54 protein-coding genes and 1 riboswitch (2 of these 55 only partly in view) are annotated in these 56366 nt (G+C 65.2%); of the genes, 26 read left to right on the top strand and 28 right to left on the bottom strand.

Going from position 1 to position 56366, the window contains the following annotated elements; all coding sequences use genetic code 11:
* The 6 genes from PKKP23_RS20350 to PKKP23_RS20325 form a co-directional block, all read left to right on the top strand.
* On the top strand, positions 1-61 hold the 3' portion of the coding sequence (locus PKKP23_RS20350; RefSeq protein WP_126878187.1) for a YbhB/YbcL family Raf kinase inhibitor-like protein. It extends 536 nt beyond the left edge of the window; the window shows 61 of its 597 coding nt (coding positions 537-597); its start codon lies beyond the left edge, outside the window; it ends in the stop codon at positions 59-61.
* A gap of 231 nt (positions 62-292) precedes the next feature.
* The gene (locus PKKP23_RS20345; RefSeq protein WP_017772047.1) at positions 293-874 is read left to right on the top strand and encodes a flavodoxin family protein; all 582 of its coding nucleotides are present in this window, start codon (positions 293-295) and stop codon (positions 872-874) included.
* A gap of 341 nt (positions 875-1215) precedes the next feature.
* Positions 1216-2163, top strand: coding sequence for an N-acetyl-gamma-glutamyl-phosphate reductase (argC, locus tag PKKP23_RS20340; protein ID WP_126878186.1), 948 nt, complete (start codon positions 1216-1218; stop codon positions 2161-2163).
* 526 nt (positions 2164-2689) lie between these two features.
* Positions 2690-4033: a DUF2957 domain-containing protein gene (locus PKKP23_RS20335; RefSeq protein ID WP_126878185.1), complete on the top strand. Its 1344-nt coding sequence runs from the start codon at positions 2690-2692 to the stop codon at positions 4031-4033.
* A gap of 192 nt (positions 4034-4225) precedes the next feature.
* Positions 4226-5473, top strand: coding sequence for a DUF2957 domain-containing protein (locus PKKP23_RS20330; protein ID WP_126878184.1), 1248 nt, complete (start codon positions 4226-4228; stop codon positions 5471-5473).
* Positions 5474-5664: 191 nt separating this feature from the next.
* On the top strand, positions 5665-6498 hold the full coding sequence (locus PKKP23_RS20325) for an OmpW/AlkL family protein (protein WP_026120898.1): 834 nt from the start codon (positions 5665-5667) through the stop codon (positions 6496-6498).
* Between the two features lie 300 nt (positions 6499-6798).
* On the opposite strand, the gene PKKP23_RS20320 is transcribed toward PKKP23_RS20325, so the two are convergent.
* A complete protein-coding gene (locus PKKP23_RS20320) occupies positions 6799-7713 on the bottom strand; it encodes a LysR family transcriptional regulator (protein WP_126878183.1) in 915 nt (304 codons plus the stop codon).
* A gap of 93 nt (positions 7714-7806) precedes the next feature.
* On the opposite strand from PKKP23_RS20320, the gene PKKP23_RS20315 reads away from it, so the two are divergent.
* Positions 7807-9096: an MFS transporter gene (locus PKKP23_RS20315; protein ID WP_126878182.1), complete on the top strand. Its 1290-nt coding sequence runs from the start codon at positions 7807-7809 to the stop codon at positions 9094-9096.
* A 74-nt stretch (positions 9097-9170) separates the two neighbouring features.
* Here the strand turns inward: PKKP23_RS20315 and PKKP23_RS20310 are convergent, their stop codons facing one another.
* Entirely contained in the window at positions 9171-9815 is a 645-nt protein-coding gene (locus PKKP23_RS20310) for a LysE family translocator (RefSeq protein ID WP_017772054.1), read from the bottom strand.
* Positions 9816-9938: 123 nt separating this feature from the next.
* Positions 9939-10901: an NAD(P)-dependent oxidoreductase gene (locus tag PKKP23_RS20305; protein WP_267908978.1), complete on the bottom strand. Its 963-nt coding sequence runs from the start codon at positions 10899-10901 to the stop codon at positions 9939-9941.
* Between PKKP23_RS20305 and PKKP23_RS20300 the strand changes: the two genes are divergently transcribed.
* Positions 10900-11667, top strand: coding sequence for a Mut7-C RNAse domain-containing protein (locus PKKP23_RS20300; RefSeq protein WP_017772056.1), 768 nt, complete (start codon positions 10900-10902; stop codon positions 11665-11667). The genes PKKP23_RS20305 and PKKP23_RS20300 overlap by 2 nt on opposite strands.
* Positions 11668-11805: 138 nt before the next feature.
* Here PKKP23_RS20300 and PKKP23_RS20295 read toward each other — a convergent pair whose 3' ends face one another.
* Positions 11806-12018: a hypothetical protein gene (locus PKKP23_RS20295; RefSeq protein ID WP_017772057.1), complete on the bottom strand. Its 213-nt coding sequence runs from the start codon at positions 12016-12018 to the stop codon at positions 11806-11808.
* Positions 12019-12260: 242 nt separating this feature from the next.
* On the opposite strand from PKKP23_RS20295, the gene PKKP23_RS20290 reads away from it, so the two are divergent.
* The 3 genes from PKKP23_RS20290 (at position 12261) to PKKP23_RS20280 (ending at position 14709) form a co-directional block, all read left to right on the top strand.
* Positions 12261-13214 (top strand): DMT family transporter, encoded by a 954-nt coding sequence (locus PKKP23_RS20290; protein WP_240659074.1) that lies wholly within the window; start codon positions 12261-12263, stop codon positions 13212-13214.
* A 205-nt stretch (positions 13215-13419) separates the two neighbouring features.
* The gene (locus PKKP23_RS20285; protein WP_126878181.1) at positions 13420-13908 is read left to right on the top strand and encodes a hypothetical protein; all 489 of its coding nucleotides are present in this window, start codon (positions 13420-13422) and stop codon (positions 13906-13908) included.
* Between the two features lie 135 nt (positions 13909-14043).
* On the top strand, positions 14044-14709 hold the full coding sequence (locus PKKP23_RS20280; RefSeq protein ID WP_126878180.1) for a DnaJ domain-containing protein: 666 nt from the start codon (positions 14044-14046) through the stop codon (positions 14707-14709).
* 38 nt (positions 14710-14747) lie between these two features.
* Here PKKP23_RS20280 and PKKP23_RS20275 read toward each other — a convergent pair whose 3' ends face one another.
* On the bottom strand, positions 14748-15053 hold the full coding sequence (locus PKKP23_RS20275; protein WP_017772061.1) for a hypothetical protein: 306 nt from the start codon (positions 15051-15053) through the stop codon (positions 14748-14750).
* A gap of 312 nt (positions 15054-15365) precedes the next feature.
* Between PKKP23_RS20275 and PKKP23_RS34840 the strand changes: the two genes are divergently transcribed.
* Both PKKP23_RS34840 and PKKP23_RS33780 read left to right on the top strand, forming a co-directional pair.
* Positions 15366-15494 (top strand): hypothetical protein, encoded by a 129-nt coding sequence (locus PKKP23_RS34840; RefSeq protein ID WP_017772062.1) that lies wholly within the window; start codon positions 15366-15368, stop codon positions 15492-15494.
* Positions 15495-15575: 81 nt separating this feature from the next.
* Entirely contained in the window at positions 15576-15923 is a 348-nt protein-coding gene (locus tag PKKP23_RS33780) for a hypothetical protein (protein WP_161978123.1), read from the top strand.
* Between the two features lie 129 nt (positions 15924-16052).
* On the opposite strand, the gene copM is transcribed toward PKKP23_RS33780, so the two are convergent.
* The 3 genes from copM to PKKP23_RS20255 form a co-directional block, all read right to left on the bottom strand.
* Positions 16053-16472, bottom strand: coding sequence for a CopM family metallochaperone (gene copM, locus PKKP23_RS20265; protein WP_020480651.1), 420 nt, complete (start codon positions 16470-16472; stop codon positions 16053-16055).
* A gap of 141 nt (positions 16473-16613) precedes the next feature.
* Entirely contained in the window at positions 16614-18641 is a 2028-nt protein-coding gene (locus tag PKKP23_RS20260; protein WP_126878178.1) for a VTT domain-containing protein, read from the bottom strand.
* A 90-nt stretch (positions 18642-18731) separates the two neighbouring features.
* Complete coding sequence (locus PKKP23_RS20255) at positions 18732-19148, bottom strand: hypothetical protein (protein ID WP_126878177.1); 417 nt, start codon at positions 19146-19148, stop codon at positions 18732-18734.
* Between the two features lie 344 nt (positions 19149-19492).
* On the opposite strand from PKKP23_RS20255, the gene PKKP23_RS20250 reads away from it, so the two are divergent.
* From PKKP23_RS20250 to PKKP23_RS20230, 5 genes are all read left to right on the top strand, one after another.
* Entirely contained in the window at positions 19493-22024 is a 2532-nt protein-coding gene (locus PKKP23_RS20250) for a type VI secretion system Vgr family protein (RefSeq protein ID WP_126878207.1), read from the top strand.
* Between the two features lie 8 nt (positions 22025-22032).
* Positions 22033-22851, top strand: coding sequence for a DUF4123 domain-containing protein (locus PKKP23_RS20245; protein WP_126878176.1), 819 nt, complete (start codon positions 22033-22035; stop codon positions 22849-22851).
* A 95-nt stretch (positions 22852-22946) separates the two neighbouring features.
* Complete coding sequence (locus tag PKKP23_RS20240; RefSeq protein WP_240659073.1) at positions 22947-25433, top strand: T6SS effector BTH_I2691 family protein; 2487 nt, start codon at positions 22947-22949, stop codon at positions 25431-25433.
* Between the two features lie 10 nt (positions 25434-25443).
* Positions 25444-26412 carry a DUF6708 domain-containing protein gene (locus tag PKKP23_RS20235; RefSeq protein WP_126878174.1) on the top strand — a complete coding sequence of 323 codons (969 nt, stop codon included), beginning with the start codon at positions 25444-25446 and terminating at the stop codon, positions 26410-26412.
* A gap of 35 nt (positions 26413-26447) precedes the next feature.
* The gene (locus tag PKKP23_RS20230; protein ID WP_042302005.1) at positions 26448-26732 is read left to right on the top strand and encodes a PAAR domain-containing protein; all 285 of its coding nucleotides are present in this window, start codon (positions 26448-26450) and stop codon (positions 26730-26732) included.
* Between the two features lie 50 nt (positions 26733-26782).
* Here the strand turns inward: PKKP23_RS20230 and glmS are convergent, their stop codons facing one another.
* The 5 genes from glmS to PKKP23_RS20205 all read right to left on the bottom strand — a co-directional run bounded on the left by glmS (position 26783) and on the right by PKKP23_RS20205 (position 32658).
* Positions 26783-28600 (bottom strand): glutamine--fructose-6-phosphate transaminase (isomerizing), encoded by a 1818-nt coding sequence (glmS, locus tag PKKP23_RS20225; protein ID WP_126878173.1) that lies wholly within the window; start codon positions 28598-28600, stop codon positions 26783-26785.
* A 96-nt stretch (positions 28601-28696) separates the two neighbouring features.
* Positions 28697-30058, bottom strand: a complete 1362-nt coding sequence (gene glmU / locus PKKP23_RS20220; RefSeq protein ID WP_126878172.1) for a bifunctional UDP-N-acetylglucosamine diphosphorylase/glucosamine-1-phosphate N-acetyltransferase GlmU — start codon at positions 30056-30058, stop codon at positions 28697-28699.
* A gap of 168 nt (positions 30059-30226) precedes the next feature.
* Positions 30227-31285 (bottom strand): tRNA 2-thiocytidine(32) synthetase TtcA, encoded by a 1059-nt coding sequence (gene ttcA / locus PKKP23_RS20215; protein WP_126878171.1) that lies wholly within the window; start codon positions 31283-31285, stop codon positions 30227-30229.
* A 3-nt stretch (positions 31286-31288) separates the two neighbouring features.
* Positions 31289-31690, bottom strand: a complete 402-nt coding sequence (locus PKKP23_RS20210; RefSeq protein WP_126878170.1) for a dihydroneopterin aldolase — start codon at positions 31688-31690, stop codon at positions 31289-31291.
* A gap of 110 nt (positions 31691-31800) precedes the next feature.
* On the bottom strand, positions 31801-32658 hold the full coding sequence (locus PKKP23_RS20205; RefSeq protein WP_126878169.1) for an SDR family oxidoreductase: 858 nt from the start codon (positions 32656-32658) through the stop codon (positions 31801-31803).
* Between the two features lie 13 nt (positions 32659-32671).
* Between PKKP23_RS20205 and PKKP23_RS20200 the strand changes: the two genes are divergently transcribed.
* Entirely contained in the window at positions 32672-33979 is a 1308-nt protein-coding gene (locus PKKP23_RS20200) for a class I SAM-dependent methyltransferase (protein ID WP_126878168.1), read from the top strand.
* A 24-nt stretch (positions 33980-34003) separates the two neighbouring features.
* Positions 34004-34198, top strand: coding sequence for a DUF2905 domain-containing protein (locus PKKP23_RS20195; protein ID WP_126878167.1), 195 nt, complete (start codon positions 34004-34006; stop codon positions 34196-34198).
* A 105-nt stretch (positions 34199-34303) separates the two neighbouring features.
* Here the strand turns inward: PKKP23_RS20195 and PKKP23_RS20190 are convergent, their stop codons facing one another.
* From PKKP23_RS20190 to PKKP23_RS20175, 4 genes are all read right to left on the bottom strand, one after another.
* Positions 34304-35557 carry a multifunctional CCA addition/repair protein gene (locus PKKP23_RS20190; protein WP_126878166.1) on the bottom strand — a complete coding sequence of 418 codons (1254 nt, stop codon included), beginning with the start codon at positions 35555-35557 and terminating at the stop codon, positions 34304-34306.
* Positions 35554-36195, bottom strand: a complete 642-nt coding sequence (locus tag PKKP23_RS20185) for a glutathione S-transferase family protein (RefSeq protein WP_042302012.1) — start codon at positions 36193-36195, stop codon at positions 35554-35556. The genes PKKP23_RS20190 and PKKP23_RS20185 overlap by 4 nt, the downstream gene beginning before the upstream one ends.
* A 63-nt stretch (positions 36196-36258) precedes the next feature.
* Positions 36259-37215: a complex I NDUFA9 subunit family protein gene (locus tag PKKP23_RS20180; RefSeq protein ID WP_126878165.1), complete on the bottom strand. Its 957-nt coding sequence runs from the start codon at positions 37213-37215 to the stop codon at positions 36259-36261.
* Positions 37216-37362: 147 nt separating this feature from the next.
* Positions 37363-39330 carry a lytic transglycosylase domain-containing protein gene (locus tag PKKP23_RS20175; RefSeq protein WP_126878164.1) on the bottom strand — a complete coding sequence of 656 codons (1968 nt, stop codon included), beginning with the start codon at positions 39328-39330 and terminating at the stop codon, positions 37363-37365.
* 20 nt (positions 39331-39350) lie between these two features.
* Here PKKP23_RS20175 and PKKP23_RS20170 point away from each other — a divergent pair, with 20 nt between their 5' ends.
* Positions 39351-39989, top strand: coding sequence for a 5-formyltetrahydrofolate cyclo-ligase (locus tag PKKP23_RS20170; RefSeq protein WP_176049043.1), 639 nt, complete (start codon positions 39351-39353; stop codon positions 39987-39989).
* 46 nt (positions 39990-40035) lie between these two features.
* On the opposite strand, the gene PKKP23_RS20165 is transcribed toward PKKP23_RS20170, so the two are convergent.
* Positions 40036-40548, bottom strand: a complete 513-nt coding sequence (locus PKKP23_RS20165) for a winged helix DNA-binding protein (RefSeq protein WP_017772085.1) — start codon at positions 40546-40548, stop codon at positions 40036-40038.
* Positions 40549-40815: 267 nt separating this feature from the next.
* Here PKKP23_RS20165 and pxpB point away from each other — a divergent pair, with 267 nt between their 5' ends.
* From pxpB to PKKP23_RS20140, 5 genes are all read left to right on the top strand, one after another.
* Positions 40816-41469 carry a 5-oxoprolinase subunit PxpB gene (gene pxpB, locus PKKP23_RS20160; protein ID WP_126878163.1) on the top strand — a complete coding sequence of 218 codons (654 nt, stop codon included), beginning with the start codon at positions 40816-40818 and terminating at the stop codon, positions 41467-41469.
* The gene (locus PKKP23_RS20155) at positions 41466-42515 is read left to right on the top strand and encodes a 5-oxoprolinase subunit C family protein (protein WP_126878162.1); all 1050 of its coding nucleotides are present in this window, start codon (positions 41466-41468) and stop codon (positions 42513-42515) included. Before pxpB ends, PKKP23_RS20155 begins: the two co-directional genes overlap by 4 nt.
* 46 nt (positions 42516-42561) lie before the next feature.
* Positions 42562-43314, top strand: a complete 753-nt coding sequence (pxpA, locus tag PKKP23_RS20150; RefSeq protein WP_017772088.1) for a 5-oxoprolinase subunit PxpA — start codon at positions 42562-42564, stop codon at positions 43312-43314.
* A gap of 410 nt (positions 43315-43724) precedes the next feature.
* The gene (locus tag PKKP23_RS20145) at positions 43725-44495 is read left to right on the top strand and encodes a DUF969 domain-containing protein (protein WP_126878161.1); all 771 of its coding nucleotides are present in this window, start codon (positions 43725-43727) and stop codon (positions 44493-44495) included.
* On the top strand, positions 44492-45445 hold the full coding sequence (locus PKKP23_RS20140; protein WP_126878160.1) for a DUF979 domain-containing protein: 954 nt from the start codon (positions 44492-44494) through the stop codon (positions 45443-45445). Before PKKP23_RS20145 ends, PKKP23_RS20140 begins: the two co-directional genes overlap by 4 nt.
* Positions 45446-45562: 117 nt before the next feature.
* Here the strand turns inward: PKKP23_RS20140 and PKKP23_RS20135 are convergent, their stop codons facing one another.
* The 10 genes from PKKP23_RS20135 to PKKP23_RS20090 all read right to left on the bottom strand — a co-directional run.
* Positions 45563-46738 carry a TraB/GumN family protein gene (locus tag PKKP23_RS20135; RefSeq protein WP_126878159.1) on the bottom strand — a complete coding sequence of 392 codons (1176 nt, stop codon included), beginning with the start codon at positions 46736-46738 and terminating at the stop codon, positions 45563-45565.
* On the bottom strand, positions 46731-47756 hold the full coding sequence (locus PKKP23_RS20130) for a peptide ABC transporter ATP-binding protein (protein WP_126878158.1): 1026 nt from the start codon (positions 47754-47756) through the stop codon (positions 46731-46733). The genes PKKP23_RS20135 and PKKP23_RS20130 overlap by 8 nt, the downstream gene beginning before the upstream one ends.
* Positions 47753-48790 carry an ABC transporter ATP-binding protein gene (locus PKKP23_RS20125; RefSeq protein ID WP_126878157.1) on the bottom strand — a complete coding sequence of 346 codons (1038 nt, stop codon included), beginning with the start codon at positions 48788-48790 and terminating at the stop codon, positions 47753-47755. Before PKKP23_RS20125 ends, PKKP23_RS20130 begins: the two co-directional genes overlap by 4 nt.
* A 1-nt stretch (position 48791) precedes the next feature.
* Positions 48792-49709 carry an ABC transporter permease subunit gene (locus PKKP23_RS20120; protein ID WP_126878156.1) on the bottom strand — a complete coding sequence of 306 codons (918 nt, stop codon included), beginning with the start codon at positions 49707-49709 and terminating at the stop codon, positions 48792-48794.
* Between the two features lie 76 nt (positions 49710-49785).
* Positions 49786-50796, bottom strand: coding sequence for an ABC transporter permease subunit (locus tag PKKP23_RS20115; protein ID WP_017772095.1), 1011 nt, complete (start codon positions 50794-50796; stop codon positions 49786-49788).
* Positions 50797-50927: 131 nt separating this feature from the next.
* The gene (locus PKKP23_RS20110) at positions 50928-52559 is read right to left on the bottom strand and encodes an ABC transporter substrate-binding protein (RefSeq protein WP_017772096.1); all 1632 of its coding nucleotides are present in this window, start codon (positions 52557-52559) and stop codon (positions 50928-50930) included.
* A 283-nt stretch (positions 52560-52842) separates the two neighbouring features.
* The gene (gene metF, locus PKKP23_RS20105; protein WP_017772097.1) at positions 52843-53673 is read right to left on the bottom strand and encodes a methylenetetrahydrofolate reductase [NAD(P)H]; all 831 of its coding nucleotides are present in this window, start codon (positions 53671-53673) and stop codon (positions 52843-52845) included.
* A 15-nt stretch (positions 53674-53688) separates the two neighbouring features.
* A complete protein-coding gene (locus tag PKKP23_RS20100; protein WP_017772098.1) occupies positions 53689-54042 on the bottom strand; it encodes a phage holin family protein in 354 nt (117 codons plus the stop codon).
* A gap of 151 nt (positions 54043-54193) precedes the next feature.
* A complete protein-coding gene (gene ahcY / locus PKKP23_RS20095) occupies positions 54194-55615 on the bottom strand; it encodes an adenosylhomocysteinase (protein WP_126878155.1) in 1422 nt (473 codons plus the stop codon).
* Positions 55616-55647: 32 nt separating this feature from the next.
* Positions 55648-55795: riboswitch (S-adenosyl-L-homocysteine riboswitch) on the bottom strand.
* A gap of 119 nt (positions 55796-55914) precedes the next feature.
* On the bottom strand, positions 55915-56366 hold the 3' portion of the coding sequence (locus tag PKKP23_RS20090) for an LrgB family protein (protein ID WP_126878154.1). 283 nt of this gene lie beyond the right edge of the window; 452 of the gene's 735 nt are visible here — the last part of the coding sequence; the start codon falls outside the window, past its right edge; it ends in the stop codon at positions 55915-55917.

Genomic DNA, 56366 nt, shown 5'->3' with positions numbered 1-56366 from the left:
TCACGAGATCGGCACGGCAACGCTGGGAGTGGCGAAGATGACGGTCACCTACGGGCGATAGGGCGTCCACGCCGGCGCGGACAGCAAGCAGGCGCGGCACGTGCGGCACGCCTGCGCCCATTACCCCCTGAACGGAAATTCAGTCCTTCCCACGCGCACCGTGCATCGTGCGCAGCCGCTACACGAGAAAGTGCTTAAATGTCGGCGGCGCCGCAACGCACGATCCACGCGGCAAGCCTTCATCCCCGGACAGCCGGATTCCCCCGTTTCCCTTTGAAAAATGGAGCGCTCCATGTCGAAGATTGTCATCGTTTATCACAGCGGCTACGGCCACACGAAGAAGCTCGCCGAAGCGGTTCTGGCCGGCATGACGGACGCGGGCGCGGACGCGAAGCTGTTCGCGGTCGGCGAGCTGGACGACGCGGCGTGGGGCGAACTGGATGCCGCCGACGCCATCGTCTTCGGCGCGCCCACCTACATGGGCGGCCCCTCGGCGGACTTCAAGAAGTTCGCGGACGCCACGTCGAAGCCGTGGTTCACGCAGAAGTGGAAGGACAAGATCGCCGCCGGCTTCACCAACTCCGCCACGATGAACGGCGACAAGTTCTCGACCATCCAGTACTTCGTCACGCTCGCCATGCAGCACAGCATGATCTGGACGGGCACGGGCATCATGCCGTCGAACACGAAGGCCGCCACGCGCAACGACCTCAACTACGTGGGCGGCTTCACCGGGCTGCTCGGGCAGTCGCCGGCCGACGCGTCGCCCGAAGAGGCGCCGCCCCAGGGCGATCTCGAAACGGCGAAGGTGTTCGGCGCCCGCGTGGCCGCCGTGACGGCGCGCTGGAACGCGGGACGCGAAGGGTCGGCGTAAGGTTTTTTCGCTTCGTCTCGCTGCGTCTCGCTTCAAAAGCGTGAGCAAGGCGTCGGGGTGCCCACGGCGGGGCGCCCCGCTTTGCCCTCTGAGCCCAGCGCACTCTTCGCGCCCCTGCGCGCCCTCTCCGCCCACCCTCCGCGCCTACCCACGTCATCCGCACGTCACCATCGTCGCGCAAGGTGCGGAAAATGCGGGCTTTTCTCCTGCAACGCCGCACGCTCGCAGCCATGAGGTCTTAAAATGGCGTTCCGGCGCGAAACCGGCGCCGCACCGAACCGGCGCCTTCGGTTCGCGGGCCGGCTCCACAGCACCGAATCACCCGTTTCAGCGAGACAGCGATGAGCACCAAAGTTTTTGTCGACGGACAGGAAGGCACCACCGGCCTGAAGATCTTCGAATACCTGTCGCAACGTAGCGACGTGGAAGTCCTGCGCATCGAAGAAGCGAAGCGCAAAGACGTCGAAGAGCGCCGTCGTCTCATCAATGCCTCGGATGTCACGTTCCTGTGCCTGCCCGACGCGGCCTCGCGCGAGTCGGTCACGCTCGTCGACAACAGCCGCACCGTCGTGATCGACGCGAGCACCGCGTTCCGCACGAGCCCCGACTGGGTCTATGGCGTGCCCGAACTCACGCGCGGCCAGCGCGAGCGTGTGCGCGGCGCGAAGCGCATCGCGGTGCCGGGCTGCCACGCGTCGGCATTCGTGCTGGCCATGCGGCCCCTCGTCGAGGCGGGCGTGGTCGCGCCCGAGTTCGCGGCGCACAGCTACTCCATCACGGGCTACAGCGGCGGCGGCAAGAAGATGATTGCCGACTACGAAGCGGGCAACAACGCGAAGCTGAACAGCCCGCGGCCCTACGCGCTCGGCCTCGGCCACAAGCATCTGCCGGAGATGGCGGCGCACACCGGCCTGAAGTCGGCACCCGTGTTCACGCCAATAGTGGGCAACTTCTTCAAGGGCCTCGCCGTCACGACGTACTTCTCGCCGCAGCATCTGGCCAAGCGCGCCACCCCGCAGGACGTGCAGGCGCTGCTCGCCGAGTTCTACGCGGGCGAAGCGTTCGTGCGCGTGGCGCCGTTCAACGCGGACGAGAACCTCGACGCCGGCTTCTTCGACGTGCAGGCCACCAACGACACCAATCGCGTGGACCTCTTCGTGTTCGGTACCGAAGAGCGCTTCGTGACCGTCGCGCGTCTCGACAACCTGGGCAAGGGCGCGTCAGGCGCCGCCATCCAGTGCATGAACCTCGCCATCGGCGCGCCGGAAGACACCGGATTGAAACGCTGATAGCACAGGCGGTCCATCCCACGAAGCCGGCTTTCATCCAGCCGGCTTCTTTTTTTCAAACGCCTGTACGTGCGATGACACGGCAGCACCTCACCAGAAATGCGAGCCCCCCGCACCGCCCGTTGCACCCTTTAAAAGCCGCCCGAATAACGAGAAAAGCGCGCAGCTATTGGGAATTTCCATATAGACGGGAAATTTTTCTTGCTTCTATTGCTAAAACGGCATTGATTTCCGCATAGGGAATTCACGTATTTTTGTGCGAACGACCGTTCCGGCAGGATGACGCGATTTGGCCGCCGGCGCCGCACAGCAAGGCCTTGGCGATGTTGCGCCGCACGCGCAACACAATCTGTGTCCTGCCGTAAACCCGTGTTCCGTTTAAAAGGGCGGCGAGCCTCGCCACAAGGCGGCATCGGCGAATAAAACGCTGTTTGAATCGACTTTTTTAGACGGTTCTTTCAATTGACAGCCATAAAGAGCCCGGCGAAATTACACCGCACAATTAAACGAGATCAGGGAGACAACAATGTCGCACACCGTTTCGGTGGGACTGGCGCTGGCCATCGCCACTGCACCCTTGCTGATTGCTTGCGGCGGCGGAAAGGCTGATGCACCAGGCGCCATCAACGTTCCTCAATGCTCGGGCGCCAGTTGCGGCGTTCAGGGCCCGCCCGCGCAAGGCGCCGGCGCCGCGGCGCTGTGCCCGGCCACCGGCGACATCGGCAGCTCGACGTATCTGGGCGGCGCCGGCAGCGGTGAGATCGTGAGTCTCAACATCAACGCCACCGCGATGACCTACACGCTCAAGTGGTGGGAGTCGCCCATTCCGCTCACCACCGGTACCGTGTCGCCAACGCGCGCAGGCGTGACGATCACCGGCAACGTTGCGCATCCGCCCACCGGCACGCTGCCTACCGCCGAACAAACGCGTTGCGCCTTCATTCTCGAACCCGGCAGCGGCACGGCGCCTGGCGGCGGTACCTACAGCACCGCCGCGAGCTTCAACACGAGCAATCCGCCGATGGTGCTGGTGGGCCTCGGCGTGGCGGGCGGCGGCATTCCGGGCGCGACGGTGCAGTTCAGCGGCGTGAGCATCCTTGGGCTCGGTACCGGCGTCGGCCAGGTGCCGAATCGCCAATTCGACTTCTATCCGTTCCTCGGTTTCGCGAGCACGACGACGGACATCTCGAAACTGCCCGGCACGTATAACGGGCTGCTCTATCACATCACGCCGTCGGGCAATTACCTCACGGCGGGCGCGAACTCGACCGAAACGTTCGACGCCAACGGCGCCTGCACGTCGGCCACCCGCTGCCTCACCACAGGCAACCCGTGGACCGCGGGCAGCAACGGCTACTTCACCAGCACGCAGGCTCCGCAGATCAGCGCGCAGACGCTGCCGCTCGGCATTTCGGCGAGCGCGCACATGGTGCTCGGCCAGGTCAACGGCGCCACCGTGCCGCTCGTCGTGCGCACCGGCAACGTGAACCTCAGCGCGCTGCAGGCCGACGACGAATCGGGCATCGCGCTGCTCGCGAAGAACACGGCGATTGCATCGGGCGGCTTCGACGGCGGCTACGTAGGCGCCGACTCGAACTTCAAGTACACGGCCACCCTCATCCAGGGCGGCGTGGGCACGTTCATCAACCCGACCACGGCGGCCAACGAAGATGGTTTCGCGCTCAACTACGGCCTCTCGACGCCCGGCCTCATCGGCGTGACGGACACGCGCGGCCAGAGCGGTTTCGCGATCGCCTCGGGCGGTTTGTACGCCATCCTGATCAACGACACCATGAACGGCGGCCTCGCCTCAGGCGGCACGTGGTCGAGCAATCCGTACTTCGGTGTGGGCGCACAGATCAGCAAGTGAGTTGAGGAGGAACGGCAGCATCGAAAGGAAGCACACACCTCGCGCCCCCGCGAGACGCACGACGCACCCCAGCAGCAGAACCATAAAAGCAGCACAAAAAACGCAGCACCGGCAACACCGTTAGAGAACGAGACGAAGCGCGGCTGGACAGGGAGCTGGCCGCTCACAACGAAAAGATCATGGAGGGGCGGTATGAACTGGAAGACCTTTGCGGCGGCCGTTATCGCGGCGCCGATACTCGCGGCATGCGGCGGCGGTGGCGGCACGTCGGCGCCGCCGCCGGAAGTGCGGCTGTGTCCCGCATCGCTCGACTACAACACGGTCTACACGGGCGGTGGCGGCGACGGCGAACTCGTCAAGCTGCAACTCGACACGACGAAGATGACCTGGCAGGTGACCTACGTCGAGTCGCCGATCCCGCAGACTACGGGCACCGTTTCGCCCACGCGCGCCGGCACGTCGCAAAGCGGCACGATCACGCAGGAGACGGCGCTGCCCACGCAGAAGCTCAACCAGTGCGCGTTCCGTCTGAACGGCGCGAGTCTCGATCCGAACCGTCCGGCGCGCATCTTCGTCGGCTTCGGCGTGGCGGGCGGCACGATTCCGGGCAAGGAGATCCAGTTCGGCGGCATCCTCGGCGAAGGGGCCGTGCCCGACACGACGTTCCCGTACTACCCGTTCATCGGTTTCTCGTCGCTCGAGACGAACATCGCGAACGTGGCCGGCACCTATAACCAGCTCGGCTATCACCAGGTGCCGTCGCAGAACTTCCTGCCGGTGGTGGTGGATTCGAAGATCACCATCAACGCGGACGGCACGTGGACCGAGTGCGACAACACCGGCGTCAACGCCGGCACGTGTCAGCAGCCGGGAACGAACTTCGTGCAGTCGGCAGACGGCAGCGGCGCGTTCGAAACGGACAAGTTCCAGGGCCAGGCCAAGCCGACGCTCGCCACGACGCCGTACGCCAAGGGCTTCATGATCGTCGGCAAGCTGCGCAATCAGTTGGTGCCGATTCTCGTGCGCACGGGCGTGGCCAACTCCACGCTCACGCCGAATCCGCAGAACGGCATCTCCGGCCCCGTCGCCGACGACGAATCGGGCATCTCGATTCTCGCGCCGCAAACGGCCATCGCGCAGGGCTCGCAGGACGGCGAATACATCGGCGTGGATAGCGCGTTCAACTACCGCACCACGGCGATCGCCGGCACGCAGGCCACGCTGCTCGATCCGTTCCAGCCGTCGCAGGCGTCGCTCGCCACTGCGCTCAACCTGAGCTACGCGGAAGCGGTGCCGGGCGTCGTGACCTCGGTGCATGCAGATGCCGCGGCGGGCACTGCGCCCACCGGCAAGTTCATCTTCTCGGGCGGCGTGTTCGGCTTCCTCGACATGACGAACGCGTCGTCGCCGTACTTCACCATCGGCGCCTTCGTCCAGTAATGGACGAGGCGCACACCGAGACAACGGAACGAGGCGGCCGCTTCCGCCCGCGCCCCTCAGCCGCGCAGCCGGTACCTCCGGTACACGCGACGAGGGGTGTGGGCGCGACGCACGACGCAGCGGGCGGCCACGCCCGTTGCGCCGTAGCGCGAAGCAGGCTTGCCCGCTGAAGGGAAGCAGGGAGAGAAAACATGCACAGCACCTTGAGACCCGCGTTGGCGGCGCTCGCGCTTTGCGCGTGTGCCAGCGCGTACGCACAGAAGGCCGGCGACGACGTCGTGTCGCTCGGCTGGTTCCACATCATGCCGCAGCAGTCGAGCCAGCCGCTCACCACGCACGTGGCGCCCACGCCGATCAACACGCCGTTGCGGCTGCCGTCGTCGTTCACGTCGTCGGGCACAGGGCTCGCCTCGAACAAGGCGGATACCCTCGGGCTCGTCTTCAGCCACTTCCTCACGGACAACATCGCGATCACGAGCGTGGCGGGCGTGCCGCCGACGTTCAAGATCTACGGCCACGGCACCATCAAGCCGCCGGGGCCGGCGGGCGCACTCGGCAGCCAGGACATCGGGCAGGCGGGCGTCAATCCGATCGTGAAGAGCGTGCGGCAGTGGAGCCCGGCGCTGTTGTTCCAGTACTACTTCGCGTCGTCGACGTCGAAGTTCCGGCCGTTCATCGGCGTGGGCGTGTCGTACAACTTCTTCACCAACCTCGAACTGAATCCGAACTTCGTGCAGTCGACGCAGCAGAATCTGGGCGCCATTCTCGCCGCGGGCGCGGGCAAGCCGGGGCAGACGCGAGTGGAGGCGAAGGCGTCGTCGTCCTGGGCGCCGGTGTTCAACGCGGGCGCCGTGTACAACATCAACGAACATTGGGGCGTGACGGCCTCGGTGACTTACATCCCGTTGAAGACGACGTCGTCGGTGATCATCAAGGCGGCGGACGGCACGCAACTGGCCGTGACGCAATCGGAGCTGAAGGCCGATCCGATCATCACGTATCTGGCGCTGTCGTATCGGTTCTGAGATTGGATGCGAGACGCTGGAGCGTTGGGAACGGCATGCGTCTGTGATGCTGGCCGGGATTGCCAGGGCAAAAAAAAGCCCGCCTTGTTTGGCGGGCTGAATCCATATCAGAGGAGACATGGAGGAGACAGTTCCAACTATAGCAAAACGCTTGGTGCGACGCAACATGAAAATGCGGGCAATCCCCAATTGTTGTCGTCGAGCAACAGCGAATCGAACGGTTTGAGCGACAGCCACCCTCTCCCGCCTTTATGCCGCCCGGAGGATTCGCCGGACGGCCGCCCACCTTGATCGCGCCGCCTACTTCGCGGCCGCAATGCCGTTGGCCACGAGCGTCTCGACCAGCGCCTCGCGCAGCAGACCGACGGCACGCGCGAGGCGCCCCGGCAGCGCGCCATGCACCAGCCACACGTTGACGTCGGACCGGAAGTCCGTGGTCTCCACCACCCTGAGCCGATCTCGGTGCGGCGACCGCTCCAGCCGGTCCGGCGGCACGATGCCGATGCCCAGCCCGCGCGCCACCAACGAAAGCTGCAGGTCCGAGCCGAATGCCTCGACGGCCACATTGAACGGCAGTCCGCCCGCCGCCAGCGCCCGCGAGAGCGCGGATCGCATGCCACAGCCGTCCTGATTCAGCACCCACGCGTAGCGCGACAGTTCGGCGAGCGCCACCGGCGTATCCGGCAAGTCCAGCGAGCGCGGCGCCACCACGACGGTGGACAGGCACGCAAGCCGTGTCGACACCACGGTGTCCGGCAGCGCCACGTTGGACGGCATCAGCACGACAGCGGCGTCTGCCGACGCCCGCTCCACGCTCTGCAACAGCCCGGGCGACCATGCCGCCGTGACCCGCAAGGTGAGTTTCGGGAACGCGCTGCGCAACCGGTCCACGGGCTCTTCCAGCGCGAATTCCGAGAGAAACGGGGGCACGCCGAGCCTCAGCTCGCCAGCCGGCTCGCTGTCGGGTGAAGTGAGCGCTAACAGGTCGTCGACGGCGCCCAGCACGTTGCGCGCGAGCGCATACACCTCACGCCCAGCGGCCGTCGGCTTGAGCGGCTTCGCCTGACGATCGAGCAGCGGCATGCCCAGCGTGGTTTCCAGGTTCTGCACGCGACGCGTGAGACCCGGCTGCGTCAGATGCAACGTCTGCGCGGCACGCACCATCGAGCCGCTATCCACCACCGCCACGAAAGCCTGAAGGTCACGGGTATTCAAAACAATCTCGCATAAAGATTATCGACATATTTCAATTGTCGCATAGCACAGCGGTTCGTACGATGAGCGGACATTGCTTCTGGAGCCATCTGGATGAATTCTTCCGCCAACGCCGGCACAAACGCCAACGCCTCCTGCGCCGCCGCCGTCCCATGCGAGGCCGACGTCGCACAAAGCGCCGCCGCGCCCACGGGCCTTTCCACGCCGCTCATGCTGTTCTTCTCGGCGGCGGTAGGCATCATCGTGGTCGATCTGTTTGCGGCGCAGCCGCTCACCGGCACGATCGCCGATTCGCTGCGTCTGCCGGCCTCGCTCGCGGGGCTCGTCGCCATGCTGCCGCAGCTCGGGTACGCCGCCGGGCTCGTGCTGCTCGTTCCGTTGTGCGACCTCGTGGAAAACCGGCGCCTGATCGTGCGCACGCTCGCTGCCTGCGCCGCGTTCCTCGCCGTGCCCATGTTCACGCGCTCCGGCCCGCTCTTTCTCGTCGCCATTTTCCTGGCCGGCGCGGCATCGAGCGTGATCCAGATGCTCGTACCGATGGCCGCGTCGATGGCGCCCGAGCATCAACGCGGCCGGGCGGTGGGCAACGTGATGAGCGGACTGATGGTGGGGATTCTGCTGTCGCGGCCGCTGGCCAGCGTCATAGCCGGTTCGGTGAGCTGGCGCGGCTTCTACGGCGTCGCAGCAGCAGCCGACGCGCTGCTCGCCCTGCTGCTGAGCCTGCGGCTGCCGGTGCGCCGTCCGCAGCCCGCCACCCGTTATGTCGCTCTGCTGGGCTCGCTCTGGACGCTGCTGCGCACGGAGCCGGTCCTGCAACGGCGGTCGCTCTCCGCCGCGCTGGTGATGGGCGCGTTCAGCGCGTTCTGGACCGCCATCGGCCTGCGGCTCGCGCAACCGCCTTTCAGCCTCGGCCTGCACGGCATCGCGCTTTTCGCGCTGGCGGGCGCGACTGGCGCGATCGTCACGCCGCTCGCCGGTCGGGCGGGCGACCGTGGCATCGGCAATGCCGTGCTTTTGCGCGGCCACCTCGCCATGCTCGTGGCGATCCTTGCAATGGGCGTGGCGGGCGCGGGCTGGCTCGGCTTCGCGCCGACCGCGCATCCCGGGCTTGCCCTGACCTTGCTGGTAGCGAGCGCCGCCACGCTGGACGCCGGCGTGGTCATCGATCAAACGTTGGGCCGGCGCTCGATCAATCTCATGAATCCGGCCGCGCGCGGACGTCTGAACGGAATCTTCGTGGGGATGTTCTTCGTGGGTGGCGCGCTGGGCGCGGTGCTCTCAGGGGCGGCCTGGAGCCTGGCCGGGTGGGACGGCGTCTGCGCGGTGTGCTTCGTCTTCACGGACGCCGCATTTCTGCTCGGCGTGGTGAGGGGCGCGGACTAAGCCGACGCGGGAGTTAGGCGCAACGCGGGATGGCGCGCGGCGGCTGGCACCAGCCGCGCGATGCCCGTGGTCGTTCAATGCCGCACGAGCGCCATCATCGCGCCGAATCCGACGAATACGCCGCCCGTCAGCCGGTTGAACGCCTTCGCCACGCTCTTGCTGCGCAGCCGCTCGCCGATGCGCGTGCCGAAGCCCGCGTAGATCAGATACCAGCCCACCTCGATCACGGCGATCGTCGCGACGAGAACGACGAACTGCGGCAGTGCGGGCCGGCTCGCGTCGATGAATTGCGGCAGCAGCGCCGCCGCAAACAGAATCGCCTTCGGATTGCTGCTCGCCACCAGAAAGCCGTTGCGAAAGAGCGAAAACGCCGAGCGGCGCAGCAGCGCCGACGAAGCCTCGGCGTCCGCTGCGGCCATTTCACGCACCTCGGCCGCCGGCGCACGCCACGCCTTGATGCCGAGCCAGACCAGGTAGGCCGCGCCCGCGAGCCGCAGCGCGTTGAACATGGTGGGCCACGCCTGCAGGAACACGCCAAGACCCGCCGCCGATATCGACGCCATCAGCATGATGCCCGTGAGGCACCCCGCCATCGTCGCGCTCGAACGGCGCAGTCCATAACGTGCGCCGTGCGTCATCACGAGCAGCATATTCGGACCGGGAATGGCGGAAACGACGAAGACTGTGGCAACCAGCAGCCACCAGGTGTGCAGGCTCATTCGAACTTCCTCAGGGGCGGGGCGCCAGCCGTGAACGCGAAAACCGACACAGAACCGGCGCAGAACAGGGAAGCCATTATGCCCGTCCGCGCACTCCTTTTGCGAGTAGCGGCGCCCGTCGAGTCAGCGTCCCGCTCGGCGGGCCGCCACCTTGCCCAGCACGGCGAAGTCACGCTCGCCGTCGCCGTGCGCAACGGCTTCGATCAGGCTGTCGCGCAGCACGCTCGCCATCGGCAAGGGGGTGGACGTGGCATCCGCCGCAGCCAGCGCGAGCCGCACGTCCTTGAGGCCCAGTCGTGCCTTGAAGAGCGCCGGCTCGTAGCGCTGCTCCGCGATCATCCGGCCATAGCCCTGATACACGGGACCGGGAAACGGCCCGCTCGTCACGACGTCGAGAAAGTCCTGCATCGACACGCCATGCCCGCCCAGCAGCGCCGACGCCTCACCCAGCGCCTCCACTGCCGAAGCCAGCATGAAGTTGGCCGCGAGTTTCATCACGTTCGCCTGCTGCGGCAGCGAGCCGATGCGCCACGTCTTCTGACCCACCGCATCGAGCACCGGCTGCACGCGATCGACTGCCTCTGCCGCACCGGCCGCCATGATCGTGAGCTTGCCGGCCGCTGCCACATCAGGGCGACCGAGCACCGGCGCGGCCACGTAGTGCAGGCCACGCTCTTCGTGCATGCGCGCCACCGTCTGCGCGAGGGCAACGGAAATCGTCGCCATGTTGACGTGCACGAGGCCGCGCGGTGCGCGCTCGATCAATGCGGCATCGAAGACTTCGGCCACTGCCGCATCGTCGGCGAGCATGGAAAACACGGCGTCGCCGGCCATGGCGTCGGCGGGCGTTTCGACAATGCGCGCGCCGGCATCCGCAAGCGGCAACGCGCGCTCGCGGGTACGGTTCCACACGCGCACGCTGTGGCCCGCTTTCAGAATGTTTGCAACCATCGCGGCGCCCATTTCGCCGAGACCGATAAAGCCGATATCCATCCTTGCTCTCCTCGTGCAGCCAAACCGGCAGTAAAGCACAGCCTCGTGACAGGCGCAGGCATGCCGGCAGCGCCGGTGCCATACTTGCCGCATGGTCACGGCGACATTCCGCTTCTATGAAGAGCTGAACGACTTTCTCGCGCCGTCGCTGCGGCGGCACGAGTTCAGCTGTGCGTGCGCACGGGCCGCCACGGCCAAGCACATGATCGAGGCACTGGGCGTGCCGCATACGGAAGTCGAGCTGATTCTGGTGAACGGCGAGTCCGTGGGCTTCGATTACCCGCTCGCCGAGGGCGACCGCGTGGCGGTCTATCCGAAGTTCGAGTCCGTCGACATCCAGCCGCTGCTGCGCGTGCGCGCGGCACCGCTACGCGTGACGCGTTTCATCGCCGATGCACACCTGGGCGGCCTCGCCCAACTGCTGCGGCTCGCGGGCTTCGACACGCTTTACGACAACGGCTTTCCAGACGACGAAATCGAAGCGCTCGCCGCAAGCGAAAACCGCATCGTGCTCACGCGCGACCGCGAGTTGCTGAAGCGGCGCACCATCACGCACGGCTGCTACGTACGCGCGCTCAAGCCGAAGGACCAGTTGCGCGAAGTGTTCGACCGGCTCGACCTCGCCGCGAGTGCGCATCCGTTCCGGCTCTGTCTCACGTGCAACGCGCCGCTGCGGCGCATCGCGAAACACGAAGTGGGCGAACGCGCGCCGCCGGGCGTGCTTGCGCGCCACACGCAGTTCGTGACCTGCGATGTCTGTCGGCGCGTGTTCTGGGAAGGCACGCACTGGCAGCGCATGCGCGCGCTCATGGACAGCGTGACGAGGCCATCGGCGGATAGTGGCCTTACGGCGGACTGAATGCCGGCTGGAATGCCAGCGTGGCGGCCCAAACCCCGAACCGATGGAGCGGACAAAAGAAAAAGGCCAAAGCGTTGCCGCTCTGGCCTTCCTGCTGCTGCGGGCGCTGCATGCGTCCGCACAGGCGCGCCGGGCAGCTTACTGCTGCGTGCCCTTGTCGGCGGTGCCGGCAGCCGATGCGGCTTCCTGAACCTTGGCACGCTTGCCGTGGTGCTTCAGCACCTTGTGGTGCTTCTTCGCCGGTGCGCTGGCAGCCGTGGCGGGCGCGGCACCCGATGCGTCCTGAGCAAAAGCCTGAACGGAGATGAGCGCGACGGAGGCGGTAACGAGCGAGGCAATGATCTTCTTCATATTGGTGTTCCCCAAACCGGAAATGATTTGATAAATCGACGTAAAAAGAATAACTGCTTCAATTGGACATCTGCACAACCGGCAAAGCGACACGCGGTATTGCGGCGCTCGCTTCCCGCGGGGCAGTATCACGCAGCGTAGGGCGTTTGTCATCCGGCAACAGGGATGATGTATTTTTCCGTCCACACCGTGCCTTTCTGTCGCCTTACAGAATAACTCGTACTTAAAAGAGAAACTTTCGCGTGAATTCTCCTGCCCGTAAACATCTGCGCGCGAACCTCCTGATGCTCGGCGCCGCGATGATCTGGGGCTCGGCGTTCGTCGCCCAGCGCATCAGCCTCGACGCCGTCGGTCCCTTCCTCTTTACAGGATTGCGTTTCCTGCTGGGCGCAGGCGTAGTGCTCGCGCTCGTCGGCATGCTGCACCTTTCGCCAGCCGGCCCGCGCGCCACATGGGGCGCCGATCGCCCGGCGCTCGTGCGCGACGGCGCATTGCTCGGCCTCACGCTCGCGGTGGCGATCTCGCTGCAACAGATCGGCCTGCGCTACACGAAGGTGGCCAACGCCGGCTTCATCAGTTCGCTCTACGTGGTGATCGTGCCGATGATGGGTGTGCTGTTTCGTCATCGCACGGGCATGGGCACGTGGCTGGGCGCGACGCTCGCGGCCGTTGGCCTTTACTTGCTCAGCATCAACGAACACTTCGAGGTGATGACGGGCGACTGGTATCAGTTGGGCGGAGCGCTCGCTATCTCCGCGCAGGTCATGCTGGTGGGCCGCTTCGCGCGACGGCACGATCCGCTCATGCTCGCGCTCGTGCAGTTCGTCACGTGCGGCGTGCTATGCCTTGCTGTCGCGTTCGCATACGAGCCCGTGCGTTTAGCCGATATCGCGCGCGCCGCGCCGACCATTCTGTATGGCGGCGCGCTTTCAGTGGGCATCGCGTACACGATCCAGGTGATCGCACAAAAAGATGCCGCGCCCGCGCACGCCGCCGTGATCTTCAGCATGGAAGGCGTGTTCGCCGCGCTCGCGGGCTGGATCGTGCTGGGCGAGACGCTCGGCGCCCGCGCGCTCACGGGCTGCGCGCTGATGCTCGCGGGGCTGATCGTGTGCCAGGTGATGCCCGCGCGATGGCCGCGGTCATCCGGCCGGCGCGGCTCCGGACTCGGACGCGAATCCAGATCCGAAGCCTGACTCGAACGCAGTTGAGCGGGTGCAACGACGTGCCGCGCTTACCCATGCTTACCCACGCGTGTCCACGCGTACCCACGCTCGCGCCAGCACCACACCGTGTAAGAAACGGGGAGATGAGGTAATCCATCGTGCGCGGGCGTTCGTCTATCGTGTTTCCCAAGCCGGCGGGCCACGTGCCGGCGTCGAACGACGGGAGAACACGAAAGTGAAGAAACGCCTGATTTCCGCGGCTGCAATTGCGACGCTAGTGCTCGCATTGCCGGCCGCCTTCGCGCAAGACAGCTCACCGGATACAGCTCAACACGCGGACGCGGATACGCAGGGCGTACCGGGTTGGTCGGCGCGCCTCCCCGCGCATTTGCCCCCTCCTCCGGCCGGCGCCGACTTCGCGGTCGTCAACGATCTCGAGCAACTGCATCGCCTTTACGCGATGTCGGGACGCGAGAGCCAGATCGTGGCCGTCTACCACGAGGTGTTGAACCGGACTCAGGACCCGATACTGCGCCACTACGTCTACGACTCGCTCGCGCGCATCCAGCTGAAGCCGGCCAACGTCGATCAGGCAATCGCAACGCTTCATACGAGCCTGAACGAAGATCTCGTCGCCTTGAACCGGGTGCCCCACGTCGCCACGCCGCCGGGCATGCCCGGCGCTCCCGGCGTGCGGGAACAGGCGCCCGCCTCGCCCGAATAAGTTCGCCTCGCATCGGCTGCCTGCCGCGCGTTACAGCGTGCACCACCGCCGCTGCGCGACCATAAGTGCGCCGCCGAACTGCTGTCGTCTTCCTGTGCCAGGATAGTGCTCAAACCGGCACGGAATGGAAGCAGGATGGCGACCTTATACGAACTGCTGGGCGTTGCCGACAACGCCTCCGAAGACGAGATCAAGCGCGCGTACCGCAAGGCCGCAATGAAGTGGCACCCCGACCGCAACGCCGGTCGAGAGGACGCTGCGCGCGCCGCATTCCAGGAGATCAAGGACGCGTACGCGATTCTCTCGGACGCGCATCAACGCGCCGTCTACGATGCCGTGTTTGCCGAAGAAATGCGCCGCTGGCAGAGCGAGCAAGAGAAACGCGAGCAGGAGCGCGCGGAACGTGAAGCCGCCGAACAGGCCGCGGCCGAAGCCCGATACAGGGAGAACGTCGCGCTCGCGATGCGCTTCGCCGACGCGGGATACAACTGTGACGTCCTGCTCGGCGTACTACTGGGTCGAGACTGCGACGAAGAAGTCGCCGGCCGTATCGCCGATAGTGTCTACGCGTTGCAGCAGGCGCGTCGCGCCGAAACGGCAACCGAAGAAGACGTGAGGGCCTCAGACGAGGCCATGCCGCACGACAAGGCAAGTCCCGGCCGCAACGACAAAGACCACGATAAAGACCACGACAACGCCGCTACACCCGCCCACGACGCGCCTTCAGCCGAGCCACACGAAGAACGTCACACCCGCCTCTTCGATACGCTGTGGCGCGGCTTCTTTGGTCTGCGATCCTGACGAATCACGAAGGATCACGACCGCTGTCCATCCGGCGCTCAGTCGCCGCCCCACCCGCGGCGTTCGCGCCATTCACGCTCGCGCCACTGATGCTCCCGCCATTCGTGGCGGCGCCATTCGCGTTCGCGCCAGTCGTCGCCGTACATGACCGCCACAGGCGGCGCGCCATAGACGACGGGCGGCGGCGCATACGCCACCGGCGGCGGTGCCACATACACCGGTTCTGCGGGCACGTAGGCCGGCACGCCAAGCCCGATCGCCACGTCGACGTGAGCCGACGCCACCGACGATGCCACCAGCGCCGCTACACCCAACGCCGCACCGACAACGAATTTGCTGTTCATGATCTTCTCCGTGGCTGCCTGTGGTGACTGGCGCCGCCGCTGCCGCCAGCTATTTGCCTGTTGTTGATTGATACGTCCGCGTTCGAACGGACCATGACCGTGGGGAATACGGCTCGAAGTGTAGAAGCGCCGCGCGACGCGAGGTGAAACAGCTCTATGAGATAGGTAACACCGCGTAACCGCACACGCGGCTCCGTACTCGCACGACAGCATTTATGCGACACGTTTGGTTACACACAAACACACGAGTAATGTCGCCGCTCAATAAAGTGCGCTCACGACCAACCACTCAGACCCACGAAGAGGTGTGTCATGAAGAAGATCATCGCACTCGCACTACTCGCTCTCACGCTCGGCAGCCTGCTTGGCGGCTGCATCGTCGTGCCCGCGGGCGACGGCTACTACTACCACCATCACCACGACTACTACGACCGCTACTGACGCGAAGCGCCCGCTCGCGTGCACATGCACTGAAGTGAGCGGAACGATCAATGGCTCTGCGCGAAAGAAGGGAGAAAGAACATGAACGCGACATACAAACGACTGATTGCTGCCACGCTCGTTGCAGGTACCAGCGTCGGTCTATCGACCGCGGCGGTGGCAGGCGTCGACATCGGCGTGAACATCGGCACGCCCGCGCCCATCTACGCGCCACCGCCTCCGCCGCCCGTGTATGAGCCACCTCCGCCCGCCGTCGTCATCGCACCGGGCTGGTACGGCGACCGCTATTACGACGGGCATCGCTACTGGGAACGCCGCGAGTGGGAAGAGCGGCATCACGAATGGCGCGACGCCGGCGACCGCCACCGGCCCGACGAATGGCATCGCGGCGACGACGGGCATGGCCGCGACTGGCATCACGATCATTGATTCGCCCGCACCGAATGAACCGCCTCACGCGGGCCGACACGCGTGAGGCGTGCGCCATCACAGCGCCGTCCGACGCTTACTGTGCGGAGTCACTGTGCGGAGTCACTGCGCGGGAATCGCTGTGCAGAATCACTGCGCAGGATGCTTCGCCTGCCAGCGCCTCATGAATGCGATCTCTTCGCGCTGCGCCTTCACGATGTTGCTCGCCAGCCGCTTCAACTCCGGATCTTTGCCGTACTTGAGTTCGACCTTCGCCATGTCGATGGCGCCCTGGTGGTGCGGGATCATGTGGGCCACGAAGTCCCTGTCGGCGTCGCCTGTGTAGGGGGCGTCCATGTCCTTCATCATTTTCTGGTCGGCACCTTTGAAGGCCTGCGTCGAAGCGCCCCCATCCGCCTGCATGCCCGACATACCCGCCGTACCCGACGAGGGCGACATGCTCATGCCCGGCATCGAAGCACTGTTCTGCGCCAGCGCAGGCGCAGCCGCGAGACCGAGCGCCAGGCCAAGACACACGACCGAGGAACAGACACCGAAGAACTTGCGCATAGCGAATCTCCTTTCCTTTGAATGAGTACTTCGAGAACCCGATTGCGATAGGCAAACTACCTGCGCGAACCGCGTGCCCGCTATCGTGGGGCTTCCCACGACGGGAAGGTCAAACGCGCTGATGAGCCAACGGCGAACGCACTAGCGGGAAGCGGCAGCGAGAAGCGTGACCGTAACGCCATCGCACGAACGGCGGCCGATCACCGCAACGGCCGGCGCCCCAACCAGCGTACTGCTCACGTCGGCCATCGCGCCGTGCCGGTCCACGCGCAGCACGTTGACCGGCCACGCTGGGCGAAGCAGCTGCTCGCGCACCACCATGCCGGTCCAAAGCGGCGCGGGTGGACCGCTCTTCGGATCGGCAATGGCGTACCCCGCGGGCCACAGCCGCAGCACGAAGCGCTCCGCCGGCACGGCGCCCGCTCGCGCGAATACGAGTGGCGAAGGCGTGCCGTTGTCGAGCTTGGGCAAGACCGGAAGCGCCATGGCCGACACGTTGGGCGCCACGAGCGAGAAAATCGTGCGCGCCGACAACTGCACACCCGGCAACCAGCCCTGAGCGCGCAGCGCAGTGTCGATCTGGGCGGCGCTCGCGGACCACTGCACCGACAGCGGCTCCTTCCGGTCGCCTTCCAGGTCGGTGCGCCAGCAAGGCAACTGGCGCCATGCGGTATCCATCCACGTCCGCTGCGAAATGACGGTGGACGGCTGAGCGAGGCCCTCCCTTGTGGGCAGCGCGGGCTCGCCCCCACCTCCACCGCCGGCTGCGAGCTGCAGCGCCACCGCCGCGCCGGTCACACCGAGCACCGCCGCGGGATAGAGCGGCGGCAGCTTCGGCGGCATGGGGTTTCGCCAGGTCAATTCAAGCGCCAGCGCCACGAGCCAGGCAGAAGCGAGCGCCGCGCCCGCAATCGCGTCCGAGAACCAGAACCGCCCCAGGTACAGGCCCGCCAGTGCGATCAGCACGACGATCACCATGCTCGACGTCACGGCAATGGCCCGCGTCGCACCCCGCGCACGGCGCGCAAACAGAAACGCAAGAAAGCCATAGACGATCACGGACGCCGCGACGTGATCGCTCGGAAACGCGTACGCCTGCGCCCCGGCCGCAGCAGGCGCCGCGCGGTGAATGGCGAGCCGAACCACGAGAATCACCGCCTGCGAAAACACCGCCGCGGCGAGCCAGTAGCCGAGCGCGCGCCAGCGTCTCTCCCAGGCAAGCAGCACGGCGACAACGGCAACCAGTGCGCCGAGCGTCACGACGCTGCCGAGCGTCGCGATCCCCGCGAACGCCGCATCGCTCCACGGCGTACGCACCGACGCCAGAAAACGGTAGACCGCGCCGTCGACATGAACGAGCGGGTCGCCTTGCAGCACGTCCTGCATCACGGCGAGAAACACCCAGCCCGCGCCAAGCACCACCGCCGACATCGCCACGGTGATGCGCGCCGCAGGCTCCTCCGGATCGAGTATCCGGCGCGCGACGCGGCCCGCGCGGCCCGGATGCCGGCTCGCCCAGCGCGTGAGCGACTCCCGCCCTTCGTCCACGAGGCTCCCTGCGTGCAGGAACAGCAAACGCGCGAAGCGATACCCCAGCCAGCCGATGCCCACCAGCAACACGATGACGACCACGAGCCGGAACGACACTGCGCCCGCGAGCTGCACCGACGCACCGAACACGGCGCCCGGCAGGATGTGCGCCGGCGCCCAGAGCAGCGCGGAGAGCACGTTCATTAGATAGAAACGGCCCGCGGACATGCCGAGCATGCCCGCCACCACCGGCACCACCGCGCGGATCGGCCCGACGAAGCGCGCAAGCAGAATGCTCTTCGCCCCGTGTCGCGAGAGAAAGTCCCGCCCCTTCTCCAGCAGTTGCGGATGACGGCGGAACGGCCACACGCGAGGCATCTGTTCGCGGAAGCGGGCGCCGAGCCAATAGCAGATGCCGTCGCCTGCAACCGCGCCCACCACCGCGCAGGCCAGCACCGCGGCCAGGTTCAGCGAACCCGCGCCGGCGAGCGCGCCCGCGAGGAAGATCACGGTGCTGCCGGGCACGAAGGTGCCCACCACGGCGACCGCCTCGAGAAACGCCGCCAGAAAAACGATAGTGAGCGTCCAGCCCGGATGGCTGGCAAGGTGAGCCCAAAGGTGGAGAAAGAGGTGCTCCATGGGCCGTCATGATGCCCGAGATCGAGGGCACGCATGGCTAGCCGGGGGCGCATCAGGACACGGTGCGCCGTGTGGCGCAAAGGATTCCAGTCACCCCGACGCCGCGGCCCGCTCGTCCTTCTGCCAGGGCGTACGCCTGTCGCTGCGGGCGAAATGGGCAAGCCGTTTCTGGACTTCCAGCATCGCCTTGATGGGGGCCTGCTGAAGTTGCTCGTCGTGCAGGGCGAGCAGTTTCTCCACGGCGGCACACTCTCGCGGCTCCAGATGCCAGGCATCGTCGCGCGTGGCTCGCGACGCGCTGCGGTCGAGCGCCGCTTCGGCGTCGGCGAAAAGCCCGGCGGCAGGTTGGCCATACCCTACCTCGTGCAGATACCAGGCAACGTAGAGCACGCGAATCAATTCGCTGAGCAGATAACCGTTTCCCTCGCCCGAGCGTAGCGCGGCCAGCGCCAGGTGATAGCGCAGCGACAGCTCGCGCACCGAACCTGCCGTGGGTGGCAGCAGCATGGCGCGCGTCGGCGTTTTGCCGGATTTACCCCGCTTATTCATCTTGCATTTAGCCCCGCATTTCTTTCGAGAGGAGTGGCCGCTCTTTATCGCTACGGCGAGATGTTACGCACTAAACGAATGAAATTCGCAGGGATTGCAATGTTTAACAATCGCGGCGTCTTTGCCGCAATATCATGCGTTTGCGCGAGAGAAATCCAGTCTCCGTGCAACGTAATTATTTCCTGTCACATTGCGGTAAAGCGAAATAAATACCGAATGCATTTCCGCATTGTGTGACGCTTTCTTTCCCTTTACTATTCGCATCGCAAACCAGAAGTAAAAATCCAGGCGGGGCAGCGACTATGGGTGCACAAGACCTCATCTCAATAATCAATGCGGGCATTAGCCAGCAAGACCGGTTACTCAAACTCGATTCACCCCTCGGCTCCGACGTGCTATTGCCTCAGCGCGCCGTCGGGCAGTCACGAATCGGTCGCCATTTCGAATTTGTGGTCGACGTTGTGTCGTTGAAAGATTCGGTCGAGCTGAAAAGCCTGATTGCGCAACCGGTCACGCTGTGGATTCAGCAATCCGACCGGTCGTATCTACCGCATCACGGTTATGTGCATACCGTGCGGCGGCTCGGCTCGGACGGCAGGCTGACCAGCTATCAGCTCGCGTTCTCGTCCTGGCTGCATTTCCTGAAGTTCCGTAAGGACGCGCGCATTTTTCAGGAAATGACGGTCGAGTCCATTCTGGAAGCCGTATTCGACAACCATCCGCAGGCGCGTGGCGCCTACCGCTTTGCGTTGCGAAATCCCACACCGAACCGCTCGTTCTGCGTGCAATACGAGGACGACTGGAATTTTGCGCATCGGCTGATGGAATCCGAAGGGCTGTTCGGCTTCTTCGAACAGGCGGCGGACGGCAAGTCGCACACGCTAGTGGTCACCGACGACCTTTATATGTGCAAGCCAGTGGAGCCGGAGCAGGTGCAGTTCTACCGCTCCGGCGTGAACAGCGAAACGGATACGTTCGTGCAATGGTCGGGTACGCGGACGCTGCAGAGCGCGGCGTATGCGACGGCGACGTTTGATTACAAGTCGCCTCTCGCGCGCAAGGCGAAATCGTTTCCAACGGTTGGCGACCAGGGTGCGCTCCCCGATCAGAACGAGGTCTACGAGTACACCGGTGCGTACACGTACCTCGAGAGCGAACGCGGCGATCACCTCACCAAGCTGAAGCTCGAAGAATGGGAGTCGCGCGCGAAGCGCTTTCATGGCGTGGGCAGCGTGCGGCGCATCGACGCGGGCAGACTGTTCCAGCTCGAGAGCCATCCCGAGCACGAACGCGACGCGAGCCAAGACCGGGAATTCGCTGCCATCGCCGTCACCTGGTACATCGAGAACAACCTGCCCATCGGCAACAGCCGACCATTTCCGCACAGCCTGCATCGCCAGGTGACTGCGGTGAGAGACGCCCACGACGGCGCCGACCCCGCGTTCGTCATCAAGAATCTGGACGGCAGCGAAGGCTTCTATCTGGCGGAAGTGGAGGCGCAGCGCCGCTCCGTGCCCTTTCGCAGTCCGTTCGAGCACAGCAAGCCGCAGATGCACATGCAGACGGCCACCGTCGTGGGACCGTCGAACGAGGAGGTTTATACCGACAGCCTGAACCGCATCAAGGTCCGCATGCATTGGGACCGGCTCAATGGGGGAGACCAGAACGCCTCGTGCTGGATGCGTGTGATGAGCTCGCACGCGGGCAGCAACTTCGGCGGCGTGTACGTGCCGCGCGTCGGCCAGGAGGTCGTCGTCACGTTTCTGGACGGGGATTGCGACCGGCCGCTCGTGACCGGCGCGGTGTTCAACGGCGCGCAGACCCCGCAGTGGCACACGCAGGGCGTGATGTCGGGCTACAAGTCGAAGGAGTACAAGGGCCAGGGATTCAACCAGCTCGTCTTCGACGACACGACGGGGCAGAACCGCGCACAGCTGTTCAGCTCGACGGCGTCGTCGTTTCTGCACCTCGGTTATCTCATCGACCAGCAGGACAACAACCGGGGGGCGTACCTGGGGACGGGGTTTGATTTGAAGACGGACAGCGTGGGCGCCATCCGCGCGGGTCAGGGGTTGTACGTGACCACGTTCGCGCGGGCGGGCACGACTGGTCAACAGATGGACGTCAAGGAGGCGTATCAGCATCTACTCGATTCCGCCGGAGTCATCGAGCGACGCTCCGAGGTAGCGACCGCGAGCCAGGCGGAGGGCCTTGCTGACGCGCACACGTCCATGACCGACTTCGCCTCTGCGACGCAGAGCCCGGGCTCGGGCGCGGCCGCGACGGGTGGCGGGGCCGGCGAGGCGAATAATTTCAGCCAGCCTGTGATGCTGCTCGGCAGTCCATCGGGTATCGGTCTTTCCACGCAGAAATCTGTGCAGCTCGCCGCGACGGAACACGTCAATCTGGTCAGCGGCGAAAGCACCTCTGTTGCCGCTACCAAGTCGTTTCTCGCCAGCATCGGCGAGAAATTTAGTGTCTTCGTGCAGAACGCAGGCATGAAGCTCTTCGCGGGCAAGGGCAAGATCGAGATGCAGGCGCAGTCGGACAACATTGAGCTGACAGCCGACCGCACCTTCAAGGTCATATCGGCTTCGGACGCCGTTCAGGTTCAAGCCCAGAAGGAGATCTGCCTGAAGGTTGGCGGCGCCACGCTACGCATGGCGGACGGAAACATCTATATCCACGCGCCTGGCCTTGTCGAGGTCAAGGGCGCGCAGCACTCGTTCCAAGGCCCGGCAAGCGAAAACGCAACAGCGCAGCTTCCGACCACCGAGTCCTGCTCGCAAAAATTTGCGTCCGCCGCGCAGGCCGGCGCGGCCATCGTCGATTAGGTGCACGGATGGACAAGTACCTGATCGTCGAACCCAGCAACGGCAGCGTCGATCTCGGCACGGCGCCCCGCATGTATGAAGTCGGTGAAATTGTGCCTGCCGCGATGCCGGAGCTAAAGGGTGTGATGCCGGTGCTCTACACCGTAGAGCACCCCGACCAGCAGTTGCCCGCTATCGCAGCAATTGCATCGAGAGACCTGCGTGCAGGTCTGCCGCCGCGTATCTGCGCAATGCTCGAAACCGAAGCGAACGCCGACTCGCTGATGCGGCATCTTGGCGACACGATTGCATTGCAGAGGGAACCGCACGGCTACTCCGCATTCCGCTTCTACGATCCGAGAGTCTTCCGCAACCTCGCGTGGGTCTTCCTGCCGAACGAGTTATCGCGTGCGTTCGGGCCCGTGAACCGTTGGAGCTATTTCGGGGACAACGGTTGGATGGCCATCGAGCGTCCCACGGATGCCATAGACGGACGCCTGTCGCCGTCGGCAGAGCAATGGGCCGCCCTGCGCCGCCTGCATCTCGTCGAGCAGGCGCTGAAGTCGATACGAGACGCGGGAGAGCCGGTCAATGAGCGCACTCCTCGCCAACTGGACGCATTGCTGGTGAAGGGAGCCCAATATCGTCTCGCCGCCGAGGACCTCGTCGTCTTCGCCGTGCAGGGCGTACTAGTTTCACCGAATCTGGATCGGCATCCCAGAGTCGCGGCTGCGCTTCAGCCCGGGCAGACATCGACGTACGCCGAGATCACCGCTCAGTGGACCGACGAGCACTGGGCGCAGATTGCCGAAGAAATTGCGCTGCATGCCTGGCAGAACAACGGATAAGCAAGACAGAGAGAATAGCGATGGGAACCATTCCGAAGGTACAAGCCGCATCGACGAACGCCAGGGCCAATACGGCGTGCCAGAAGTCATGCAACATGTGCGAGAAGGACGGTCTGCTCATTCTGCCGGTTCGGTATGCGGCGGGAGCGGCGACCAATGCTCACGGCCTCGGCGCAGCTGCGGCCCTCGCTCTGCCCAAGGGACCGTTTGGTGACGGGGTGACAAACGTCAGCGCGAAGAAAGCAACTTACTTTTTGCGCACAGTGCGCAAGGGCTTCATTCACGTCTATTACGCGTCGCAGAACAAGTGGCAGATATACGGCGTCACGTCGGAAGGCTATGTGTTCAATCACCCGCTCGACGTAGCTTTGCCTGAAACGCAGGAAAAGGCGTTCAGCTGCAAGCAGACGGGACACAAAGAGCTGGCACAGTGCATCAGCATCGACCACCCGCACAAAGCCGGCAAAATTTATCTGGCGTTCAGCGACGTGCGCTGGACGGCTGCCGTACGTAAGCGCTACGAGACCAACGAAAGCGGCTGCAGGGACCACCGGATGCAGTCCTTCGACGCAGCGGCATGGGCAAACGGCACCCATTCGCAGAAGCATGCACAGACCATTGCGCATGTTGCGGACTATGTTCTTGAGTATAAGAGCGGCACCGATGCCGCTGCCTCAGCTTCGCCCTTCATCTTCAAGAACCGCGCAGGGGAAGCCGACGGGTTGAAGCAGGTGATGGACGTTCACGAAAAGGGAAACGGTGTCTTCTTTGCACTGTGGGACCCCGCAGGCATCACGCAAGAGTTGAACGCCGAGCAGATCATCGCGATGGGCGCAGCCATGAAACCTTATCAAAGGAAGATGTGGGTTGCGAGCGCGATTGAAGGATTAAAAACCACTGTCGAAGAGGGTGCGGAGGAAAACGAAAAGTCCGCGGCCGAACAGCTCAAGGGCCAAGCCGCTGAAGCCTATGCCATCTATTCGCTCTTCGACGGCGGGAAGGCCTATGAAAAGGAGGTCAAATCCATAGACGAGCAAAAGGATCGGGAGATGGAATCGGTGAAGACTTCGGCCTGGAAACCGTACACCGAAGCCTACAGTCCGAACGCGATGGCGCAGTTCCGCAAAGAAATGAAAACGCAAATGCAGCAGTTGGAAGAAACTCTGCTGAACCCTCTCGCCGATGACTACGTAGCCTGGCTCAACGGCACGCAGATGCGTACGGCTTTTGCATGGGACTATTACGAATTCGACGTCGCAAAGGGCGTCAACTATGCCGAACTTTTCTACTCCTGCATCTTCGGGTCCACAGATCGCAAAGTGGTCTATGACCTCGTCCTTGATTGGGCGCAAGGTGACCTAATGGACCGTCACAATCCACTCTTGCGCTCGATGATTCTGAACCACAACCCGTCCGCCGAAAAAGTCAAAGAGGCAGCGGGGTTCCCTCTGACGGAACTTCGCGAACCGTTTGCCAAGCTCGTTGAATTAAACAACGCCACAAATCAGGTTCTTGAAAAGGAGGGAGAGGGTCTTCTCGCCCGCGCAGACAAGACTGTAGCAGCACTCATCCATGAAGTGGGTGGCCCTATTGCCAATTTCCTCGCCAAAGCTGGTGATGTCGCCAGCGTACGGATTCTCGTGCGATGCATGAGTGTCCGTACGCGAACAACCGTCATCTACAAACCAGTGGAAGGGACGACCAATCAGTGGATTTCATATATGGCGCGTCAGATGTACGAACAAATGCCTGCAAACCGACGCCCCAGCCTTGGATCGTTGAACGCCAATCTGCGCAAAACGTTTCAAGGATCCTCGCCCCAAAACGGCTCAATCAAGGTTCCGCAGTTCATCGTGTTCGATGCCAACGAAGCTGTCGAAGCCTCGTCAGGAGCTACGTCGCTCCGTGGGAGAGGAGCGGCAATCTTTGCCCCAGGAGTTCGGGCCGTTCTCACAGAGGAAAACATTAATTCGAGCTTTTTGCCAAAATTCCGTGCAATCACCCAAGGTGAGGTGGGATACGGTGTGATTGGTGTAATTTTCAATGCAATCAACTGGATGATAGCAAGCAAAGAACTTGCAAAATCCAGCACATTGAACCGCAAGGAAAACCACGACAAGTTCGTAGCGGCCATCGTATCGACGTGCGCCTCGACCTTCCAGACGGTTGGGAATGGGATGAAGGCCGTCGGAAATATTGGGTTACGTTCCTCGAAAATGCTGCTGACGTGGGGCTCCGTTCTCGAAGTCGCGTTCCGCTTCGTCGGAGCCGTCGCGGGTCTTGTCGGCGCATGGTATGACTTCCAGCAGGCCAAGACAGAGCGGCAATCTGGACATGCCGTTCTGTCTTGGCTCTATATCGAATCAGCGACCGCTAACGTGCTACTTTGCATTGCGACCATCGCGGGTGCAACTTTCTTGATTTTTGTACTAATCATCGCTCTGATCGTCATCGGCATACTGATCGCATGGCTAAAACATAACGAAATTGAGGATTGGCTTAGCAAGTGTTTCTTCGGTACCGGGCCCGAAAGATTCTCCGAGCAGGACGAACGCAGACAATTTGAAGCATTAACATCATAAGCGAGACGTTATGGCATACGACTACCTGACAAGGGTGTCCCTTAACCGGCCGGTCACCAATAAGGAAGCATCACGGCGAGTTGACGTTCATAAACCAGTCGCTGATGAAGCAACCGATGCCTACACCGTATTCGCGATGAACGACATCTATCTGGAGATCTGTGACGGCTCGTATCGCCAGCAGGGTTGGGGACTCCTGGCGTTTCTCGTCGGGTTTCCTGCATTTGCCTTCCTTGCAGGGTTCTGCATTCAGAGTGCTGTTGTCGACACGCCCGCCATGGTCAGGAGCGGAGAGCAAGGAATGTTCAGCGCCGGCATGTGGGTTCTTGCCGCGATAAATTTGCTCTGCTGTGCACTTACCGTCGCGATGTTGTTACGCGACTGCTTCAACTACCGCCACAAGGCCGTACGTTTCAACCGCCAGACGCGCATGGTGTACGCCTTCCGGCACAACGGCCGAGGCGGCGTAATTTCAGTGCCGTGGGACAAGGCGTTCTTTTATCCGCACCGACTGCCGTCCAATTCGATGGCAGGCGGAGCGCCAACGCTGATGCGCTGTTTTGTGCTCGACGACACTGGAAAGAAGATTGTCGATACCTTCAGCTTTGGTGCCCGCACGGTCAATGGCGCCGACGAATCGACGCCAATTGGCAAGCAGGTTCTTTATCAGATCCAGGCCAACTTCGAGTTCATCCGGCGCTACATGGAGCAGGGCCCAGACGCAGTGCCGAAGGTTGAACGGTATCTTGCGCGCGGGCCGTCGCTGCGTGCGTCGATAAGTGTCTGGTTCTATGGCCTGGGTGCCGTTGCAAGTGCTGGGGGCGCCATGCGCATTCTTACCTTGCTAGTCTCCGCGCCAATGTTTCTGCTTTCAATACTGCACTACATCGCCCAGTTGACGAGCCGCGAACCAGTGTGGCCCGCCGAGATCGAAGCCGCCTGCGGCAACGCGCAGCCAACAGTCGCCACAGTGGCCTGATTGTCCGATTTCAAACGCCGAAGCAGACGCCCCTCATGCCCCGAAAATTCATCCTGAAAGACGACGCAACGGACCACAACGGAATCGTGCTCGACGGCATCGCGGAATCATCGTTCGATGGTCGGCCGCTCGCGTATCTCGGCGCGCCGGTGCATTGCCGCACGTGCAACGCCGATGGAACCATCGTCAGCGATGGCTCGCCTCACACGATGTCGGTCAGCGGCAAAGTGGTCGCGCTGGAGGGCGACCTGTGCCAATGCAACTGCGAACCGCTGCCGCGTCTCGTTGCATCGCAGACCAGCGGAACGCTGTCGAGCTAACGATCGGCGACCGGCGCGAACATCTACGCAGTTCGCACCGCCCCCGTTACTCACTCAACAGTGACCGATTTCGCCAGATTCCGCGGCTTGTCCACATCCGTGCCCCGCGCACACGCCGTGTGATACGCCAGCAATTGCAGTGGCACAACGTGCAGAATCGGCGACAGCAGCCCGTAGTGTTCAGGCATGCGAATCACGTGGATGCCTTCGTCGTTCACGATGCGTGTGTCCGCATCCGCGAACACGTAGAGCTGGCCACCGCGCGCGCGCACTTCCTGGATGTTCGACTTCAGCTTCTCCAGCAGCGCGTCGTTCGGTGCCACCGTCACCACGGGCATCGCCTCTGTCACGAGCGCAAGCGGTCCGTGCTTCAGTTCGCCTGCGGGGTACGCTTCCGCGTGGATGTACGAAATTTCCTTGAGCTTCAGCGCGCCTTCCAGCGCGATGGGGTAATGCAGCCCGCGACCCAGGAACAGCGCGTTCTCCTTGCGCGAGAACTCCTCCGACCACGCGATGATCTGCGGCTCCAGCGCCAGCACGCTGTTGAGCGCGGCGGGCAGGTGGCGCAGCAGCTTCACGTAGTTCTGCTCGTCGGCTGCCGATACGTGACCGCGCAGCTTGCCGAGCGTCACCGCCAGAATGAAGAGCGCGACCAGTTGCGTGGTGAACGCCTTCGTCGATGCCACGCCAATCTCGCGGCCCGCGTGCGTCAGGAACGCGAGTTCGGTGAGCCGCGCCATCGCGCTCGTCGCCACGTTGCAGATGGCGAGCGTGTGCTCGTGGCCCAGCGACTGCGCGTGCTTGAGTGCGGCCAGCGTGTCCGCGGTTTCGCCAGACTGCGAAATCACCACGACGAGCGAGCGCGGATTCGGCACGGATTCGCGGTAGCGGTACTCGCTCGCAATCTCTACCTGCGTCGGGATCTTCGCCACGGATTCGAGCCAGTACTTCGCCGTGAGCCCCGAGTAGTAGCTCGTGCCGCAAGCCAGGATCAACACGCTGTCGATACCCGCGAACGCCTTGCCGGCGGCGTCGCCGAACAACGCGGCGTCGAACGTTTCGCCGGCCGGAATGGTGTCGGCAATCGCGCGCGGCTGCTCGAAGATTTCCTTCTGCATGAAGTGCCGATACGGGCCCAGTTCGACCGCACCGCCGTACGCCTGCACCTGGCGCACGTCGCGCTTCGCCTCGTTGCCGTCGCGGTCGGCAATGCGCACGCCTTCCAGCGTGATTTCGCACACGTCGCCTTCTTCGAGGAACATGAAACGGTCGGTGCTGCCGGCCAGCGCGAGCGCGTCGGAGGCAAGGAAGTTTTCGTGCTCGCCCACGCCCACCACGAGCGGCGAGCCTGCGCGCGCGCCCACCACCGTATGCGGCTGGGCCTTGTGCAGAACGGCAATCGCGTAGGCGCCGTGCAGTTGCTGCACGGCTTCGCGCACGGCGAGGAACAGGTCGCCGCGATAGAGGCTGTGAATCAGATGCGCGATGACTTCGGTGTCGGTCTGCGAGACGAACTCGTAACCCTTGCCACGCAGCGTCTCGCGCAGCGACTCGTAGTTTTCGATGATGCCGTTGTGCACGAGCGCGAGTTCGTCGCGCGAAAAGATGGGATGCGCGTTGTCGGTAACGGGCGCGCCGTGCGTGGCCCAGCGCGTGTGCGCGATGCCCGTTACGCCATCGAGATGCGTCTCGCGCACCTGCTCGTCGAGGTCGGCCACACGCGCGACGCTGCGCGCGCGGCGCGGTCCTTCGCTCGACACCACGGCCACGCCGCACGAATCGTAGCCGCGATATTCGAGGCGACGCAGTCCTTCAATCAGTACGGGGACGATGTTACGTTGCGCAACCGCGCCGACAATGCCGCACATGGATTTCGGTCCTTATTCCGGTCCTTGCAGGTTGAATTCGAAGACAGCCGCGCGGTGGTCATGCCCTCGCGTTGCGCCACCGCCTTCGCCGTAGCTTCAGTTTTTCTTCTTGACGGGACGCACGTAGCCGGACTTCGCCGTCTGCGTTTTGTCGTTCAGCACGAGGGCGCCGGCTTCGGCGTCCTTCCAGACGGTCGTGCCCGCCGCGATCGTCACGCCGCGGCCGATGCGCACCGGCGCCACGAGCTGCGTGTCCGAACCCACGAACACATCGTCTTCGATAATCGTTCGGTGCTTGTTCGCACCGTCGTAATTGCACGTGATGGTGCCCGCGCCAATATTCACGCGCGCGCCGATGTCGGCGTCGCCGATGTAGGTCAGGTGGTTCGCCTTCGAGCCATGGCCAATCGCGGCGTTCTTCACCTCGACGAAGTTGCCCACGTGGGCCTCGTCGGCGAGCGCCGCGCCCGGACGCAGCCGCGCGTACGGACCCAGCACGACCTGCGCGCCCACCTGCGCGCCTTCGATATGCGTGAAGGCGTCCACACGCGTGCCGGCGCCAATCGTCGCGTTGCGGATCACGCAGTTCGGGCCGATGGCGACGTTGTCCGCGAGCGTCACGCGTCCTTCGAACACGCAGTTCACGTCGATCGAGACGTCGCGCCCGCATTCCAGCGTGCCGCGCACGTCTATTCGCGCGGGGTCCGCCAGCGTCACGCCTTCGGCAAGCAGCGTGTCGGCCACGTTGCCCTGGTGGATGCGCTCCAGTTCCGCAAGCTGCTGCTTGCTGTTCACACCGAGCGTTTCCCACTCCTCGTCGGGCTGCGTGGTGACGACTTCGAGCCCCGCTTCGATCGCAAGCTCGACCACGTCGGTGAGGTAGAACTCGCCCTGCACGTTATCGTTCTTGAGCGACGCGAGCCAGTCGGCGAGCGGCGCCGTCGGCGTCACGATGATGCCGGTATTGATTTCGCGAATGCGGCGTTGCTCTTCCGACGCGTCTTTCTGCTCCACGATGCGCAGCACCCCGCCATCGGCATCGCGCACGATGCGCCCGTACCCGGTGGGGTCGTCGAGCGTCACGGTCAGCACGCCGTAGCCGTTGTGGCCCGCGGCGTCGGTGAGGCGCCGCAGCGTGCTGGCCCGCGTGAGCGGCACGTCGCCGTAAAGCACCAGCGTGGGATGCGCGGGATCGAGCAGCGGCAGCGCCTGTTGCACGGCATGCCCGGTGCCCAGCTGCTGCTCCTGCACGGCGAACTGCACGTCCGGCGCCGCAACGGCGTTGCGAACGGTCTCGGCGCCATGGCCGATCACCACCACGAGCCGCACGGGGTTGAGCGTGCGGGCAGTATCGATGACGTGTGAGAGAAGCGGCCGGCCGGCCAGAGGATGAAGCACCTTGGGCAGCGCGGACCGCATGCGCTTGCCGGTGCCTGCCGCCAAAATGACGATATTCATGGCGTCGGCGAGAAGACGGGATTGGAAGCCGGGCATTCTAGCATGGGCATATGTACCGATCGGCTGGGGCGGAAACGCTGAAACCATGGCTGGCGCGGGCGCCTCGGAACGTGCCTCATCGCGCGCAGCGGCGACGGCGGCCGTTCGTCGCGGCTGCGCCCTGCCCGCTCAAAGATCGTCGAACTGCACGATGGAAATGGGCTTCGTGGCTCCGTTCGCGAGCGTCTCATCACCGCTCGTCGTGGAGCATGGGTCGTCGTCGAACGCGATGTCGCCTTGCGGGTCGGCCTCGCCCGTGGCGCGCAATCCGGCGAACGGGAACAGCTTCGGGTCCATCAGGTGCGACGGCACGACGTTCGCGAGCGCGTTGAACATGTTGTCCACACGGCCCGGAAAGCGCTTGTCCCACTCGCGGATCAACGCCTTCATCTCGGCGCGCTTCAGGTTCGGCTGGCTGCCGCAAAGGTTGCACGGAATGATCGGGAACTCGCGTAGCTCGGCGTACTTTTCGAGGTCCGTTTCCTTCACGTAGGCAAGCGGCCGGATCACGACGTTTTTGCCGTCGTCGGACTGCAGCTTGGGCGGCATGCCCTTGAGCTTGCCGCCGTAGAACAGGTTGAGCAGCAGCGTCTGCAGGATGTCGTCGCGATGATGGCCGAGCGCGATTTTCGTCGCACCCAGTTCGCCCGCCACGCGGTACAGAATGCCGCGGCGCAGCCGCGAGCACAGCGAGCACGTGGTCTTGCCCTCGGGCACGAGCCGCTTGACGATGCTGTACGTGTCCTGGTTCTCGATATGGAACGGCACGCCGCGCTGCGTGAGGTACTCGGGCAGCACGTGCTCGGGAAAGCCCGGCTGCTTCTGGTCGAGGTTCACGGCGACGATGTCGAAGTCGATGGGCGCGCGCTCGCGCAGGCGCAGCAGCACGTCGAGCAGCGCGTAGCTGTCTTTGCCGCCCGACAGGCAGACCATCACCTTGTCGCCGTCCTCGATCATGTTGTAGTCGCCAATGGCCTGGCCCACGAGGCGCGCCAGCCGCTTGAAGAGCTTGTTGTTCTCGTACGCCTCTTTCTGCTCGCGGCGCGTAAGGGCGCGGCGGCTGACTTGCTGGCCAGTGGCCTCGTCGGCTTCCTGGCTGCGTTCCTGGCCAGCTTCCCGGCTCTGCAGCGCGACGGCATCGGCCGGCGTGGCGGCAGCTACACCGCCGGCAATCTCGGGAGCGTTCATGAATCAGTCCTCTTTGATGCGAAAGACTTCGACGCCCACGGCATCGCAGTCCGGATAAACGTCGGGCTTTTCGGTCGACACGCGGGCCGCCAACACGTGCGGATGCTCGAGCATGGCGCGCGCAAGGTCGTCGCACAGCGTCTCCTGCAAATGGATGTGCCCCTGCGAGACGCGCTTCGCGACCGTCGCGCGCATGAAGTCGTAATCCACCACTTCGCGCAGCTTGTCTTCCTTCGGCGTGGAAAGCGCGAACGGCACGAACAGGTCGATATTGATCACGACGCGCTGTTCGCCGCGTTTTTCGAATTCGTGCACGCCGATGTTGATGTACACCTCGTAATTGCGCAGGAAAAGCCTGCGGCACGCGGCGAGTTTCGGATGCGCAAAGGCGGAGGCGGCTAGCATGGTCGTTCCAGTTCAGGCGGGCGTGGCGGAGGGCACATTGGCGTGCCGTTCCGTTTCGGCGTTTCGGCGGTTCAGTCTTCAGTTCAACTCGGTCCGGGCGCGGCGGTTCGTCAGGCACCCGGCGTCAGAAACATCACATCGCGCGGCAGCGGCACCAGGTGCTGGCCGCCGTCCACGAGAAGCGTCGTGCCCGTTACGGCGCGCGCGTCGGCCAGATACAGCGCCGCCGCCACCAGATCTTCGGGGCGCGAGGCGCGGCCAAGCGGCGTCACGCGATGCGCGGCGGCAAACGCTTCCTGCGTCTGCCACGCCGAGGGCAAGGTCAGCCCCGGCGCGAGGCCCACCACACGGACTTTCGGCGCGAGAGCCTGCGCGAGCGCCACAGTGGCGTTTTCGAGCGCGGCCTTCGTCAGCGTGTAAGAGAGGTAGTCCGGATTCATGTTGTACAGCTTCTGGTCCAGCACGTTGATCACCACGGTGCGCAAGGCCTCGTCGGCGGCCGCAGCATCGGGCGTGGCCTCGTACAGCGTGCGCGCCAGCACGAGCGGCGCACCCAGGTTGATCGCCGTGTGCTTGAGCAACCCTTCGTAGCCGACGTTGCGCGCGGTGTCCTCGTCGAAGCGCGACGCGTTGTTCACCACGCAGACCGGCCGCCCCAGCGCCGCGGTGCACGCGGGCACCAGTCCGGCGACCTGCGCTTCCACGGCGAGGTCCGCGTGCAGCGGCACGGCGCGGCGGCCCAGTTTGCGAATCTGCTCGACCACGTCGGCCGCCTCGTCGCGCGACGTGCCGTAGTGCACGCCCACGTCCCAGCCGCTTTCGGCAAAACCGAGCGCCAGTGCACGGCCCACGCGCTGCGCCGCGCCCGTCACGAGCACGACGCGCGCCGGCGCGCGGCCCGCCGTGGATGCACGGGACGACGCGTTTTCAAGGCTGGCTGGGCCGAAAGTGCCGGAAGAAGCGCTCATTTACAATGCGGGAATGAATCCGAAAGCTCTCGAACCCGATAGTTTACCTGCTCCGGGCCCTGCCGCGCTGGCGCAGTCCGAAGCGCTGGCCGATCTCGTGCGCGGCGAAATCGCCGCGGCCGGCGGCTGGTTGCCATTCAACCGCTACATGGAGCGTGCGCTGTACGCGCCAGGCCTCGGCTATTACAGCGGCGGCGCGGTCAAATTCGGATGGCGAGCCGAAGACGGCAGCGACTTCGTCACGGCGCCCGAGTTGTCCCCGCTTTTCGCGGCCACGCTCGCGCGGCCCATTGCCGAAGCGCTCGCGGCCAGCGGCACGCGGCACGTCATGGAGTTCGGCGCGGGCACGGGCAAGCTCGCGGCCGGGCTGCTGAACGCGCTGGCCACGCTGGACGCAGCGTTCGAGACCTATTCCATCGTCGAACTCTCCGGCGAGTTGCGCGAGCGTCAGCGCGAAACGATCGAAGCGCAAGCGCCCGCGCTGGCGAACCGCGTGCGCTGGCTCGATGCGTTGCCCGAGCACTTCGAAGGCGTCGTAGTGGGCAACGAGGTGCTGGACGCGATGCCGGTGCGGCTCTTCGTGCGCGCTGACCATGGCGCTGACGCTGTCGCTCACGATTCGCGGGAGTCAGCGCCGGCGCTCATCGGCCACACGATCAACGGCCACACGCTCAACGGCCACACGCTCAATGGCCACCGCACGCACGGCGCCGTCTGGTACGAACGCGGCGTCACGGTGGCCGCGGACGGCCGCTTCACCTTCGCCGACCGCCCGCTCGCCTCGCCGGCCGATGCGGCGCTGCTGGCCGGCATCGACGCCGACGGCGGCTACGTCGCCGAAACGCACGAAGCGGCTCTCGCCTTCACGCGCACGGTCTGCTCCATGCTCACGCGCGGCGCGGCGTTCTTCATCGACTACGGTTTTCCGCGCCACGAGTACTACCACGCGCAGCGCGCCCAAGGCACGCTGATGTGCCACTACCGGCACCGCGCGCACGGCGATCCGTTCCTCTACCCGGGTCTCACCGACATCACGGCGCACGTCGAATTCACGGGCATCGCCGAGGCCGGCGTGGAAGCCGGCGCGGACCTGCTCGGCTACACGTCCCAGGCGCGCTTCCTGATGAACGCGGGCATCACGGATGCGCTCGCCGAAATCGATCCGCAGGACATCGAGCACTTCCTGCCCGCGGCCAACGCGGTCCAGAAGCTGCTCTCCGAAGCGGAGATGGGCGAGTTCTTCAAGGTGATCGCGTTTTCACGCGGCATCAGCGAGACCCTCACCGCTTTCTCGCGCGGCGACCGCTCGCACACGCTTTAACCACCTTCAGGCCCGGGACACGACATGCTGCGCTGGCTGCTCACCACGTTCATCGCTGTGGCGATTCTCTCGGGGTCGCTGCCGTGGCTGCGCAAGATCGGCATTGGCCGGCTGCCTGGCGACTTCACGCTGCGGCTTTTCGGGCGCGAGTATTCGTTCCCGTTCATGTCGACGCTCGTAATCTCGATGGTGTTGTCGCTCATCGTGCGGATGCTTTGAGCGCGATGGCTCGCTGCCGCGTGAGCGCGGCACGGCGGCGCGGCAACGGCGTTCGGCTCGGGATGCTCGACGCCCGGCGCAGCGACTCCGCCGCACCTGCATCGCCTACTCCGCCGCTTCTTCCCCACCGCCAATCGCCCGCGCCACCGCCTTTACCCGCGCGCGGTGCACGGCGTCCTTGATCTGCTCCGGGCGCTCCGCGTGCTCCTTCGCAATCGCGCCGGCATCCACGGATCGCGCTGCCACCAGTGCCTCGCGTAGGCGCTCCGCCTGCGGATACTCGCGCGCCTCGAAGCCAAGACGGCCGCGTGCGTCGGCCTCGCAGGCCTGCAAAGCTTCAGCGAAGCGCGCCGGCTTGCGCAGCGCGTCGCAGCGCTCGAAGAGGCGCACCAGCGCCGCCGCGCCCATCTCCATCACGCGATGGATGTTGCCGTGTTCGCGCGCCACCAGAATGGCGAGGTCGCGGCAGTCGTTCGGCACACGCAGGCGCTCGCAGAGCGGCTTCAACAGATCGACGCTGCGGCCCTCGTGGCCGATGTGACGCGGCAGCACGTCGTCGGGCGTGGTCGCCTTGCCGAGGTCGTGCGTGAGCGCCGCAAAGCGCGCGGGCAGCGCGTAACGCTGCTGCGCGGCGTGGTCGACCACCATCATCACGTGCACGCCGGTGTCGACCTCGGGATGGTAGTCGGCGCGCTGCGGCACGCCGAACAGCGCATCCACCTCGGGCAGCACGCGGGCGAGCGCCCCGCACTCGCGCAGCACCTCGAACATGCGCGAAGGCTTCTGCTCCATGAGCCCGCGCGACACCTCCTGCCACACGCGTTCGGGCACGAGCGCGTCCACTTCGCCCGCCTCCACCATCTTTTTCATGAGCGCCACCGTTTCGGGCGCCACGGTGAAGTCCGCGAAGCGCGCGGCAAAGCGCGCCACGCGCAGAATGCGCACCGGGTCTTCCAGGAACGCGTCGCTCACGTGCCGGAACACGCGCGCGCGCAGGTCGGCCTCGCCGTGAAACGGGTCGATCACCGGACCAGTCAGCTCGCCGTCGGGCCGCACCTCGCGGGCCATCGCATTGATGGTGAGGTCGCGACGCGCGAGGTCTTCTTCGAGTGTGACGTCGGCCGCGTAGTAGAACTGGAAGCCGTGATAACCGGCCGCGGTCTTGCGCTCGGTGCGCGCGAGCGCGTATTCCTCCTTCGTGTCGGGATGGAGGAACACCGGGAAGTCTTTGCCGACGGGACGAAACCCTTGCGCGATCATCTGCTCGGGCGTCGCCCCAACCACCACGTAATCGCGGTCCTGCACCGGCACGCCGAGCAGTTCGTCGCGAATGGCACCGCCTACTGCGTAGATATTCATACGTCGTAGCTGGCGATGCGATGGGTCTCGCGACGCGCGTCTTCCACCCACTGCGCCACCGCGGGATGCGCGTTGACGCGCGCCACGTAGCCTTGCGCCACGGCCGAAATCTCGGGCTGGTAGGTGTTGAAGCGCATGACCACGGGCGCGTACATCGCGTCGGCAATGCCGAACTCGCCAAACAGGAACGGACCGCCGCTCGCTGCAAGACAGTCGCGCCAGAGGGTATCGACGCGCGCGACGTCTGCGAGCGCGCCCGGCGTCGCGCCGCGGCCGGGCCACGACGCACGAATGTTCATCGACATCTGCGAGCGCAGGTCGCCGAAGCTCGAATGCATTTCCGCGCTCACACAGCGAGCCCGCGCGCGAGCCGTGGCATCGCGCGGCCACATCGCGTGCTGCGGGAAGCGCTCGGCGAGCGTCTCGGCAATGGCGAGCGAGTCCCACACGGGCACGCCGTCGTCGCCGATCAGGCACGGCACCTTCCCCGACGCCGAGTACTGCAGGATCGAGGCTTTCGTGTCGGGCTGAAGCAGTTCGATCACGACCTCTTCGAACGGAATGCCGAAGTGCTTGAGCAGCACCCAGGGCCGCATGGACCACGACGAATAGTTCTTGTCACCGATAACGAGTTTCATGTTGTGTGATGGGGGCAAGGAACGAATGAACCGGATGGACTGGACGAAGCGACCGCCCCCCGCTCAGCGCCCGGCGCTGGCGCGAAACGTGTCGAAGCGCGAGCGCGCCGAGGCGCCGGTCAGATACAGCGGCGCGATGTTTTCGATGCTCGCCGGCTCGATGCCGAGTTCGGGCGCAAGCGGGCCGCTCATCACGCTGTCCACCTTCATGGAGTCCAGATTGTCGCGTGAAATAAGCGGCTCGCCGGGGCCGAACTCGAATGAGAGCGCCTGCAGGCGCGCGAGCGCATCCGGCAGACGCACGATGCGTGCGTGCCGGCCAATCACCTCGCCGCAATAGCGCACCAGTTGCTCGAGCGTATAGACCGTCGGCCCGCCCAGTTCGTAAGTACGCCCGATGGAGGCGTCCAGATCGAGCACGTTGACGATGGCCTTCGCCACGTCGCCCACGAAGACGGGTTGGAACTTCGCGTCGGGCATCGCGAGCGGAATGACGGGAAAGAGCTTTTGCAGGAACGCGAAACGGTTCAGGAAGGTGTCCTCGGGACCGAACACGACCGACGGCCGGAAGATCGTGGTGGCCAGTTCCGCCGCCGAATGCACGGCGCGCTCGCCGTCGCCCTTCGAGCGCAGGTACATGCTCGGGCCGGCCGGATCGGCGCCTATCGCACTCACATGCACGAGCCGACGCACGCCCTTGCCCTCGCACGCCGCCACGATCTTCGTAGGCAACTCCACGTGCGCCTTTGCGAACTCGGGACCATAAGGCGTGCCGCGGCTGCCGTGCAGCGTGCCCACCAGATTGATGACCGCGTCGGCGTTCTCGACGAAGCTCGCGAGCTTCACCGGATCGAATACGTCGGTTTCGATCACGTCGATGGGCAGCAGGGTGAGATGACGCGCGTTGTAGCGGCGTCGGGTGGCGATGCGCACGTTCTTGCCGGCTTCCACGAGCGCATTGACGAGATGGCTGCCGATGAATCCGGAGCCGCCGATGACTGCGATGACCTGATGTCGCATGTTCGACTCCCTCGTTCGTGCGCGGGCGGCGGTCGCGGCGACTGCCTCCGCGCGGTGCAGGCGATGAACGCTGCTGGCGGACCGCCGCGCTTGGGGCCTGGTGTACGCCTCGTGTACGGGCCTTAAGCGCGGCGGCAATGCTGCCGCTTACGGAGCGATGTAGCTGAGCCGCTCTTTCAGCGATTGCGGGCGCCCTTCGAAGAGCGCCGCGTAGTAGACCGTGTTGGACAACACATTCTTGACGTAGTCGCGCGTTTCCGTGAACGGAATGGTCTCGGCGAAAATCGCGCCTTCCACACCGTGCGGCAGCGCCTGGCGCCACGCGCGCGGACGGCCCGGCCCGGCGTTGTAGCCGGCTGTGGCCAGCACGGCCAGACCATCGAACTGATTGTAGATCATCGAAAGGTAGTTCGTGCCGAGCAGGATGTTGGTGTTGATGTCGTTCATCTGCTCGCGCGAGAGCGGCCCAAGCCCGATCTTCTTCGCCACCAGTTGCGCCGTGCCCGGCATCAGTTGCATCAGGCCGCTCGCGCCCACATCGGACCGCGCGTTGAGAATGAAGCGCGACTCCTGACGGATGAGCCCGTAGGCCCATTCGACGTCAAGCCCTGTGGACTGCGCGTCGCGCTCCACGACGTCGCGGAACGGCGCGAGGTAGCGCAGCGAAAAGTCGTGGTCGGTTTTCGTACGGTCTGCCGTGTTCACGGTGCGGTCGTAGAGTTCGATACCGCGTGCGTACTCGGCCACGGCGAGCAACTGGCGGTCCGTCATGCCCCGCAGCGGCCAGTTCCATTCGCGGTTGCCTTCCAGCCGCAGGTTCAGCGAGTAGAAGCGCCGCGCGAGCGCAAAGCCCGGCGTGTTGCCAGCCTTGTCGATCTCGGCGTCGGTGACCTGGGTCTTCGGCGGAATGGTGATCTTGCGACCCAGCTCTTCGGTTGCAAGCTGACCGTAGAAGTTGTAGCCCGGCGCGATCTGCTCGAACTCGGCATTGGCCTGCGCCGTGTCGCCGGCCTGCTTGAGCGCGCGTGCATGCCAGTACACCCAGGCGGGCTGCGCGCGCAGCGCGGCCGGCATCTGCTCGATCGACCAGCGCACCATGGTCCAGTCGCCGTTGAGCAGTGCCTCGCGCGTGCGCCATTCGTAGGCCGGGTTCGACAGCGGCGCGTTGGCCGACAGCCGGTACCAATCCACGGCAGCGGGCATCTGCTTGAGCGCGCCCTGATAGCCGATGGTGCCCCAGCCGATGGCGCGTTCCGGCGAACTCAGCTGCGGCGCCACGGCCGCGTAGGTGGCGGCCGCCATCGCGGGGTCGTTGCGCGCCATCGTCGTGACGGCGAGCAGCGCAAGCTGGTGCGAGGTGTTGTCGGGGCCCACGCCGCGCGCGAGCAGCAGCGGCGGCGTACTCACGGCGCGGCTGAATGTGGCGGCGTCGGGCGCCTGCGAGCCCAGCGCATCGAGAAGGCGCGTACCCACGGTCTGCTGATTCTGCTCGTAGGCAAGGCGGATCTGCTGCCAGACGTCGTTCGTGCTGAACTGGCCTTTCGCGGCGAGCGCCGTGACGAGATCGACGCAGCCGTCGCCGTACCAGCGCGGCTCCACGAGCAATGCGCGCGCCGCGTCGGCCACGTTCTCGCCGCGCGATGCGCGCGATTCGAGCGCATAGCACTTCACCTGCGTGTCGTCGTTGAGAACGAAGCGGGCGTACTGGTCGTCGAAATTGCGCCAGTCGTGACGCGCGCCGAGCACGGCAAGGTAGTCGTTGCGCAGCCGGTCCGCGATGGCCTGCCCGTCGTACTTCTGGAGGAACGCGAGCACCGGCTGGTCGGGCGCATCAACGCGCGCATGGCCTTGCGAGTCGAACAGTTGCGGCTTGAGCTGGAAATACTCGAGGTACGAGGGCGCCGGATAGTCGGGAATCATCGACGCGAGCTGCGCCGCACGCGCTGCGTCGTTGTTGCGCGCCGCCTCGCGCAGCTGCACGAAAATCTGGTCGTCGTTATTGAGCTGGGAAACCGGAACAGGACGCACGGCCGACGCCGTGCTGCATGCGACGAGTGCCGCAGCGGCAAGCATGAGACCGGCCGCGCGATATACTCGAAGAAGGCGTGTTGACATCGTTGTTTCTGGAGCGCGAAGTGAACCCAAGCATAGCACGCAACCCCAGCGCGGAATCGAAAAACGACCTGCGTGCAAGGCTGCTGGAAGCGCGTCTTTTGGCCGCTCGCGAACCCGCGCGAGAGAAGGCGCTGAAGCGTCGCCTGTTCGAGATGCTGGAGCGCTACGAGCCCGCTTGCGTGGGCTTCTACTGGCCCGTGCGAGGCGAAGTCGACACACGCGATGTCATAGCTACGTGGCTCGCGGTCAAGAGCCATCGCACCGCGGCGTTGCCGGTGATCCGCCATCGCCATGCGCCGCTCGAATTCCACGCGTGGGCACCCGATACGCCGATGCGCGAAGGCCACCACAAGATTCCCGAGCCCGCGTCGAACCGCGTGGTGATTCCCGACCTGCTTCTCGTGCCGTGCGTCGGCTTCGACGACGACGGCTATCGCCTCGGGTACGGCGGCGGCTACTACGACCGCACGCTCGCGGCATGGCCCGGCGAGTCGCGGCCCGTGACGGTGGGCATCGCGTATGAAAGCTGCCGCACGTCCGCCTTCGTGCGCGAGGCGCACGACATTCCGCTCGACGCGATCATTACCGATGCGGCGTGCTACCCGGCCACGGCCACGACCGACACCGCTGCAGCAACCGGCCACAAAGCCAGCCGTTAACAATCATCGAGGCCAACACGCCTCACCGCTTCATCGAAACCCTTCCTCAAAGCGACGCCGCGGCCCGCGCCGCCGTGTCGTAGAGCCCCGAGACGTTGCGCATCAGCTGTGCCGCGTCGCCGATCTGCTCGTTGGTGAGCCCGCTTTCCTTCAACGTGGCGATGAGGCAGCTCTCGCGTACCTCGCGATACTTGAGGCACAGCTCGCGTCCTTCCGGCGTTGCCGAAAAGAACACCTCCTTTCCCGACTTCTCGCTTGCCACGTAGCCGCGCGCCATCAGCTTCTTGAGCGCGTAGGTGGCTACGTGCGTGTCTTCGATGTTGAGCACGAAGCAGATGTCCGCGAGCTTCTTGCGGCGCTCGCGATGGCTCACGTGATGCAGCAGCGACACCTCGATCGCGGTCATGTCCTTCACGCCCGCCGCCGACATGCAGCGCACCATCCACCGATTGAAAGCGTTGCCTGCCATGATCAGCGCGTACTCGAACTCCGAGAGTTCAGCGCTTGCTTCAGAAACGAGGTGCTCGGAGGAAACGATTTTCGTGGGATTGCGCGACATGGCGGGTGCCCGGAATAGCGGTTTGGAGTCGTGGCGAGAGTGTACGACGCCGCAGCAGGCGGCGGCCCTGGCAAAAACGCTTATTGATAATTTGTAGATAAATTATTGAGAATGTACGCTACACGACGAATCGGATGATAACGGTCGGACGAACTTCGGCCAGCGCCTTGCAGTTGCGCCCGCCCCTGCGCCGTCCTACCGTTTGAACGGTCGAGCGCACCGAAACCGCAGGCCGACCGCCGTCGTCCACACCGAACCCATGTACTTATGAGCTCACCCCGCATCTATCCGCTCGGCGACAGCGCCCTCGTCTGCGAAGCGCCGCCGCCCGCCACGCTGGACGTGCAGCGCCGCGTCTGGGCGGCCGCCGAAGCGGCGCACACGTGGCCGCACGTGCTCGAAGTCGTGCCCGGCATGAACAATCTCACCGTCGTGTTCGACCCACTCGAAGCAGACACCGCCCAGCTCGGCGAACAGCTGGCGGCCGCCTGGCACGCCGCACCGCGCGCGCATGCCGAAGGCCGCGAGGTGGAAATTCCCGTGGAATACGGCGGCGAAGCCGGCCCGGATCTGCGCACGGTCGCCGAGCACACCGGCCTTTCGCCTGAAGACGTGGCGCGCCGTCACGCGGCCGGCGACTACGTGGTGTTCTTCCTCGGCTTCCAGCCGGGCTTTGCCTACATGGGCGGACTGGAGGCAGCGCTGCACACTCCCCGCCGCGCCGAGCCGCGCCTCGAAGTGCCTGCGGGCACCATCGGCATTGGTGGCGAGCAGACGGGCATCTATCCGGCCGTCTCGCCGGGCGGCTGGCAACTCATCGGACGCACGCCGCTGCGGCTCTTCGATCCCTCGCGCAACCCGCCCACGCTGCTCCAGCCGGGCGACCGGGTTCGCTTCACCATCGCGGGGATCAGCCTATGATCGAAGTGATCCGCGCGGGGCTTCTGACCACCGTGCAAGACCAGGGCCGCCACGGCTACCGTCACCTCGGCGTGGCGACGGCCGGCGCGCTCGACCGCCTCGCGCTCGAAGTGGGCAACCGGCTGGTAGGCAACCGGTCTCACGCCGCGGCGCTCGAAGTGACCTTCGGCCCGCTCGTGCTGCGCTTTCCACGCGCGACGCGCATCGCCATCACGGGCACGGACTTCAGCGCAACGCTCGACGGCAAGCCCGTGTGGTCGTGGTGGAGCCTGCCCGTGCAGGCAGGCCAGGAACTCGCGCTGCAGGCGGCGAAGCGCGGCATGCGCGGCTACGTCTGCGTGGCGGGCGGCATCGACGTGCTGCCCATGCTCGGCTCGCGCAGCACCGACCTCGCCGCGCAGTTCGGCGGCCTGGGCGGTCGCGCGCTGAAGGACGGCGACCGCCTGCCGCTTGGCGTGCCCACGCGCACCACGCCCGGCTTCAGCCCGGCGACGCGCGAGTTCGGCGTGGCCGCGCCCGCCTGGTGCAGGTTCGCGCAGGTGGACGAGCCGCACCGGCGCGGCCGGCATCCGTCGGGGCTGCCGTGGGCCGTGGCGGTCCGCGTGCTGCCCGGGCCCGAATACGAGAGCTTCACGCGCGAGGCGCAGCAGGCATTCTGGTCGGACGAATGGCTCGTCACGCCCAACAGCAATCGCATGGGCTATCGCCTTGCAGGCACGCAGCTCGCGCGCAGCCGCAAGACCGAGCTGCTCTCGCATGCCGTGCTGCCGGGCACGATCCAGGTGCCGCCGGGCGGCCAGCCCATCGTGCTGATGGGCGACGCGCAGACCACGGGCGGCTACCCGAAGATCGGCTCGGTGATTCGCGCGGACCTCTGGAAGCTCGCGCAGGTGCGCCTGAACGGCGGCGTGCGCTTCATCGAAACCACACCCGACGAAGCGCGCGCCGCGCTCGCCGAAGAACACGCGTATCTACGGCAGATCGATGCCGCGATCGCCATGCACGAAGAACGCTGCACGGCGGGCATCGCCGCGCGCGCAGCGTAAGCAACATGACGGACGCCGACGGCGTCCAGCACCAACAGGACAGGCCATGGAAATCGATTTGAACGCCGATCTCGGCGAAGGCTGCGGCTCCGACGAAGCGCTGCTCGACCTCGTCAGCTCCGCCAACATCGCGTGCGGCTGGCACGCGGGCGGCGCCAATGCCATGCGCGACTGCGTGCGCTGGGCCGTGAAAAAGGGCGTGTCGATTGGCGCGCATCCCAGCTTCAACGACCCGGAGAACTTCGGCCGCAAGGAGATGGACCTGCCTGCCAGTGAAATCTACGCGGGCGTGCTGTACCAGCTCGGCGCGCTCTCGGCGATCGCGCAGGCCGAAGGTGGACGCATCGCCCACGTGAAGCCGCACGGCGCGCTCTACAACCAGGCCGCGCGCGACCCGAAGATCGCCGATGCCATCGTGTCCGCGGTGCACGACTTCGATCCGTCGGTGGCGGTATTCGCGCTCGCGAACAGCGGACTGGTCACGGCCGCGCGCGCCGCCGGTCTCGTTGCCATCGAAGAAGTGTTCGCCGACCGCGGCTACCGCGCCGACGGCTCGCTCGTGCCGCGCTCGCAGCCGGGCGCGTTGCTCGACGACGAAGACGCCGTGCTCGAACGCACGCTGGGCATGATCCGCGAGCAACGCGTGCAATCCGTGGAGGGCGAGTGGGTACCGCTCAATGCACAGACCATCTGTCTGCACGGCGACGGCCCGCACGCGCTCGCGTTCGCGCAGCGCATTCGTGCGGCGCTCGACGCGGCCGGCATCGAAGTGCATGCGGCGGGTGCGGCGCGGGTTTGAAGGGGCTGAGGCGGTTCGGTGCGGTGAGATGCGGTGAGGTGAAGCGCGGCGACGCGTGAAGCAACGCGCGGGCCGCGCGAGGCACGCGAATGCATCGGGCCACATTCGTCACGCAACCGCATCGAGCGGCAAGCGCCGCAACGGCAATCGGTAGTGGCAACAGGCAGTGGTAATCGGCAGTGGCAATCGGTAGCAACAGCAGCCAGCAGCAACAACCGGTAGCAACCAACAGCATTAGAAAAGCAGCACGCAGCAGCACTAAAAGCATCACCCGCATCAAGCATTACCCCGATGTCCAAGCGGCCGCCCAGAGCCGCGCAGCACCTCAAGAGCCGTCACGCGCCATCCCAAACCGCCACCAGCGGCCAACGAGGCAAGACGGCCCAATCACACCCCGTTTGGAGATCCTGATGCAGACAACCGTCAGCTTATGGCCGCTCATTGGAGTGGCCGTCATCATCGTTGGCTTCGTATTGCGGTTCAATCCGATGCTGATCGTCGCCGTGGCCGCCATCGCCACCGGCGCCGCGGCGCACTTCCCGCCCGAGAAGATTCTCGCGGCCATCGGTACCGGCTTCATCAAGACGCGCAACATCCCGCTCATCATCCTGCTGCCGCTCGCCGTGATCGGTCTGCTGGAACGCCATGGCCTGCGCGAGCGCGCGCAGATGTGGATTGCCGGCATCAAGGCGGCCACGGCCGGGCGTCTGTTGATCGTCTATCTGCTCGTGCGCGAACTCACGGCGGCCGTCGGTCTGACAGGTCTGGGCGGGCATCCGCAGATGGTGCGTCCGCTGATTGCGCCAATGGCCGAAGGCGCCACCGAAAACCGCTTCGGCAAGCTCACCGACGCCGTGCGCCAGCGTCTGCGCGCGTTCTCCGCGGCGACGGACAACGTGGGCCTCTTCTTCGGCGAAGACATCTTCGTCGCGTTCGGCGCCATCGTGCTCATGACCACCTTCCTCAAGGAAGCCGGCGTCTCTGTCGAGCCGATGCACGTCGCGGTGTGGGGCATTCCCACGGCCATCTGCGCGTTCCTGATTCACGGCTTCCGGCTGTATCTGCTTGACCGCAAGCTGGAGCGCGAACTCGGCGGCCAGCGCAAGGCGCATGCGAATGCATCCGCCGCAGCCGCCGCAGCCGCTACCCACACGAACGCCACCACGGGAGACGAAGCATGACGCTCACCATCAACTACCTGTTCTGGCTGCTGGGCATCGTGCTGCTCGTGATCGGCGGCATGATCGCCACGGACCGCGAGCATCCGCGCCGCTTCACCGCGGGGGGCTTCTGGATTGTCTACGCCGTGATCTTTCTCGTGGGCGACCGCCTGCCGCCCGAAGTGGTGGGCGTGCTCGTGATCGTGATGGCGCTCATTGCCGGCTTCGGCGGCGTGACCGCGGCCAAGCCGAAGGTGCTCTCCGACGAAGTGCGCCGCGCCAGTGCCGTGCGCCTCGGTAACAAGCTCTTCGTGCCCGCGCTCACCATTCCGCTCGTTACCGTGGTGCTGACGCTTTCGGCAAGCCACCTCGTGTTCGGCGGCACGCCGCTCATCGAGGCGAAGAACGTGACGCTGATCGGCTTCGGCGTGGGCTGCGTGATCGCGCTCGGCATTGCCTGCATGCTGACGCGCGACAGCGTGGGCCAGTCGGTGAAGGAAGCGCGGCGTCTCGTGGACGCGCTCTCGTGGGCCGCCGTGCTGCCGCAGATGCTGGGCATGCTGGGCCTTGTGTTCTCGGATGCCGGCGTGGGCAAGGCCGTGGCGCACGTCACCACGTCGTACATCGACATGGACCTGCGCGTGGTCGCCGTGATCGTCTACTGCGTGGGCATGGCGCTCTTCACGGTCATCATGGGCAACGGCTTCGCGGCGTTTCCGGTGATGACGGGCGGCGTCGGCGTGCCGGTGCTGGTGGGCATGTTCCACGCGAACCCGGCCGTGATGGCCGCCATCGGCATGTTCTCGGGCTACTGCGGCACGCTGATGACGCCGATGGCCGCGAACTTCAACATCGTGCCCGCCGCGCTGCTGGAACTGCCGGACAAGAATGCGGTGATCCGCGTGCAGGTGCCCACGGCGCTTGGCATTCTGGCGGCCAACATCGTGCTGCTGAACGTGTTCGGGTTCTGATTCGAGGGACCGGCCGCTTCGGCGGAGTTTCGGCGAGCTTCGGCGGCCTTCAGCGGCGTTTCGGCAAGGCTTGAGCCTGATTCAACCCAGGCTCAGCGCGGCTTCAATCCGGCCGCTTCAACCCGGATCGACGACAAACCCGTGCTGGCGCAGCAGCGCCAGCACGCCGCGTTGTCCGCCCAGATGCAGCGCGCCGATCGCCACGAAGAGCGGCCGGTTCGGCGCCGCGATCGCCAGCATGCGGGTCACGAACCGGCGGTTGCGCTCGTAGACGATCTTGTTGTCCACGGCGTCAGAGACGCGCCGATCGCGCGCGAGCCGCTCCGATTTCGCGGCCTGCCAGGCGGCGATCGCATCCGCATCGCCCACGCGCCACAGGCGCAACAGCGTCTGCACGTCCGCCGCGTTCTGCGCGGGCGTCTGCACGAGGTCTTGAGCGAGCATCTCACGCTGCTGCGCGAGCGTGAGACTCGTGAACGCGCGCATCTGCTCAGCCAGCGTTTCGAGGCCCACGATCTTGCGTCCCTTCAGCTTCAGGAACACGTTCTGCAACTGTGCCTCGGTGCCGTACTCGGTCTGCAGGCCCGCGGAGAGCGAGTCGTAAGTCTCCACCAGCAGCGAGGCCAGCCAGGGCCGCATCTTGCGGATCTCGTCGAGCGCGGCGGGGTTGCCCCGCAGACGCATCTCGAGCCGGTGCCACAGCGGCTCGGGCAACAGCCGCGGCAGGCACGGCCGCGAACAGACGCCGTATTTCGTGACGTCGTCCTGCGAGACGAGCAGGTCGTCGGGCGAGAGTTCGAGTGCGAGCGTGGGCGACGCCGTGAGCGCGGCGAGGATGCTGGGGCGAAACGGCTGGCCGGGCGGATAGTCGGCGGGATCGCCCACGTGGAGCGTGCCGAGCACATAGATGGTGGTGGTGCCGTGCGTCGCCACGTAGAACGGCATGCGCGCCGGCTGGGTCCGTACGGGACCGCCCGCCACGGTGCCCGACGCGGAACTGAATGCGCCGGGCGGCGGATTGAAGCCCGGCAAGGTGGCGCGCGGCTGATTCGCGGCGCCCGGCGGCGGGACCGGCGGCCTGACGCCGCCCGTGCCCGCGACGGCGCCCCGCCCCGACCCGGCGAGCATCAGCGCCACGAGCAGCGCCGCGCTCACCAGCCTGCGCCCGCGCGAGCGCCGGACGAAGACGCGGCCCGGGAAAACCGAACGCACAGAGACCAAGCGTGAAGCAGCACGCGCGCCGCTTTCCCACAAGCGGCGCGTAAAACGACGCGCCGCCGTCGCTTCAGGCATCCGATTCCCCCACCTCCTCTGCACGGTGGCAGGATACCTGACGGCCATCCACTTCGCGAAGCTTCGGCTCCTCCGTGCGGCACCGCTCGATCGCATACGGGCAGCGCTGGTGGAACGTGCAGCCCGAGGGCGGATTAAGCGGCGACGGCAACTCGCCCTGCAGCTTGATCTTGATGCGGCGGTCCGCCTCGAAGATGGAGGGCGTGGCCGACATCAGCGAACGCGTGTACGGATGCCTCGGACGCTCGAACACCGTCTTCTTGTCGCCCAGCTCGGCCACGCCGCCGAAGTACATCACCATCACGTCGTCGGCGATGTGCTCCACCACCGAGAGGTTGTGCGAGATGAACACGTAGCTCGTCTTGAACTCGTCCTGCAGGTCCATGAAGAGGTTGAGGATCTGCGCCTGGATGGAGACGTCGAGCGCGGACACCGGCTCGTCGGCCACCACGATCTGCGGGTCGAGAATCATCGCGCGCGCAATCGCCACGCGCTGACGCTGCCCGCCCGAAAACATGTGCGGATAGCGCTTGGCGTGCTCGGGCCGCAGGCCGACGATGCGCATCATGTGCGCGATGCGCTCCGCGCGTTCGGCAGCGCTCGCCTGTGCATTGATGACGAGCGGCTCGGCGAGCGTCTGCTCCACCGTCTTGCGCGGATTGAGCGAGGCAAACGGATTCTGGAACACCATCTGCACGCGGCGACGCAGTTGGGCGATGGTCGCGTGATCGGCGCCGGCTACGTCCACGCCGTCGATCACGAGGCGCCCCGAAGTGGGCGGCTCGATCATGGTGAGCTGGCGCGCGAGCGTGGATTTGCCGCAGCCCGATTCGCCCACCACGGCGAGCGTCTTGCCGCGTTCCAGCGCGAACGACACGCCGTTGAGCGCCTTCACCGTGCCATGCCCGAACATGCCGCGCCGCACGGCGTAGTGCTTCGCGAGGTGGTCGGCCACGAGCACGTGGTCGGCGCCCGAAGCGTGGGTGTCGCGCGGAGGCACCTGAGGGACTGCGTTCATCGTGCGCCTCCCGGTTGAGTCGATTGCGTGGAAGACGGAGCGTGCGTCGCTTGCGAGGCGCCGCCGCTCGTCACGTTCAGCGGCTTGATGCAGCGCACGCGCGCAAACTCGCCTGAGCCCGGCACCGGGTCCAGCGACGGACGCGCCTTCATGCAGTCGTCCACCACGTACTTGCAGCGCGGCGCGAAGAGGCAGCCGCGCGGACGGTCGTCGCGGCCCGGCACCATGCCCGGCAGTGCCGCGAGGCGCACGGCGCCCACGTTGTGCTCGGGAATCGCGGCGAGCAGCGCCTCGGTGTACGGATGATGCGGCGCTTCGAAAATATCGGGCACGCGGTTCGTTTCGATGATCTCGCCCGCGTACATCACGGCCACGCGCTGCGCGACTTCGGACACCACCGCGAGGTCGTGCGAAATGAGCACGAGCGCCATGCCGCGTTCCTTCTGCAGGCGCACGAGCAGTTCCATGATCTGCGCCTGGATGGTCACGTCGAGCGCCGTGGTGGGCTCGTCGGCAATCAGCAGCTTCGGGTTGCAGGCCACGGCCATCGCGATCATCACGCGCTGGTTCATGCCGCCCGACATCTGATGCGGATACGCCGTGATGCGGTTCTTCGCATCGGGAATGCCCACCTGGTCGAGCAGTTCGAGCGCGCGCCGTTCCAGTGCGTCGCCGCGCAGCCCTTCGTGCAGCTTCAGCACTTCCTTGATCTGATAGCCGACGGTGTAGCTCGGGTTCAGGCTCGAGAGCGCGTCCTGAAACACCATCGCCACGTCTTTGCCGATGATCTTGCGGCGCCCTTTCGGCGACGCGTTGAGCAGGTCTTTGCCGTCGAAGGTGACCTCGTCGGCGGTGACTTTGCCGGGCGGGTCGATCAGGCCCATCAGCGCCATCATCGTCACGCTCTTGCCCGAGCCTGATTCGCCCACCACGCCCACCACTTCGCCGGGCGCGACCGAGAGGTTGATGCGGTCCACCGCCGGCAGGCCGCTGAAGTTCACCGCGAGATTGCGGATGGTCAATAGGTCTGCCATGTCAGGCCATCCGTTTGAGTTTGGGGTCCAGTGCGTCGCGCAGCCCGTCGCCGAGCAGGTTGATGGCGAGCACCGAAATCAGAATGGACAGGCCGGGCATCGTCACGATCCACCAGGCGCTGTCGATGTAGTCGCGCGCCGAGGCCAGCATCGCGCCCCACTCTGCCGCGGGCGGCTGCACGCCGAGGCCAAGAAAGCCGAGCGCCGCGGCATCCAGAATGGCCGACGAAAAACCGAGCGTGGCCTGCACGATGAGCGGCGCCGTGCAGTTGGGCAGCACCTGCGAGAACATCAGCCGCAGCGTGCCCGCGCCCGCCACGCGCGAGGCGGTAACGTACTCCTTCTGCAATTCGCCGAGCGCCGAGGCGCGCGTCAACCGCACGTACCCGGGCAACGCGACGATCGCGATGGCGAGCATCGTGTTCGTGAGCCCCGGACCGATGATCGCGACCACCGCCACCGCGAGCAGCAGCGAAGGCAGCGCGAGCAGGATGTCCATGAGCCGCATGATGGGCGTGTCGGCCCACTTCTCGAAGAACGCGGCCACGAGCCCGAGCACGACGCCCGGAATCAGCGCGAGCACGACCGAAACGCAGCCAATCCAGAACGACAGCCGCGCGCCGTACATGAGACGCGAGAGGATGTCGCGGCCGGCTTCGTCGGTGCCCAGAATGAACTTCCAGTTACCGCCTTCGAGCCACGCGGGCGGAATCTTCACGAAGTCGCGGTATTGCTCGATGGGACTGTGCGGCGCGATGAGCGGCGCGAAGATCGCGACGAACACGAGCAGCAGCACGATCGCGCCGGCGCCCACGGCCCCGCGGTTGCGCGAGAAGTTGGCCCAGAACTCGCGCGCGGCGAGCGCGCGGCCGCTGGGCGGCGTCACCGCCTGGGGCACAGTGTTTTGAATGTCGGCCATGCGTCAGGCCTCCCTCGGAACGATGCGGGCCGCCAGCACGGGCGCCCGCCGGATACGGTTGGGTTCTTGCACGGCGTTACCTCGTATGGCGAATGCGCGGATTCAACACGCCGTACAGCAGATCGACGACGAGGTTCACCACGATCACGAGCGTCGCGATGAGCAGAATGCCGCCCTGCACGACGGGATAATCGCGGCGCGAAATGGCATCGATCAGCCACTTGCCCACGCCGGGCCACGAAAAAAGCGTTTCGGTCAGCACCGCGCCTGCGAGCAGCGTGCCCACCTGCAGACCAATCACCGTGACGACAGGAATGAGCGCATTGCGCAGCGCATGCACGACTACCACGCGCACGGGCGAAAGCCCCTTGGCGCGCGCCGTGCGGATGTAGTCCTCGCGCAGCACTTCGAGCATGGACGAGCGCGTCATGCGCGCCACCACCGCGAGCGGAATGGTGCCGAGCACGATGGACGGCAGGATCAGATGGCTCACCGCGGAGCGGAACGCACCTTCGTCGGTGGAAAGCAGCGCGTCGATCAGCATGAAGCCCGTGACGTGCGGAATGTCGAACTCCACGGCAATGCGGCCGGACACCGGCGTCCAGCCCAGATTCGACGAGAACACCATGATGAGAATGAGGCCCCACCAGAAGATCGGCATCGAATAGCCGGTGAGCGCCGTGCCCATCACGCCGTGGTCCACCACGGTGCCGCGCCTCAGTGCCGCGAACACGCCGGCAGGCAGGCCCACCACGAGCGCGAACAGCATCGCGCAGATGGACAGTTCGACGGTGGCGGGAAAGCGCGCGAGGAACTCGCTCATCACGCTCGTGTTGGTGACCACGGACGTGCCCAGGTTGCCCTGCAACGCGTGCTGGACGTAATGGATGTACTGCATGGGCAGCGGCTCGTCGAGCCCCAGGCGATGCATCGCTTCGGCGTGCATCTGCGGGTCGACGCCGCGCTCGCCCATCATCACCTCGATCGGGTCGCCCGGAATCAGGTGGATGAGCGCAAACGCCAGAATGGTGATGCCGATGAAGGTCGGTATCACCATCCCGATGCGGCGCAAGACGAATCGGAACATGGTTCGTTCCCTTGATTGGGGGGGATGAAAACGCAACCGGCGACAAGGGGCTCATGCCCCCGTCGCCGGACCTTTTTCGACCTGTTTTCTAGTTGCTATGCAAACGGTGCGAAAAGCGTAGTGCTTGCGCCTTACTGCACGCCAACGCCGTCGAAGCGCATGTAGCCGAGCGGCTCGATGCGCATGTCGGTCACCTTCTTGCTCACCGGCTGGTAGACCGTGGAGTGAGCGATCGGCGAGAACGGCAGTTGCTGCGCGAAGATCTGCTGCGCCTGCATGTAGGCCTTCGTGCGCTCGCCCTGGTTACTCGTTTCGCGGCCCTTCTGCACGAGTGCGTCGAACGGCTTGTAGCACCACTTCGAGAAGTTGTTGCCGTTCACCGCGGAGCAGCCCAGCAACGTGCCGAGCCAGTTGTCCGGGTCGCCGTTGTCGCCCGTCCAGCCGATCAGCATGCTGTCGTCTTCGCCTGCGTGTGCGCGCTTGATGTACTCGCCCCACTCATACGTGACGATCTTCGCCTTCACGCCGATCTTCGCCCAGTCGGACTGGATCATCTCGGCCATCAGCTTGCCGTTGGGGTTGTACGGGCGCTGCACCGGCATGGCCCACAGCGTGATCTCGAAGCCGTTCGGCAAACCGGCCTTCGCGAGCAGCGCCTTCGCCTTCTCGGGATCGTAGGCCGCCGCCTTCAGGTTCTTGTCGTAGGACCACTGCGTCGGCGGCATCGGGTTCGTGGCCGCCTGGCCGGCGCCCTGGTAGACCGAATCGATGATCGCCTTCTTGTTGATCGCCATGTCCAGCGCCTCGCGCACTTCCACCTTGTCGAGCGGCTTGTGCTCGACGTTGTAGGCGAGGTAGCCCAGGTTGAAGCCCGGCTGCGACGGCATCGCGATGCCCGACTCGGCCTTCAGCGGCGCGATGTCGGCGGGGCGCGGATAGCTCATCACCTGGCATTCGTTGCGCTTGAGCTTCTGCACGCGCACGCTCGCGTCCGGCGTAATCGAGAAGATCAGCTTCGAAATCTTCACCGCGCCCGGCTTCCAGTAGTCGGGGTTGCCGTCGAAGCGGATGGTCGCGTCCTTCGTGTAGCTGCGGAAGATAAACGGACCCGTGCCCACCGGATATTGGTTGATGTCCGCGGCCTTGCCGGCCTTGAGCAGCTGGTCGCCGTATTCGGCCGAGAGGATCGAGGCGAATTCCATCGCCAGATTCTGGATGAACGGCGCGTTCACCTCGTTGAGCGTGAAGCGCACCGTGTACGGGTCAACCTTCTCGACCTTCGCGATCAGCTTGTCGAGGCCCATGTCGGTGAAGTACGGGAACTGCACCGGGTAGGCCTTGTGGAACGGCTGGTTCGGATCGAGCATGCGCTCGAAGGTGAAGACGACGTCGTCGGCGTTGAATTCGCGCGTCGGCTTGAAGAACGACGTGGTCTGGAACTTCACGCCCTTGCGCAGGTGGAACGTGTAGGTCTTGCCGTCCGGCGAGACGTCCCATTTTTCGGCGAGGCCCGGCTCGACCTTCGTGCCGCCGCGCTCGAATTCCACGAGGCGGTTATAGACGGTGAAGGTGTTCGCCGTGAAGTCGACGCCCGTGGTGTACTGCGCCGGATCGAAGCCCGCGGGACTGCCTTCTGAGCAGTAGACGAGGGTCTTGTTGGGAATATCGGCGGCGTTCGCCAGTTGGGCGCCTGCCATCGATGCCGCTGCGACGGTTGCCAGCATGGTGAGCCGCGCCGTGCGCAACAGGTTGTTTTGCTTCATGTTTCCTCCAGGATCGGAGCCGGCCGGAGCCAGCGTAGCGCGATATTACTGACCTTCGCCGCCCGTCACAAGCAGACGAAAATCCGCATGGCGGGGCTGCAACAAGGCGTTTTGCCGCGTGTCGCGGCCAGCGGGGAACGATGCGGGAAAGTGCCGCGGAGGAATCCGGCTGCGGCAGGCCGTGCCGCGAAAGCACGATGGAGCCGAGGGGACAACGAAAAGCGCCCGCCGCAGGCAGACGAGGAACGGGCACCCGCCGCACGGCGAGTGCCCGATGAAGCGATTACAGACCCAGCCGCTCGCAGATCGCCTTGCTGGCGGTCGCGGCGTTGAGCGTATAGAAATGCAGGCCGGGCACGCCCGCATCCACGAGTCGGCGGCACAGATCCGTCACCACGTCGAGACCGAACGCGCGGATCGCTTCGCGGTCGTCGCCGAAGCTTTCCAGACGCCGCGCCACCCAGCGCGGAATCTCGGCGCCGCACATTTCAGAGAAACGCGTGAGCTGCGAGAAGTTCGTGATGGGCATGATGCCGGGCACGATGGGCACGTCTACGCCAAGCTTGCGCACGTCGTCCACGAAACGGAAATAGGCGTCCGCGTTGTAGAAGTACTGCGTGATCGCCGAATTCGCGCCGGCCTTCACCTTGTGCGCGAAGTTTTCCATGTCCTTGCGCGGCGAGCGCGACTGCGGATGGTATTCGGGATACGCGGCCACTTCGATGCGGAACCAGTCGCCGGTTTCGTTGCGGATGAAGCTCACCAGCTCGGAGGCATAGCGCAGCTCGCCCACTTCGCCCATGCCCGAAGGCAGGTCGCCGCGCAGCGCCACGATGTGACGGATGCCGCTTTCGCGGTAGCGGTTGAGAATAGCGCGCAGGCTCTCTTTCGAAGAGCCAATGCACGACAGGTGCGGGGCGGCTTCAATGCCGTCCTTCGCAATGTCGAGCACGGTGTCGAGCGTGCCCTGCTGCGTGGAGCCGCCCGCGCCGAACGTCACGGAGACGAATTTCGGCTTCAGCGGCGCAAGCTGCGCGCGCGTGGCGCGCAGCTTTTCCACGCCTTCCTGCGTCTTCGGCGGGAAGAATTCAAATGAAAGTTCGATCGGGTTCATGGCGGAAAACAGGCATCAGCCGAGGCTGCGATTGCCGAAAACGAGCGCCGAGAGCAACCACGAAATGATGCTGTAGAGAATCGAGCCGAAGAACGCGGACCAGAACCCCGAGACCTCGAAACCCTTCAACAGCGACGCCGCGAGCCAGAAACAGAGCGCATTCACGACGAGGATGAAGAGGCCGAGCGTCAGGATGGTGACGGGCAGCGTGAGCAGGATCAGCACCGGACGCAGCAGCGCATTGATGAGGCCCAGCACGATCGCGACGATCAGCGCCGTGCCGAAGCTGCGGATATGAATCGACGGCACGAGCCACGTAATGATCAGCAGCGCGAGCGCGTTGATCAGCCAGGTCAGCAGCACGGTCATGGAAGGCTCCTTACGCTTGTTGCCTTGTTGCGTCGTTATCGTGATCGCGCTCGAGAGGCGTTGGGCGCGCGATCAGGGCTCGGTTGGAGGCTCGCCGCGCGTCCGTGCGGGCCGCGCGCAGGCGGGCCGCACGGAACACGCCGCACGGGACTTAGTAGCGGTAGTGGTTCGGCTTGAACGGGCCGGTCTTCTCGACGCCGATGTACTTCGCCTGGTCGTCGGAAAGCTCGGTGAGGTGCGCGCCGATACGCGCCAGATGCAGGCGCGCCACCTTCTCGTCCAGATGCTTCGGCAGCACGTAGACCTTGTTCTCGTACTGCGCACCGCGCGTGAACAGTTCGATCTGCGCGAGCGTCTGGTTCGTGAACGAGTTCGACATCACGAACGACGGGTGGCCCGTCGCACAGCCCAGGTTCACGAGGCGGCCTTCAGCCAGCAGGATCACGCGCTTGCCGTCCGGGAAGATGATGTGATCCACCTGCGGCTTGATGTTTTCCCACTGATACTGGCGCGTGGAAGCAACGTCGATTTCCGAGTCGAAGTGACCGATGTTGCAGACGATCGCGTTGTGGCGCATCGCCTTCATGTGGTCGTGGTTGATGACGTGATAGTTGCCGGTGGCGGTGACGAAGATGTCGGCCTTGTCGGCGGCGTATTCCATCGTCACGACGCGGTAGCCTTCCATCGCGGCCTGCAGCGCGCAGATCGGATCGATTTCCGTGACCCACACCGTGGCGCCGAGTCCGCGCAGCGATTGCGCGCAGCCCTTGCCCACGTCGCCGTAGCCCGCGACCACGGCGATCTTGCCCGCGATCATCACGTCCGTTGCGCGCTTGATGCCGTCCACGAGCGACTCGCGGCAGCCGTACAGGTTGTCGAACTTCGACTTGGTGACCGAGTCGTTGACGTTGATGGCCGGGAACGGCAGACGGCCTTCCTTCTCCATCTGGTACAGACGGTGCACACCGGTCGTGGTCTCTTCAGTCACGCCCTTGATCTGCGCGAGGCGCGTGGAGTACCACGTCGCATCGGCGTCGAGGTGCCGCGCAATCGCCTTGTACAGCGCGACTTCTTCCTCGTTGGTGGGCGTGGCGATGACCGAACGGTCCTGCTCGGCCTTCGAGCCCAGGATCAGCAGCAGCGTGGCATCGCCGCCGTCATCCAGGATCATGTTGGCGAACTGCCCGTTCGGCCATTCGAAGATGCGGTGCGTGAACTCCCAGTATTCGTCGAGCGATTCGCCCTTGAACGCGAACACCGGCGTGCCGCCTTCGGCGATGGCTGCGGCGGCGTGATCCTGGGTCGAGAAGATGTTGCACGAGGCCCAGCGCACGTCGGCGCCCAGTGCCTTGAGCGTCTCGATCAGCACGCCGGTCTGGATGGTCATGTGCAGCGAGCCCGCAATGCGCGCGCCCTTCAGCGGCTGCTGCGCCTTGTACTCGTCGCGAATCTGCACGAGGCCGGGCATTTCGGTCTCGGCGATGTTGAGTTCCTTGCGGCCCCACGCGGCAAGCGAGAGGTCGGCAACGAGGTAATCCTGGGACGGGTTCGATTCGAAAACTGCGGCGTTCATCACGCCCTCCTTTCTAAAAAGACTAGAAATTAATGACGTGAGCGCCGTTCGATGCGGCTTCCTGCCCGCGCGCGAAACGCGCTGCATATGGAAAGGAAGACCGGATTGAAAGCCTCCGAGCCTGGCGGGCCGTGGATACCATCAGCAGATGGCAGGCCCGTCGCAGCGCTCCTCGGAGACAAGGCGCGATTGTAGCAAATGTTTGACGGCGCGAAAGCGAGAAACGGTGGGGGTAAGCGGTGGACGTAAGCGGTGGGCGTAAGCGCGCCGGGAGCGGTACCAGACGCGGATGTGAAGGGTCAGATGGGCAGCAGTTCGAGCAGCGGCACGAGCAGCACCATCGTCACGCCCGCGATCATCATCGTGAGGCTCGCCACCACGCCTTCTTCGCTGCCCAGTTCGCGCGCCTTCGCCGTGCCCACACCATGGGCGGCCGCGCCGAACAGCGCGCCGCGCGCAAGGCGCGTTCTGAGCGGCACGAGCGCCAGCACGAGTTCGCCAAACAGCATCCCGCAGACGCCCGTGGCGATCACGAAGAGCGCAGTGAGATCCTTCGGCGCGTGAATCTTGTCGGACACAGCGAGCGCAAACGGCGTAGAGACCGATCGCGTCATCAGACTGCGCTGCAGTTCCGGCGACAGATGCAGCAGCTTCGCGAGCGTAAGCGACCCGCCCACCGCCACGACGATTCCCACCGTCACGCCCACCGCGAGTGAAATCCAGTGGCGCTTCAACAGTTCGCGGTACTCGT

It is taken from the genome of Paraburkholderia kururiensis JCM 10599 = LMG 19447 (assembly GCF_003986935.1).
GTDB lineage: Bacteria > Pseudomonadota > Gammaproteobacteria > Burkholderiales > Burkholderiaceae > Paraburkholderia > Paraburkholderia kururiensis.
The sequence above is the reverse complement of the archived record's forward strand: the minus strand, read 5'-3'. Positions and strand labels throughout refer to the sequence as shown.

Excerpts from the sequence above, each read along its gene's own strand:
- PKKP23_RS33780 (WP_161978123.1), top strand. The coding sequence starts at position 15,576 with ATGAACGCGACATACAAACGACTGATTGCTGCCACGCTCGTTGCAGGT.
- PKKP23_RS20155 (WP_126878162.1), top strand. The coding sequence starts at position 41,466 with ATGATCGAAGTGATCCGCGCGGGGCTTCTGACCACCGTGCAAGACCAG.
- PKKP23_RS20175 (WP_126878164.1), bottom strand. The coding sequence starts at position 39,330 with ATGTCAACACGCCTTCTTCGAGTATATCGCGCGGCCGGTCTCATGCTT.
- PKKP23_RS20135 (WP_126878159.1), bottom strand. The coding sequence starts at position 46,738 with ATGCCTGAAGCGACGGCGGCGCGTCGTTTTACGCGCCGCTTGTGGGAA.
- glmU (WP_126878172.1), bottom strand. The coding sequence starts at position 30,058 with ATGAATATCGTCATTTTGGCGGCAGGCACCGGCAAGCGCATGCGGTCC.
- pxpB (WP_126878163.1), top strand. The coding sequence starts at position 40,816 with ATGAGCTCACCCCGCATCTATCCGCTCGGCGACAGCGCCCTCGTCTGC.
- PKKP23_RS20280 (WP_126878180.1), top strand. The coding sequence starts at position 14,044 with ATGGCGACCTTATACGAACTGCTGGGCGTTGCCGACAACGCCTCCGAA.
- PKKP23_RS20195 (WP_126878167.1), top strand. The coding sequence starts at position 34,004 with ATGCTGCGCTGGCTGCTCACCACGTTCATCGCTGTGGCGATTCTCTCG.
- ttcA (WP_126878171.1), bottom strand. The coding sequence starts at position 31,285 with ATGAACGCTCCCGAGATTGCCGGCGGTGTAGCTGCCGCCACGCCGGCC.
- PKKP23_RS20230 (WP_042302005.1), top strand. The coding sequence starts at position 26,448 with ATGCCCCGAAAATTCATCCTGAAAGACGACGCAACGGACCACAACGGA.
- PKKP23_RS20140 (WP_126878160.1), top strand. The coding sequence starts at position 44,492 with ATGACGCTCACCATCAACTACCTGTTCTGGCTGCTGGGCATCGTGCTG.
- PKKP23_RS20235 (WP_126878174.1), top strand. The coding sequence starts at position 25,444 with ATGGCATACGACTACCTGACAAGGGTGTCCCTTAACCGGCCGGTCACC.
- PKKP23_RS20185 (WP_042302012.1), bottom strand. The coding sequence starts at position 36,195 with ATGAAACTCGTTATCGGTGACAAGAACTATTCGTCGTGGTCCATGCGG.
- PKKP23_RS20180 (WP_126878165.1), bottom strand. The coding sequence starts at position 37,215 with ATGCGACATCAGGTCATCGCAGTCATCGGCGGCTCCGGATTCATCGGC.
- PKKP23_RS20190 (WP_126878166.1), bottom strand. The coding sequence starts at position 35,557 with ATGAATATCTACGCAGTAGGCGGTGCCATTCGCGACGAACTGCTCGGC.
- PKKP23_RS20145 (WP_126878161.1), top strand. The coding sequence starts at position 43,725 with ATGCAGACAACCGTCAGCTTATGGCCGCTCATTGGAGTGGCCGTCATC.
- PKKP23_RS20305 (WP_267908978.1), bottom strand. The coding sequence starts at position 10,901 with ATGCGGCAAGTATGGCACCGGCGCTGCCGGCATGCCTGCGCCTGTCAC.
- PKKP23_RS20130 (WP_126878158.1), bottom strand. The coding sequence starts at position 47,756 with ATGAACGCAGTCCCTCAGGTGCCTCCGCGCGACACCCACGCTTCGGGC.
- pxpA (WP_017772088.1), top strand. The coding sequence starts at position 42,562 with ATGGAAATCGATTTGAACGCCGATCTCGGCGAAGGCTGCGGCTCCGAC.
- PKKP23_RS20295 (WP_017772057.1), bottom strand. The coding sequence starts at position 12,018 with ATGAAGAAGATCATTGCCTCGCTCGTTACCGCCTCCGTCGCGCTCATC.
- PKKP23_RS20240 (WP_240659073.1), top strand. The coding sequence starts at position 22,947 with ATGTGCGAGAAGGACGGTCTGCTCATTCTGCCGGTTCGGTATGCGGCG.
- PKKP23_RS20335 (WP_126878185.1), top strand. The coding sequence starts at position 2,690 with ATGTCGCACACCGTTTCGGTGGGACTGGCGCTGGCCATCGCCACTGCA.
- PKKP23_RS20110 (WP_017772096.1), bottom strand. The coding sequence starts at position 52,559 with ATGAAGCAAAACAACCTGTTGCGCACGGCGCGGCTCACCATGCTGGCA.
- metF (WP_017772097.1), bottom strand. The coding sequence starts at position 53,673 with ATGAACCCGATCGAACTTTCATTTGAATTCTTCCCGCCGAAGACGCAG.
- PKKP23_RS20100 (WP_017772098.1), bottom strand. The coding sequence starts at position 54,042 with ATGACCGTGCTGCTGACCTGGCTGATCAACGCGCTCGCGCTGCTGATC.
- PKKP23_RS20125 (WP_126878157.1), bottom strand. The coding sequence starts at position 48,790 with ATGGCAGACCTATTGACCATCCGCAATCTCGCGGTGAACTTCAGCGGC.
- PKKP23_RS20260 (WP_126878178.1), bottom strand. The coding sequence starts at position 18,641 with ATGGAGCACCTCTTTCTCCACCTTTGGGCTCACCTTGCCAGCCATCCG.
- PKKP23_RS20345 (WP_017772047.1), top strand. The coding sequence starts at position 293 with ATGTCGAAGATTGTCATCGTTTATCACAGCGGCTACGGCCACACGAAG.
- PKKP23_RS20315 (WP_126878182.1), top strand. The coding sequence starts at position 7,807 with ATGAATTCTTCCGCCAACGCCGGCACAAACGCCAACGCCTCCTGCGCC.
- PKKP23_RS20330 (WP_126878184.1), top strand. The coding sequence starts at position 4,226 with ATGAACTGGAAGACCTTTGCGGCGGCCGTTATCGCGGCGCCGATACTC.
- PKKP23_RS20300 (WP_017772056.1), top strand. The coding sequence starts at position 10,900 with ATGGTCACGGCGACATTCCGCTTCTATGAAGAGCTGAACGACTTTCTC.
- argC (WP_126878186.1), top strand. The coding sequence starts at position 1,216 with ATGAGCACCAAAGTTTTTGTCGACGGACAGGAAGGCACCACCGGCCTG.
- PKKP23_RS20310 (WP_017772054.1), bottom strand. The coding sequence starts at position 9,815 with ATGAGCCTGCACACCTGGTGGCTGCTGGTTGCCACAGTCTTCGTCGTT.
- PKKP23_RS20255 (WP_126878177.1), bottom strand. The coding sequence starts at position 19,148 with ATGCTGCTGCCACCCACGGCAGGTTCGGTGCGCGAGCTGTCGCTGCGC.
- copM (WP_020480651.1), bottom strand. The coding sequence starts at position 16,472 with ATGCGCAAGTTCTTCGGTGTCTGTTCCTCGGTCGTGTGTCTTGGCCTG.
- PKKP23_RS20165 (WP_017772085.1), bottom strand. The coding sequence starts at position 40,548 with ATGTCGCGCAATCCCACGAAAATCGTTTCCTCCGAGCACCTCGTTTCT.
- PKKP23_RS20210 (WP_126878170.1), bottom strand. The coding sequence starts at position 31,690 with ATGCTAGCCGCCTCCGCCTTTGCGCATCCGAAACTCGCCGCGTGCCGC.
- PKKP23_RS20120 (WP_126878156.1), bottom strand. The coding sequence starts at position 49,709 with ATGGCCGACATTCAAAACACTGTGCCCCAGGCGGTGACGCCGCCCAGC.
- PKKP23_RS20275 (WP_017772061.1), bottom strand. The coding sequence starts at position 15,053 with ATGAACAGCAAATTCGTTGTCGGTGCGGCGTTGGGTGTAGCGGCGCTG.
- PKKP23_RS20325 (WP_026120898.1), top strand. The coding sequence starts at position 5,665 with ATGCACAGCACCTTGAGACCCGCGTTGGCGGCGCTCGCGCTTTGCGCG.
- PKKP23_RS20115 (WP_017772095.1), bottom strand. The coding sequence starts at position 50,796 with ATGTTCCGATTCGTCTTGCGCCGCATCGGGATGGTGATACCGACCTTC.
- ahcY (WP_126878155.1), bottom strand. The coding sequence starts at position 55,615 with ATGAACGCCGCAGTTTTCGAATCGAACCCGTCCCAGGATTACCTCGTT.
- PKKP23_RS20205 (WP_126878169.1), bottom strand. The coding sequence starts at position 32,658 with ATGAGCGCTTCTTCCGGCACTTTCGGCCCAGCCAGCCTTGAAAACGCG.
- PKKP23_RS20250 (WP_126878207.1), top strand. The coding sequence starts at position 19,493 with ATGGGTGCACAAGACCTCATCTCAATAATCAATGCGGGCATTAGCCAG.
- PKKP23_RS20200 (WP_126878168.1), top strand. The coding sequence starts at position 32,672 with ATGAATCCGAAAGCTCTCGAACCCGATAGTTTACCTGCTCCGGGCCCT.
- PKKP23_RS20245 (WP_126878176.1), top strand. The coding sequence starts at position 22,033 with ATGGACAAGTACCTGATCGTCGAACCCAGCAACGGCAGCGTCGATCTC.
- PKKP23_RS34840 (WP_017772062.1), top strand. The coding sequence starts at position 15,366 with ATGAAGAAGATCATCGCACTCGCACTACTCGCTCTCACGCTCGGCAGC.
- glmS (WP_126878173.1), bottom strand. The coding sequence starts at position 28,600 with ATGTGCGGCATTGTCGGCGCGGTTGCGCAACGTAACATCGTCCCCGTA.